A 41,460-nucleotide genomic window follows, 5' to 3' on the forward strand; every position below is an offset into this window, starting at 1 on the left:
TTGAGCTGACCCAGAAGGCGCTGGCCAACGAGGTGGGCGACTGGGGCAATATCTTTATCGCCATTGCCATCCTGTTCTTTGCCTTTACCAGCATAGTGGCCAACTACGCCTATGCCGAAAACAACCTGGTGTTCCTGGAGCACAACCATCCGGCCGGGCTGCTGGTGTTCCGCTTGTTCGTGCTGGGCATGGTCATGTTTGGCTCCATTGGTGAACTGCCCACCATCTGGGCCATGGCCGATACCTCCATGGGCATGATGGCGTTGATCAACCTTGTGGCCATACTGTTGCTGTCCGGCGTGGTGATTAAGCTGGCAAAGGACTACAACGACCAGCGCAAGCTGGGCCGGCTGCCCACCTTTGACGCCAGCAAATACCCCGAGCTGCACAGCCAGCTGGAAGAGGGGATCTGGGATAAAAAGAAGTAACTCGAGGGATTAGGGCCTGCAGGTTGTGATGTGCTTCGCTCATCACAACCTGCTTCCTTCATGCTGGCCGGGCTAGGTTCCAAACACTTACATTTTACGCCTTACGCCTTGGATCAAGGCTGTTCACCCACCAGAAACTGTTTGCTGATGGCCTTGAAGGTGTCGGTACCGGCCTGCTGCATCAGTTCAAACACCACCATTTCCCGGCTGACGATGTGCGCGCCGGCGCTGCGCATGCGTTCCAGGCCAAGGTGGCGGTCTTCCTCGCTGCGGCTGCCCACGGCGTCGGCCACCACAAAAACCGCCTTGCCCGACTGCAGCAACTCCAGCACGGTTTGCAGCACGCAGACGTGGGTTTCCATGCCGCATACGATGATCTGGCTGCGATCCTGCCAGTGCTCGGGCACACAACCGCCGGCCACGGCGGAAAAATGCACCTTGTCCACCACCTCGGGCTGCTTCACCAGGGAGGTAAGGGCTGGCAGGGTGTGACCCAGGCCGCGAGGGTACTGCTCGGTAAACAGGGTGGGAGTGCCCAGCACCTGACAGGCCTCAATCAGCCAGCCGGCGCGTGCGGCCAGACCATTGCTGTCGTGAATGGCGGGCACCAGTTTTTCCTGAATGTCGATCACCAGCAGGGCGGCCTTCTCGGGATGCATCAGCATAATCTTCTCCTTGTTAATCGGCTGCCCCAGTATGCCGGTTTCGGTGCAAATAAACAGTCCGCCTAGACCTTGAACTCGCCCAGCAGCCGGTCCTGGTGCTGCATCTGCTCCAGCATGGCATGGCACTTGTTGAGCTGCTCCAGGGCACCATTGGCCACATCCTGGCTGATGTCCCGAATGTTGGTGGTGTTCTGGTTGATCTCTTCGCTGGTGGCGCTTTGCTCTTCGGCGGCGGTGGCAATCTGCAGGTTCATGTCGTTGATTTGCGCAATGGCCTCGCGAATACGGCTCAGCACTTCGTTGGCTTCGGCGGCATCCGTGGTGGTGCTGGCGGCCAGTGCCTGGCTTTGCTGCATCTTGTGCTCGGCCTGCTGCACTCCCTGCTGCAGCTTTTCTATCATGTCGCCAATTTCCTGGGTGGACTGTTGGGTGCGGGACGCCAGCGAGCGTACTTCGTCGGCCACCACCGCAAAGCCGCGGCCCGACTCGCCGGCCCGGGCCGCTTCAATGGCAGCATTGAGCGCCAGCAGGTTGGTCTGCTCGGCAATGCCGCTGATCACCGACAGAATCGATTCTATATTGCGGCTGAGCTGGGCCAGCTCGTTGACGGAGGCCATGGTATCGTCCATGTCGGCGGCCAGGCGGGCAATGGCCTGGGTCGAACGGGACACCACCAGCACGCCCTGTTCGGTTTCCTGGTTGGCGGCGTTGGCGGCCTCGGCGGCATTCTGAGCGTGGCGGGCCACGTCGTTGGCGGTGGCGGCCATTTCATGCATGGCGGTAGCCAGCTGATCCAGCTCCTGCAATTGCAGTTGCAGCTGTTGTTCGGCCTGCTCCGACTGTACCGAGGTTTCGGCGATGCGTGACTTCAGGGTATGGGCACTGCTCATCACATTGCCGATCAACTGCTGCAGGTGGGCCAGAAAACCGTTGAACTCGCCGGCAACCAGGGCGAATTCGTCTTTTCTGACGATGGGCAGGCGCCGGGTCAGGTCGCCTTCGCCGCTGTTGATGTCGGCCAGGGAGCGGTGCAGGCCACCCAGCGGCTTGAGCTGGCTGGTCATCAACAGCACCAGGATCACCAGGCTGACGGCAACGCCTATGGCGGCGATGAGCAGGGACTGCCATTGCAGCCTGTCGGCCCGCGCCATGACAATGCTTTCGTCCAGGGCTACGCCGATATACCAGTTTGCACCCTGCAGGCCCTCAAGGGGAGTAAAGGTCACCCAGTGGGAGGCGTCATTGAGAGCATGGGTGCTGAGTTCGGCGCTGATCTCGGGCGTGCTGCCGTCAAACAGATCGCTCAGCGGACGGCCGTTGAGGGCGGTGTTGGGGTGGGAGATGATGTTGCCGGCCCGGGTCACCAGAAAGGCGTGGCCGGCGCCGTTGAAATCGATCACGTTAATCGCATCGGCAATGGATTTCAGGCTAAGATCGCCGCCAAAGGCTCCCAGAAAACGGCCGTTATCGGTAATTTTGGCTACCGCGGAAATCAGAATGTCACCGGTGCTGGCGTCGGCATAGGGCTCGGTGAGCGAGGCTCTGGAGGCGTTTCGGGCCACGGTGTACCAGGGGCGCTGGCGGGCGTCCCAGCCGGCAGGGTTCCACTCTGGGGTGTTGGAAATGGCCCGTCCTGCTTCGCTTTCCAGGCCGCCGAAAATCAGCATGAATTCTTCCCTGAGCAGCGGCAGATCAAAGGTGTGCTGCACTTGCTCACGGCTGAAGTTGCCGTTGATTTGTTGTGCCGCCATGTCGATCAGACCCAGCTTGCCGTTCAGCCAGTTTTCTATCTGGTGCGCCAGGGTGGAGCTGGTTTCATGAACGGTGGCGGCGGTTTGCTGGCGCAGGCTGTCCCGCACCTGCGAAAGTTGCAACCAGGACAACAAACCAACGGTGATCAGCAATACGGCGGCAGCGGTGAGCCCCACCTTGTGAGTCAGCTTCATACAACATTTCCCTGTTTTTGTGGCTCGAAGAAAACGACCGAGGTCGTATTGAACGGCGGCCCTGAGCCAAACTCAACGGTTGTTTTTCATTGTTTGCGCAAGCGCACAATTTTTTAACATGGCGGGAGTGACGGCAGCAGAAACTGGTATTTTTTTCGCCTTTTCGTGTTTGTCCTCTTGCCTGCCGACCGATTTCGATTTATTCATATCGCCCTTTTTTTCCAGCCTGGGAGTTTCCACCGGCACGTCGCGTCGGGCAGTCGACCCGTTCGCCAGTTTCTTTTCCGTTGTTCCCGTCACGGGGTCTTTCCCGTTTTTCATTGTTGCTGTTTTCGTCACTGTTTTGGTTTTGCCTGGAGGTAAGGCGTTAATGAGTGGTGGCAATCCCTGTTTGAATTGCGGTGCCTGCTGTGCGTTTTTTCGTGTGTCTTTTTACTGGGGAGAAGTGCACAGCGACTTTGCCGTGCCCGAGCCTCTGACCGAGCCGGTGTCTTTTACCCGTCTGGCCATGCGTGGCACCAACCAGCCATCGCCCCGTTGTGTGGCGCTGGAAGGGGAGGTGGGCGGCTGCGTGTCCTGCTCCATTTATGAAAATCGGCCCGGCCCCTGCCGGGATTTTGAGGCCTATGACGCCGAGGGCGCCTGCAACCGGGCCCGGGCCGCTCATGGCCTGCCCCCGCTGGAGGACAATCCGGTGGCGGCATAAGCAGGCGGCGCCAGACCTTGGAGGAAGCGACCGCGGTGGTGGCCACTCCCTCGTATCGCCAGTCATAAACAACCGGCCCAGGACGGTGCCGGGCCGGTTGTTCAGGGCACAAGGCCTGACGTGGTGTTAACGGTCGTCGGAGCTGGACTCAATGCGGTGAATGCTCAGATCCGCGCCGTTATATTCCTGCTCGGCATCCAGCCGCAATCCCACCAGAACCTTGATCAGGCCGTAGATGACAAGGCCTCCCAGCAGGGCAATGGCGACCCCCAGCAGTGAGCCCAGCAACTGGGACATCAGGCTGACGCCGCCCAGGCCACCCAGCGCCTCGCTGCCGAAAATGCCCGCGGCAATGCCGCCCCAGAGGCCACACAGCCCATGCAGGGGCCAGACCCCCAGCACGTCGTCGATTTTCCAGCGGTTCTGGGCCTGAGTGAAGGCCCAGACAAAGAGTACCCCGGCGACGCCACCCACCAGCAATGAACCAAGGGGATGCATGACATCGGATCCGGCGCAAACCGCCACCAGCCCGGCCAAGGGGCCGTTATGGATAAATCCGGGGTCGTTGCGGCCGGCGATCAGGGCGCTGATGATGCCACCGACCATGGCCATCAGGCTGTTGACCGCCACCAGTCCGGAAATGCCATCCAGCGTTTGGGCCGACATAACATTAAAGCCGAACCAGCCGATGCAAAGAATCCAGGCGCCAAGGCCGAGAAAGGGAATATTGGAGGGCGGAAAGGCCACCAGCCGCCCGCCCTTGTAGCGCCCGTGGCGAATGCCCAGCAAAAGCACCGCCACCAGCGCCAGCCAGCCTCCGACGCCATGCACCACAACAGAGCCGGCAAAATCGTGAAAGGGTGCACCAAACCGGTCTTCCAGCCAGTCCTGAATGCCATGGTTACCGTTCCAGGCAATGCCTTCAAACAGCGGGTAGACCAGTCCCACCACCAGCGCCGAGGCGATCAGGAAGGGCCAGAAACGTCCGCGCTCGGCGATGCCGCCGGAGATGATGGCTGGAATGGCGGCGGCAAAGGTCATCAGGAAAAAGAATTTGACCAGCTCATAACCGTGGTTCTGGGACAGCACGGCGGCACTGTCATAAAAGGTGACGCCGTAGGCCAGCCAGTAGCCGACGAACAGATAGGCCAGGGCCGAAAAGCCAAAATCGCTCATGATTTTGGCCAGGGCATTGACCTGGTTCTTGCGCCTGACGGTGCCCACCTCCAGAAAGGCAAACCCGGCATGCATGGCAAACACCAGTATGGCCCCCAGCAGGATGAACATTGTATTGGCACTTTGCGACAGCTCGCCGATAGCGCTGCTGATTGATTCCACGCGATTTCCTCCGTAACGGTGACCGGTGCCCCAGATAGGGTCGCCTGCACCGAAATGCAGCATGATTTACCTTAGCACCCGCCACCTGATTATGACGTTGCCCGCTTTGGTGCGGCGTGAGACGGGGTTGCACCAAAGCGGATCCTGTTAGTGCGAGTATCGAGGCAAAATTTGTGCCAATGGGGCTGCCACTGCCGGCTCACCGAAGTCGGCGGCGTGCTGGTAATCGCGGGGTTTCGGCGGCCATGCGCGCGGCCTGTGGCAGCACCGGCGCCATGGAGAGGGCGCGAAGGAACGCAGTAAGCGACGGAAAATGCTGGTGTTTTGAGGGGTGTCCGGTAGTCTTTAGGCAGAACACAAGGAGCCTGGTTATGGAAAAACTCTCTGCCCTCGAGCAACGCGTGATTGGCTGCCTGATTGAAAAGCAGGTGTCCACCCCCGATGTCTATCCGCTTACCCTCAATTCACTGGTTAACGCCTGCAACCAGAAAAGCAACCGGGATCCGGTGATGAGCCTCGCCGAGCGCGACGTGCAGTCGGTGCTCAACACGCTGGGGGCCCGTCGTCTGGTGAACAACGTGGCCGGTTTTAACGCCCGTGCCGCCAAGTATCAGCATCGCTTCTGCAACACCGAGTTTGGCGAGCTGCAATTCAGCGCCGGTGAGCTGGCCATTGTCTGCGAGCTGCTGCTGCGTGGCCCGCAAACCCCGGGGGAGCTGCGCAGCCGCTGCGCCCGCCTGCATCCGTTTGGCGATGTCAGTGAGGTGGACGACTGCCTGCACAGCCTGATGGAAAAGGGCCCCTTTGTGGTCAAGCTGGAGCGACAGCCCGGCAAGCGGGAATCGCGCTATGCCCACCTCTTTGGCGATGCCCCGGTGACCGAGCCATCGGCCCCGGTGGCGCCGGCAGGGGACGCTCAGGCCCGTATTGCCGAGCTGGAGGCGGAAGTGGCCCGGCTCAAGGCCCGCATTCGCGAGCTGGAAGGGGAGTGATGCCGTTCGCCACTTTCAGCCGGTGCCATCGAAAGCACGGCACGGGCGCAGTGGCAGCGAACGGAACTCGCATTTAACGTCGGCACTGGGTGCTCATCCTGGCATTTATCGGCCATAGTGGTAGGAGCGATAATGGCGGTGGGAGCCAGTGATGAATTCCCTGACAGATGCAGACGACAAGCAGGAAGTGGCGCGCCGGCTCAGCCTGGACGCCTTCTGGATGCCCTTTACCGGCAACCGGGCCTTCAAGGCCGCGCCCCGGCTGCTGGCCGGGGCGGACGGTGCCTATTTTACCGATGTGGACGGCCGCCGGCTGTTCGACAGCCTCTCCGGGCTGTGGTGCACCGGCCTGGGGCACAAACACCCGAAAATCATTGAAGCCATTCATCGTCAGCTGCATACCCTGGATTATGCCCCCGGGTTTCAGACCGGCCATCCCCTGGCCTTTGCGCTGGCCGAACGATTGGCGGCGCTGGCGCCCGCCGACCTTAACCGCGTGTTTTTTACCAACTCCGGCTCCGAGTGTGCCGACACCGCCCTGAAAATGGCCCGGGCCTACTGGCGTGCCCGCGGCAAGCCGGAAAAGACCCGGCTCATTGGTCGGGCCAGGGGGTATCACGGGGTGAACATGGGCGGCACCAGCCTGGGGGGAATCGGCGCCAATCGCAAGCACTACGGTCAGCTGGTGGACGCGGATCACCTGCCTCACACCTTGCTGGCGGAAAACGCCTTCAGCCGGGGCCAGCCCGAACAGGGCGCGGAGCTGGCCGAACATTTGCTACGGCTGATTGAGCTGCACGACGCCTCCAATATCGCGGCGGTGATCGTGGAGCCCATGTCCGGCTCGGCCGGTGTCATCGTGCCGCCGGTGGGCTATTTGCAGCGGTTGCGGGATATTTGCCATCGACACGATATTCTGCTGATTTTCGACGAGGTGATCACCGGCCTGGGCCGCATGGGCGAACTGTTCGGCGCCGATTTTTTCGGTGTGGTACCCGACATCATGAATCTGGCCAAGCAGCTCACCAACGGGGTGGTGCCCATGGGGGCGGTCATCGCCAGGGAGCATATTTATCAGGCCTTTATGGCGCAGCCGGGGCCGGACTACATGGTGGAGTTCCCCCATGGCTATACCTATTCCGGCCATCCCCTGGCCTGCGCCGCCGCCATGGCGTCGCTTGATATTCTCGTTGAAGAGGAAATGCCGGGCAGGGTGCGGGCGCTGATGCCGGTGTTCGCGGAGCAGATCCATCGGCTCAGAGGACTGCCCCATGTAGTGGACATTCGCAACTGCGGCCTGGCCGGAGCGGTGCAGCTGGCGTCATACCCGGGCGAGCCGGCGCGCCGGCCCATGGAGCTGGCCATTGCACTGTGGCAGGCGGGCTATTACGTGCGCTTTGGCGGAGACACCCTGCAGTTTGGCCCGCCCTTTATCTCCACTCCAAGCGAGGTTGAGCAGTTGTTTGGCGGCGTGGCGCGTGTGCTCGCCAACGCTTGAGCCTAGTGCCGTTCATGGATGTGAACGAGTGTGGTCGGTGCCCCTTTTATTGCCGGGCGCAAGCTGTCACAATATGCGCCTCTTGAGGGAGTAATCGTTCGGCAACCGCCGAAACGGCTGTCAACAATCTCTGAGCCAAAGGCTTATGGCAGTCGTGTCCTGACGGATTGATGAGACTCGAGACGCAACCATCCACCGGGCGGGAGATGGTGCGTCTTGGTTGTCGTGTCCCGCCCCAAGAGCGCTTATGAACATGTCTTGCCTGTCATTTCTTCTGTCTGCCCCTGTTCATGGGGGTAAATCACCATGCTGATGTCTGTTGCTGCCATTTTGCTGGGCCTTGCGGTGCTGGTGTGGAGTGCCGATCGTTTCGTGGATGGCGCCTCTGCCACCGCCCGTCATGCGGGCATGCCCCCCTTGCTGATCGGCATGGTGATCGTGGGCTTTGGAACCTCGGCGCCGGAAATTGTGGTGTCTATTATCTCGGCGCTGGAAGGCAACCCCGGCCTGGCGCTGGGTAATGCCTATGGCTCCAACATCGCCAATATCGGGTTGATCCTGGGGATAACGGCGCTGATAAGCCCCATTGCCGTGCATTCCCAGGTGCTGCGCAAGGAACTGCCCATACTGCTGCTGATCACCCTGCTGTCCCTCAGCCTGTTGTGGAACGGCTGGCTGGCGCGGACCGATGCCATCATGCTGCTGGTGGTGTTTGTGCTGCTGATGGCCTGGAGCATTCGTCAGGGCCTGCGGGACGGTAATGACAGCATGGCCGCCGAGCAGGAAAGGGAGCTGGACGACAACCTGATGAGCCTGAAAAAGGCGCTGTTCTGGCTGCTGGCCGGCCTGGTGCTGCTGATCATCAGCTCGCGCATTCTGGTGTGGGGCGCAGTGAACGTGGCCCAGGCCTTTGGCGTGAGTGACTTGATTATTGGCCTGACCATTGTGGCCATCGGCACCTCGCTGCCGGAGCTGGCATCGTCCATTGCCGCCATTCGCAAAAACGAGCATGACCTGGCCCTGGGCAACGTGATTGGCTCCAACCTTTTCAACACCCTGGCGGTGGTGGGTCTGGCCGGCATTATTCACCCGCTGGAGGTGATGCCGGAGGTGCTCAGTCGCGACTTTATGGTGATGATAGTGCTGACCCTGTCGCTGTTTGTGCTGGGCTTTGGCTTCAAGGGTCGGCAGGGGCGTATCAACCGTTTTGAAGGCGCCTTTTTGCTGACGGTGTATGTGGCTTACACCGGCTGGCTGGCCGGCAATGTGATTGCCGCCGCTTAGATTACTCCAGGCGATGGAAAGGCAGGCGGGGTGAGGCACGCGACTCGCCTGCATTGGCGCCCGTAAGGGCGCTTTCTTCTTTGTGGGCCTTACACGAGGCTGCTTCGCCCCTCTACCTCATTCGCTTCAAACGCGACCGAGTCTATACTCACCCGCATAACCCCAATCTGGCGCGGGAGAACATCATGACCGGGCTTAAGACGCCGTGGGCCACCGCCGGCCTGCTTTTCATTCTGCTGGCACAGCCGGCGTCGGCAACACGGCTTTCCGTTGACGACAGCAATCCCAACACTCGGGGCTGGATGCAGGGCTTTCCACCGCCACCGGAAAAACGCCTGCGTGCCGCCGATGGTTCCTTTTTTGAATTTCCCGCCCTGCGTTACAGCGTGGCGCACATGCGTGAATTTATGCCCACGGTGGAAGTGTCTCGCGGCCTGGGAGCGCCCGTGCCGCTGAACTATCGCCTGGATCCGCTTATCGACAAGCTGCGCTTTCTGCCCTGGGGAAGCGAGCAGCCCATCACCTTTGCCGACGCCCTGACGCGCAATTACACCGATGGCCTGATCATTCTGCACCGGGGGGACGTGGTGTATGAACGCTATTTCGGGGCGTTGAAGGAAGACGGTCAGCACGCCGTGATGTCGGTGACCAAGTCGGTGACCGGCCTGCTGGCCGCGGTGCTGGTGGCCGAAGGCAGGCTGGATGCAACCAGAAAGGTAGCCGACTATGTGCCGGAGCTGGCGAGCTCTGCCTTTGGCGACGCCAGCGTGCGCCAGCTGATGGACATGACCACGGGACTGCAATACAGCGAAAACTATGCCGATCCGAATGCCGAGGTGTGGCAATTCTCCACCGCCGGCAGCCCCTGGCCCAAGCCACAGGGTTACTCCGGGCCGGTGGGCTACCTTGACTACCTGGCCGGGGTGCAGAAGCTGGGGGAGCACGGCCAGGCCTTTGGCTACAAGACCGTAAACAGCGATGCCCTGGGCTGGGTGATTTCCCGCGTGACCGACACCTCGGTGGCCGAGTTGCTGTCGGAAAAAATCTGGCGGCGCATCGGCATGGAGCAGAGCGCCTATTACCAGGTGGACGAGCTGGGCATTCCCTTTGCCGGCGGCGGGCTGAATACCGGCCTGCGTGACATGGCCCGTCTGGGCGAGCTGGTGCGAAACCAGGGCCGCTGGCAGGGCGAGCCGTTGCTGCCGGCGGCGGCCATCGACGACATTCTGCGTGGCGGCAGCCAGGAGGCCTTTGCCCGGGCGGGTTTTGACAAGCTAAGAGGCTGGTCTTATCGCAATATGTGGTGGGTAACCCACAACCCCAACGGCGCCTTTGCCGCCCGTGGCGTGCATGGCCAGACCATCTACATTGACCCGGCCGCCGAGATGGTGCTGGTGCGCTTTGCTTCCCACCCGGTGGCGGCCAACGGCGCCAATGATCCGCTTTCGCTGCCGGCCTGGCAGGCGGTGGCCGATCACCTGATTTCGCTTGAGAAACCCTGACAGGAGCTCGCGATGAAACCCGCTGAACTTTTCGATCTTTCCGGCAAGGTGGCCATTATCACCGGCGGCGCCAACGGCATCGGCAGGGGGTGCTGCACCATGCTGGCGGCCCATGGCGCCAGTGTGGTGGTGGCGGATCTGAAACTGGATGATGCCGAGGCCACCGCCGAGGAAATTCGCCATGACGGCGGCAAGGCCGTGGCCATGGCCTGCAACGTTACCCAGGACGACGATCTGACCGGGCTGGTTAACCAGACCCTGGCGGAATTTGGCCAAATCAACATTCTGGTGAACAACGTAGGCGGAGGCGGTGCCGGCCGCGAAAGCCCGGCCACGCTGACCGTTGAAGCGTTTGCCCGCACCTTTGATCTGAACGTGTTCAGCACCTGGCGACTGGCCCAGTTGTGCGCCCCGCACATGGCCAAGGCCGGCTACGGCTCCATCATCAATATGTCGTCGATGAGCTCCATCAACAGAAGCCCGGCCATCAGTGCCTATGCGTCATCCAAGGCCGCCATCAATCACATGACCGCCAACCTGGCGTTCGACTACGGCCCCGCCGGTATACGTGTGAACGCCGTGGCCCCGGGGGCCATTCGCACCGACGCCCTGGCCTCGGTGCTCACTCCTGAAATCGAGGCCGGCATGCTGGCCCACACTCCGCTCAAGCGCCTGGGCGAGGCGGATGACATTGCCGGCGCCGTGCTCTATTTCGCCGCTCCCGTGTCTTGCTGGGTGAGCGGCCAGACCCTGTTCGTCAACGGCGGGGGTGTGCAAACGTTGGACTGAGTCTCATTGTTGATCCTTGCTACCAAGGTGTAATGGCACTGGCCGGTCGCCTCTGATATGGTCGCCGGCCTTATATTGTGACAAACACATATATTGCCCATTTAACCATCAGTGTTGTTATTTTTTGGCTTTTAAAGGGATTAACCGACGATCATGTGGAACATCATCAAAATCGCCAGTGCATTTATTGGCATTATCGTGGGGGCGGGGTTTGCCTCTGGTCAGGAAGTGCTGCAGTACTTCACCAGCTTTGGTTATTTGGGCACGGCGGCGGCAGTGGTGGCTACGGCGCTGTTTGCCTATCTGGGCATGATGCTCACCTGGCTGGGCAGCCGCACGCAAACCCGCTCCCATAAAACCGTGGTGTATCAGATAAGCGGCCGCTACCTGGGCGTGATCGTGGATGGCGTGATCATCTTTACCCTGTTTGGCGTGGGTGTGGTGATGATCGCCGGCGCCGGCTCCACCCTGCACCAGCAGTTTGGCCTGCCTTCCATGGTGGGCAGCGTGCTGATGACCTTGATGATGGGCGCAACCCTGATGCTGAACGTGCGTCGGGTGGTGGCACTGATTGGCAGCATTACCCCATTTCTGGTGCTGGCGCTGATCCTTATCTGTATTTTCAGCCTGCTGACCATGGATCGCAGTTTTGCCGAGCTGGCGCCCATTGCCGAGAGCGTGGAGTCCACCCTGCCGCACTGGCTGGTGTCGGCGGTGAACTATGTGTCGTTCAATATTGCCGTGGGCGCGGCCATGTCGCTGGTGATGGGTGGGGCCGAGCCCAATGCCCGCATTGCCCGCTGGGGTGGCCTGCTGGGCGGCCTTGGGGTGGGGGTAATGATCATGATCAGCCACCTGGCCATGTTCTCGCAAATCGATCAGGTGGCCGGCTATGCCCTGCCGTTGCTCAAGATCATTGACGGCATTTCCCCCTGGCTGGCCAAGGCCATGGCCTTTGTGCTGTTTGGCATGATCTTCAGCACCGGTGCCAGCATGTTCTATGCCTTTGTTGCCCGCTTTGTGGAAATGCGCACCCCGGCAGCCAACCGCTTCAGCATCATCACCCTGGTAGTGGGCTTTGTGGCCAGCTTCGCCGGCTTTACCCAGCTGGTGGCCTTTTTCTATCCGCTGATCGGTTATCTGGGCCTGTTCCTGGTGGGAGCGCTGATCTATGCCCCCCTGCGACTGAAGCGCGCCCGTGTGGCGAGCAACCTGCAGCCTTTGACCGGCAACGAGTAACCTAAACCTGGCCGCCTGCCAAATGGAGCGCAGGCGGCTTGTGCCCACCCGTTTTACGTTTCCTCCCGTATGCTCCCGCTTTTAAACCTTTTCTTTCTTCAGTACCTTATGGCCAACAGTATGGAAAATCGGTTAACGCCATAAGGAGAAAAGCATGACCATCACTCACCAGGATCTGCGCCATTTGCGCCGTTGTGTGGAGCTGGCCGAAGAAGCCCTGAACGAGGGCGACATGGCCTTTGGCTCCGTGCTGGTATCGGCCGACGGCGCCGTGCTGGCGGAAGACCGCAACCGTATTCACACCTGCGAGCCCACCTGGCACCCGGAAATTGCCCTGGCCCGCTGGGCCGCCGAAAACCTGGATGAAACCGAGCGCGCCCGCGCCACCCTCTATACCTCGGGCGAGCACTGCCCCATGTGCTCCGCCGCCCACGCCTGGGCGGGTCTTGGGCGAATTGTGTTTGCCAGCTCCTCTGGCCAATTTTCCGTCTGGTGCGAGCAATGGGGCCTGCCCGGCTCACCGGTAACAGCCCTCACCATCAACGAAGTGGCCCCCGATATTCCCGTGGCCGGCCCGGTGCCGGAGCTGGCCGAAGAAATCCGCGAGCTGCACCGGCGGTATTTTGGCATTGAGAGCCAGGACTAAACCAACGGCCGTTTGGGCTACCTCACGTTGCCCCCGTAAACTAAAGCCAACAGAGTTTATGGCAGTAGTGGACTGAGTTGCCACATAAGCCTTGAAGCCGGGGCTGGTCCCACCATCCTGAGGAGAGGGGAAAACGGGGCAGAACCGCCCCGTTTTCCGTTCTGTTATCTCTTAGGCGAGTGCCTGGTGCATAAAGTCCTGCACTTGCCGTGTCAGCCGCTGCTTGTGGGCGTCGTCGATAAAACTGGCCTCAATGGCATTGAGGGTAAATTGTGCCAGTTCTTGCGGCGTCAGTGCATGGCTATTGGCTACCGCCTGAAAGTTATCGGTCATGTAGCCGCCAAAGTAGGCCGGATCATCCGAGTTGATGGTCACACAGACATTTCGGCGCAGCAGCTCAACGATGTTGTGCCGATCCATATGGTCAAACACCTTCAGCTTGGTATTGGAAAGCGGGCAAACGGTGAGGGGCACGCGACGTTGGGCCAGTTTCTCCACCAAGGCCGAATCGTCCACACAGCGCACGCCATGATCGATGCGTGAAATGCTCAGCAGCTCAAGGCTGTTGTGAATGTTCTCAACCGGCCCTTCTTCTCCGGCATGGGCCACGGTCAGAAAGCCGTGACCAATCGCCTCCTGAAACACGCGCTCAAATTTCTCCGGCGGATGGCCCAACTCCGACGAGTCGAGGCCGACGGCCACAATTTTGTCCTTGTGCGGCAGTACCATGCGCAGGGTGTCAAAGGCGCTGTCTTCGTCCAGGTGGCGCAGAAAGCACATGATGAGGTGACTGCTGATGCCCAGCTGCTCCCGGCCGTCACGCAGTGCCCGGTCAATGCCGTTGAGCACGGTGTCAAAGGCAATGCCCCGCTCGGTATGGGTTTGCGGGTCAAAGAAGATTTCGGTATGGATGACGTTATCTGCCTGGCAACGCAGCAAATAGGCCCAGGTCAGATCGTAAAAGTCCTGCTCGTGGATCAGAACCCTGGCACCTTGATAGTAGGTGTCGAGGAAGGATTGCAGGTTGCTGAACTGATAGGCGGCGCGCACGGCTTCCGGCGTGTTAAACGGCAGGGCTATCTGGTTGCGTTGCGCCAGCTCGAACATCATTTCCGGCTCCAGGGTGCCTTCGATATGCAGGTGCAGTTCAACTTTCGGGAGTTGCTGAATAAAGGTGGTTTGGTTCACGCTTGTGTCTCCATTCAAGGGATATCAACAAGCGCTTTTCTCTTGCCTGATTATTGACGATGTACAAAGAGAAAAGCGCCATGCACTTTCTCTTCGTAATCTGGAATTTACGGCTCCAGGTAGAGACCCTCACCCCTTATCAGTGAGGTTATACGAAGCATCGGCGTTGCCGATAGGAAGCCATTGTAGCCATACCGGAACCGCCATGCCAATAGGTGGTCAGCGGTAAAGTAGCTGAAGCGTTTGAAGCCGAAAAAATGGCACCAGGGCTAACCCTGGTGCCATTCTGAGTCGTGAGGAAAGTGGGGGAGTTTTTTCTCATCCCTTACTCCTCACGTCCAACGTCTTACTTGCGCGTCGCGGCCTTCATCTCTTTTACGAAGGCGGTGAGGGCATCGAGCATGGCCTGGGGCTGGTCCAGGTGTTGTTCGATGATCTTGACCACGGCGGAGCCGGAGATGGCACCGGCGGCACCGGCGGCAATGGCATCGCGCACCTGATCGGGGCTGGAGATACCAAAGCCGAGCAGGGACGGCGGCGCATTGAATTTGGCCAGGGTGGCCAGCAGGGTGTCTACCGGTTTGCCGGCCTTGGTTTCGGTGCCGGTTACGCCGGCACGGCTCAGCAGGTAGGTATAGCCGGCGCCGGTTTCCGCCACCGCCTTGAGGGTGGCTTCGTCACCGTTGGGCGGCGCGATGTAAATGCTTTCAATGCCGGCCTGGTCGGCGGCGGCCTTGAACGGCGCGGCCATCTCCAGCGGCACATCGGCCACCAGCACCGAATCTACCCCGGCCTCGGCGGCGCGGGAGTAGAAGCTGTCTACACCCGGCGCATACACCAGGTTGGCATACACCAGCAGGCCGATGGGCAACTCGGGGTACTTTTCCCGCACTTTTTTCAGAATGTCAAAGCAGGTCTGGGTGCGGGTGCCGGCATTGCGGGCACGCAGGGTGGCGGCCTGAATGGTGGGGCCGTCGGCAATGGGATCGGAGAAGGGAATGCCCAGCTCCAGGGCATCGGCGCCGCCGGCCACCAGGGCATCAATCACCTTGAGCGAGTGCTCCGGCGTGGGATCGCCCAGGGTTACGAAGGGCACAAAGGCGCCTTCGTTGCTGGCATTCAGTTGCTCGAACAGGCGGTGGTAGCGGCTCATTTGATTTCTCCTTTTTGCTCCAGAATATCGGCCACGGTAAAGATGTCCTTGTCGCCACGACCGGACAGGTTAACCACCAATACTTGTTCTTTTTCCGGCTCGGCCTCGGCCATTTTCAGGGCGTAGGCTAAGGCGTGTGAAGATTCCAGCGCCGGAATAATGCCCTCGTTGCGTGCCAGGGCCTGAAAGGCATCCAGGGCTTCGTCATCGGTTACCGACACATACTGGGCCCGGCCGGTGGTGGCCAGATAGGCGTGCTGGGGGCCAACCGAAGGAAAGTCGAGGCCGGCGGAAACGGAGTAGGACTCTTCCACCTGGCCGTCTTCGTCGTGCATCATCAGCGACAGCATGCCAAAGAACACGCCCTTGGTGCCTTCCCCCAGGGTGGCGCCGTGCTCGCCGGTGTGAATGCCCTTGCCCGCCGGCTCCACGCCGATGAGTCTGACGCTCTCTTCCTCAATAAAGTCGGCAAACAGGCCAATGGCGTTGGAGCCACCGCCCACGCAGGCGATCACCGCATCGGGCAGGCGCGCTTCGTGCTCCACAATCTGTATCTTGGCTTCTTCGCCAATCATGCGCTGAAATTCCCGCACTATGGTGGGGAAAGGGTGGGGGCCGGCGGCGGTGCCCAGCAGGTAGTGTGCCTGCTCATAGTTGGCGGCCCAGTCGCGCAGCGCCTCGGTGCAGGCGTCCTTGAGGGTGGCAGAGCCGGAGTGCACCGGAATCACTTCGGCGCCCATCAGCTTCATGCGGAAGACGTTGGGCTTTTGCCGCTCGCAGTCCACCGCGCCCATGTATACCCGGCACTTGAGGCCGAGCAGGGCACAGGCCAGGGCGGTGGCCACGCCGTGCTGACCGGCGCCGGTTTCGGCGATGATCTCGGTCTTGCCCATGCGCTTGGCCAGCAGTGCCTGGCCCAGTACCTGGTTGGTTTTGTGGGCGCCGCCGTGCAGCAGGTCTTCCCGCTTCAGGTAGATGCGGGTCTTGGTGTTGGCGGCCAGGTTGCGCACGCGCGTGAGCGGAGTGGGGCGGCCGGCGTATTCCGCCAGCAGCTCGCGAAATTCGCGGTCAAATTCCGGATCCTGCTGGGCATCGACAAAGGCCTGCTCCAGTTGCAGCAGTGCCGGCATCAGGATTTGCGGTACATACATGCCGCCGAAGTCGCCGAAAAAGGGGTTAAGTAAGCTCATTTTTGTGTCCTGCGTCCGTAATGTCTGAGGGTGGCAAAGGCCGCCTTGAGTTTGGCTGCGTCTTTTTGGCCGGGGGCGCTTTCCACGCCGGAGTTAAAGTCCAGGCCGCGACAGCCCTGACTTGCCGCGGTGGCGGCGTTGTCGGGGGTGAGCCCGCCCGCCAGCATGGCATTGGCCTTGTCGATGTCGTTTAACAGTGCCCAGTCAAAGGCCAGCCCGGTGCCGCCGTTTTGATTGCCGGATTTGGTATCAAACAGCAGCCGGTCGGCATTTTTCGGCAGGGCCGGCAGTTCGTTGCTTACCGCCACCGCTTTCCAGATGGCCACGCCGGGCAGCCGGGTTTTAAGCTGGTTGATGGTGTCGTCGTCCTCAGAGCCGTGCAGCTGAACCGCAGCGAGGCTCAGCTCGGTGGCGGTGGCGACCACGTCTTCCACGGCGTGATTCTGGAACACGCCCACGTAGTTGAGCGGGGCTGCGGCCATCACGCCGCGGGCCTGGTCCAGGTTCACGCAACGGGGGCTTTTTTCCACAAAAATCAGGCCGCCATAGACGGCGCCGGCCTCATGGGCGGCGGCGGCGTCTTCCGGACGTGTCAGGCCACAGATTTTGTTGTCGCCGAGGATCAGACGGCGCACCGCGAGGTCCAGATCGTCTTCGGCCATCAGCGAGCTGCCCACCAGAAAGCCGTCGGCATGGGCCGAGAGTTCCTTGGTCTGGCCGTGGTGGTGAATACCGGACTCGGAAATGACCACGCGGTCGTCGGGGATCAGCGCCGCCAGCCGTTTGGTGCGGTCGAGATCGATGCTCAAATCCCGCAGATCCCGGTTGTTGATGCCAATGACTTTGGCACCCAGTGTCAGGGCACGGGCCACTTCGTCCTCGTCGATCACTTCGGTGAGCACGCCCATGTTCAGGGACTCGGCCACGGCGGCAAGCTCGGCATACTCTTCGTCATTCAGTACCGACAGCATCAGCAGAATGGCGTCGGCGTTGTGATGACGGGCCAGCTTGATCTGATAGGGGTCGATAATAAAGTCCTTGCAGATCACCGGCTGGGTGACCTGATTGCGCACTTGCGTGACAAACTCAAAGCGACCCTGAAAGTATTTCTCGTCGGTCAGCACCGAAATGGCCGAGGCGTAGCGGCCATAGACGCCGGCAATGGCATCCAGATCAAACACCTCCCGAATCAGCCCCTTGGAAGGCGAGGCTTTTTTACACTCCAGAATAAAGGCCGGTTTGCCGGCGGCCAGGGCCTCGGCAAAGGGGCGATCACTGGGGGTGAGGCCGGCTTCAAAGCTCGCCAGGGGCTGGCTTTGCTTGCGTTCCTCTACCCAGATTTTTTTGTCGGCAACGATTTTGCCGAGCACCGTATTCAGCATTGACTCAACTCCGCCAGTTGTTTAACCACGCCCATGGCATGGCCGGATCTTAACACGGACAGCGCCCGCTCCACGCCCTGCTTGAGGTTTTCCACCTGGCCGCTCATCAGCAGCAGCGGCGCCACGTTCATGGCAATCACGCTCTGCTGGGCCAGGGTGCCTTCTCCGGCCAGCAGGGCCTCGGTAATGCGGCGGTTTTCCGCCGGCTCGCCGCCCACAATGGCGCTGATGTCATGGCGCTCCAGTCCCAGCTCTTCGGGGGTGATGTCATATTCGGTAATGGTGTCGCCATTGATCTCGGCAATGTGGGTGGTGCCGTGAATAGCAATTTCGTCCAGGCCGCTGCCGTGCACCACCATGCCGCGGGTCAGGCCCATGGCCACCAGGGTTTCGGCGATGGGGCGCACCAGCGCCGGGCTGTATACGCCCAGCACCATAAAGCTGGGGCGGGCCGGGTTGATCAGCGGACCCAGCACGTTAAAGATGGTGCGGGTTTTCAGGGCCTGGCGCACCGGCATGGCGTGGCGAATGCCGCCGTGGTAGTGGGGGGCAAACAAAAAGCACACATTGGTCTCGTCCAGGCAGTGACGAGCCTGTTCCGGGTTCAGATCCAGGCGAATGCCGAGCTGCTCCAGCAGATCGGAGGAGCCCGACTTGGAGGACACGCCCCGGTTGCCGTGCTTGGCCACCTTGATGCCGCAGGCGGCGGCCACCAGCGCCGAGGTGGTGGAGACGTTAATGGTGTTCATGCCGTCACCGCCGGTGCCGACGATGTCGCAAAAGGCGTAATCGGGGCGCGGAAAGGGCTTGGCGGCGGCCAGCAGGGCGCTGGCGGCGCCGGCGATCTCATCCGGGGTTTCGCCCTTGATCTTCAGTGCGGTCAGCAGGGAAGACAGCACGATCGGGTCCATATCGCCGCTCATCACCTGCTCAAACAGGGCGTGGGCCTGCTCACGGCTGATGTGTTCGCCCCGGTAAAGTTGCTCCATGGCCTGGCTCATGCGGCGTTCTCCTTGTTGGTAATAAATTCCAGACTCTGGGCCAGCAGGCGCGCCCCGTCCGTGGTCATGATGGATTCGGGATGGAACTGAAAGCCCAGCACCCGGTTGGCCTTGTCCTGTACCGCCATGGTCATGCCGTTGAAGTCGGCAATCACCTCAAGGCCGGCGGGAATGTTGCTGCCCACCAGGGAGTGGTAACGGGCCACCGGCAACGGGTTGGTCAGCCCGCTGAACACGCCGTTACCGCTGTGGCTGATCAGTGAGCTCTTGCCGTGCTTGATTTCGCCGGCGCTTTCCACCGTACCGCCGTAGTGCTCCACCAGGGCCTGATGGCCGAGGCAGATGCCCAGCACGGGAAAGCGGCCCAGGCACTGTTCGATAAGGGCGGGCATATTGCCGGCGTCGGCGGGCTTGCCCGGACCGGGGGAAAGCACCAGCACCGGGTTCTCCGCCTGCTCCATGGCGGTGAGCAGCTGGGCCACCGGCACGGTATTGCGGTAAATGTTCACCGTGGCACCCAGGGCGCGGAACTGATCCACCAGGTTGTAGGTAAAGGAGTCGTAGTTGTCGAGCAGGAAAATGGTCTGGCTCATTGGCTCACCTCCGCCAGTGTGGTGCCGTGAGAAAGGGCGATGGCATTGAGCACCGCCGCCGCCTTGTTGCGGGTTTCGTCGGCTTCCGACTGCGGGTCGGAGTCATACACCACGCCGGCGCCGGCCTGCACATGGGCAAGGCCCTGGCTGACAAAGGCGGAGCGGATCACGATGCAGGTGTCCATATCGCCCAGGCCGTTCACATAGCCCACGGCACCGCCGTAGCTGCCCCGGCGCTGGCCTTCCACCTCGCGAATAAGCTCGCTGGCGCGAATTTTGGGGGCGCCGGTGAGGGTGCCCATGTTCATGCAGGCCTGATAGCCGTGCAGGGCGTCGAGATCGGCACGCAGTGTGCCCACGACGCGAGACACCAGGTGCATGACGTGGCTGTAGCGATCCACGCTCAGCAGATCCTTTACATAGCGGCTGCCGGGCTCGCTGATGCGGGCAATGTCGTTGCGGGCTAGGTCCACCAGCATCAGGTGCTCGGCGGTTTCCTTTTCGTCCTGGCGCAGATCCAGCTCGATGCGGCCGTCCAGATCCAGGTTAATGCTGCCGTCCGGGTTAAAGCCCCGGCGGCGAGTGCCGGCGATGGGATACATCTCCACCTGGCGGCTGTCATGGTCAAACTTCACCGAGCTCTCGGGGCTGGCGCCGAACAGAATGAAGTCTTCGTCGTTCACATAGAACATGTAGGGGCTGGGGTTGGTCTGCTTGAGCTTGCCGTAGGCCGCCAGGGGGCTGGGGCAGGGCAGGGTGAAGCAGCGCGACGGCACCACCTGAAAGATGTCACCGGCCACGATATTGCCCTTGAGCCGCTCCACGTCGGCACGAAACTCGGCGTCGCTCTTGCTGGCTGTGACCTTGCCGTTGAGCCCAGAGTCAGCTTCGGGGCTGGCATAACGCTCGCCACAGGCGGCGGCCAGCGCATTGAGGCGGGTCTGCAGCCGAGCCTGCTCGGCAGGGTCAAAGGCGCAGGCGGCCAGGTGGCACTGCTCTTTTACGTGATCCAGGGTGATCAGGGTTTCCGCCAGGTAAAAACAGAAGTCGGGGCAGTGGTTGATGCCCTCGGCCACCTCGGGCAGGCGTTCAAAGGAGGCAATCAGATCATAGGAGAAGGTGCCGCCCATAAACAGGTGCTGCTGGCCCTTGTCGGCGGTAAAGCGGGTCAGAATGAGCCGAATGGTTTCCAGCACGGAAGCGGCCTTTAGCCGGCTGTCTTCGTCCTGATCGGCGTCGGCCTCGGCCAGGGTTACGGTAAGCTGGGTGTCGGTGCGTTCGCCGCCCAGTTCACTGTGAATCAGGGCAAGGGCGGGCTGGCCGTTGGCATTAAGGGCGGTAAGGGTGACGTCCCGGCCTCGGCATACCAGGCGAACACAGGCGTCGAGCATCAGCAGGCTTTGAGTGCCCGCCTTGGTGTCTATTTCGGCGGATTCCAGCAGCAGGCTGTTGTCGCCGGGCTGGCTGAGGGCGGCGTATAACGCCAGGGGATCATCGGTATAGGGGGCATTCTGCAATAAAACGTGAAGCTGACCTTGCGCCATTGGGTATTCCTTATAAGTTAATGCTGATCATCAGGGATCTGTCTGATGACCTGGCTGGCAATGTCGTCGTCGGTGACGGACGCGAATGCCGGTTGCTGAACAGGCCGGTTTTCGGGTTGCCATCGCCAAAAAATGAAAGAGGTCGGTTTCATCGCATCACCTTTTACTGGATAATAAAAAAGCCCGCAGAGTTGCGGGCTTTTATGTTCGCTGAGACTGTTGAACGAATACAGCAAATCACACCCGCTTCAGGGAGTGTGCCACCACCAAATGGTCAGAGTGGAAGTTTGCTGCAACATGGCGCTCGTCTCGCTAATCGAAAAACTGGATACAGTTAAACGATATTTGCGGTGGCAAGTCAAGCACGACCACAGGATTTTTTTATGCGCATCGACCTGCACAGCCATTCCACCGCCTCTGACGGCAGCCTGAGCCCCAGTGAGTTGCTGGCCCGGGCCGCCGAAAAGGAGGTGGATGTGCTGGCGCTGACCGACCACGACACCCTGGCAGGACTGGCCGAGGCGCGCACCGCCGCCGAGGCCCATGGCATTCGGCTGGTCACCGGAGTGGAAATCTCGGCGCTGTGGGAGCACAAGGAAATTCATGTGGTGGGCCTGAACCTGGATCCCGGCCATGAAGGGCTGTCCCGGCTGCTGGCCGAGCAGGGGGCCCGCCGCGACGCCCGCGCCCGGCTGATGGGCGAACGGCTGGAAAAGGCCCGCTATCCCGGTGCCTATGAGGGCGCCAGGGCCATCGCCGGCAACGCCGCCATTACCCGAACTCATCTGGCGCGCTGGCTGCTGGAGCAGGGCGCCGCCGACTCCATGGGCAAGGTATTCAAAAAGTTTCTGAGCCGGGGCAATACCGGCTATGCGCCGCCGGACTGGTGCTCTCTTGATGATGCCATCGGCGCCATACAGGCCGCGGGCGGCGTGGCGGTGCTGGCACACCCCACCCGTTACGAACTGTCGAACAAGTGGGTGCGCAAAATGCTTAGTGCCTTTGCCGAGGCCGGTGGCGACGCCATGGAGGTGTCCATGGCCCAGCAAAGTCCACAGGAACGTGCCACGCTGGGTAAGTGGAGCCGGGAATACGGCCTGGCCGCCTCGGTGGGCTCCGATTTTCACTTTCCCAGCCAGTGGCGGGAGCTGGGGCGCCAGTTGTGGCTGCCTAAAGAAGCCACCCCTGTGTGGGAGCGCTTTCTGTAAATCATTCCGGGAGGAATCATGAGTCAGTTTTTTGAAATTCATCCAGACACCCCTCAGCCACGGCTGATCAACCAGGCCGTGGCCATCGTGCGCCAGGGCGGCGTGCTGGTGTATCCCACCGATTCGGGTTACGCCATCGGCTGCCTGGTGGGTGACAAGAGCGCCATGGAGCGCATCTGCCGCATACGCCAGATCGACAAGGAGCACAACTTCACCCTGGTGTGCCGGGACCTGTCCGAGCTTTCAGCCTATGCGCGGGTCGACAACACCGCCTTTCGGCTGATGAAAAACAACACGCCGGGGGCCTACACCTTTATCCTGCGGGCCACCAAGGAAGTGCCCAAGCGGCTGCAGAACCCCAAGCGCAAGACCATTGGCCTGCGGGTGCCGAATCATGCCATCAGCCTGGCCTTGCTTGAGGCCCTGGGTGAACCGCTGATGTCCTGCAGCCTGATTTTGCCCGGTGAGAGCGAGGCGGAATTCGACCCCTTTGAAATCCGCAACCGGCTGGAAAAGGTGGTGGATCTGATTATTGACGGCGGTGTGATCGACTCTCGGCCCACCACGGTGGTGGACCTGTACGACGACACCCCGGTGATCGTGCGCGAAGGCGCAGGCAGCCTGACCCCTTTTGAATAAGTGAACGACATGACTGAAAAACTGCAAAAAGTGCTGGCCCGGGCCGGCAAGGGCTCGCGCCGGGAAATTGAGGGCCTGATCAGCCAGGGCCGGGTCAGCGTCAACGGCAAGGTGGCGGTGTTGGGTGACCGGGTCACCGGCAGCGAGCAGATTCGCGTAGACGGCCACCTGGTGGAAACCCAGGCCGAAAGCGATATCGTGTGCCGCGTGCTGGCTTACCACAAGCCGGAAGGCGAGGTGAGCACGCGCAAGGATCCGGAAGGCCGCCCCACGGTATTTGACCGCCTGCCAAGGTTGCAGGGCGCCCGCTGGGTGGCGGTGGGCCGATTGGACGTGAACACCTCCGGTTTGCTGCTGTTTACCACCGATGGCGAGCTGGCCAATCGGCTGATGCACCCCCGTCATGAAATTGACCGGGAATATGCGGTGCGGGTGTTTGGCGAAGTGGATGAGGCCATGCTGCAGCGGCTGCGCAAGGGCGTGATGCTCGAGGACGGCGAGGCCCGTTTCGAGACCCTGAAATACACCGGCGGCGAGGGCATGAACCTCTGGTTCCACGTCACCCTGAAGGAAGGCCGTAATCGGGAAGTGCGCCGGCTGTGGGAATCCCAGGGCGTGCAAGTGAGCCGGCTGATGCGGGTGCGCTACGGCAAGATTGAAATGCCCAAGAACCTGCCTCGAGGCGGTTGGGCCGAGCTGCCGCTGGATCAGGTCAACTACCTGCGCAAGGAAGTCGGCCTGGCCCCGGAGCAGGAAAGCAAGGTGGACGTGAATGCCGCCGACCGCTTCAAGCAGGTGGCCCGTATTCGCAAGGCGGTGCGCAAACACAACACGCGGGTCAAGGGCACCGGTACCGGCGCGGCCCCGAAAAAGCCGGCTCCTACCGGTTCCCGTGGCCAGGGCCCCAAACCGGGCCAGCGGCAAAAGCGCAAAACCCGGTTGTAAACCCGTGAGGGGTGAGGGGGAAACCCCGTGAGGTGAACGAACGGCGTCGGGATTAACCCCGGCGCCGTTTTTACTTTGCGCATGTGTTATGACCGGACCGTAGGCTGCAATGAGCCTCGGCGAATTCCAACGTGCCGCAGCCGCCTTCGTGTTGGGATTCGCTACGCTCATCGCCAACCTACGACTCTCATTCCTTCACAAATCGGTGGCAAACTCCTTGCGGGAGAAGGCCACGCGCTCTTCCGGGGTCAAGGTGATTTTGCGGCCGAGCTTTTCAATCTTGCGCAGGCGCGGCACCAGGCCGGCGGCGTTGGCGGTCTGTATCGCCAGTCCGGGGCGGGCGTTCAGCTCCAGCAGCATGGGGCCCTTTTGCTTGTCGAGCACCATGTCGGTGCCGATATAGCCCAGGCCCGACATCTCAAAGCAGGACGAAGACAGGTTGAGCAGCTGCTCCCAGTAGGGCACCTTGAGCTCGAACAGATCCCGGCCGGTGTCCGGGTGATGACGCACCGGCTGGTTGAACTGCACCGCCCTAATGGCGCGGCCGGTATTGATGTCGAGGCCCACGCCCACGGCGCCCTGATGCAGGTTGGCCTTGCCGTCTGACGCCTGGGTGGACAGCCGCATCATGGCCATGATGGGAAAGCCCTTGAACACGATCACGCGAGTATCGGGCACGCCTTCATAGGAAAAACCGTCAAACACATCGTCGAAATTGATCAGCGCTTCAATCAGCGCCACGTCCGGCTTGCCGCCCAGGGAGTAAAGCCCGGCCAGAATGTTGGACACGTGGCGTTCCAGATCCTCTATGGTCTCGGCCTTGCCGCTGGGCTTGGTAAAGTTCTGGCGGTCGTGATCCACGATCACCGTAATGCCCTTGCCGCCGGAGCCCTTGGCGGGCTTGATGCAAAAGCCCGGCCAGTCCTTGACCATGTCCCACAGGTGGGCCACCTGGTGCTGGTATTCGATAACGCCGACCATCTCGGGCACGGTCACCCCGGCATCCAGGGCGATCTGCTTGGTCTTGAGCTTGTTGTCCACCAGCGGATACAGCCGCCGCGGGTTATAGCGGCTGATATAGGAAATATTGCGCCGGTTCATGCCCATGATGCCGAGCCGGCCCAGCTCAAAGGGCGAGGCGTATTTGGCAAGCAGGTTTTTAATCATGTTTCAGCTCGTCTACCAGGGGCTTGAAGCGCTTGAGTTCGGTCAGGCGATAACCGGTGTAGTTACCCAGCACCAGCACCGCCGCCATCACGATCAGCTGCAGGCCGAGGAAGTTGAAGGTGAGGTGGCGAATAAACTCGTTGTTCATGGCCAGGAAGGCCATGACCGCCACCACCAGGGAGCCGCCGCCCTGCTTGAGCACTTCCTTGGGACCTTCTTCTTCCCACAGCACCGACATGCGCTCTATGGTCCAGGCCAGAATGATCATCGGGAAGAAGGTGATCTTCATGCCCTCGGTCAGGCCCAGCTGATAGGCGACGATACTGAAAAAGCCAATCATGCCGATGACCATGATGATCACCGCCGATATTCGCGCCACCAGCAGTAGGTTAAGGTGCGAGAGGTAGGAGCGCAGTACCAGTCCGGTGCCCACGATCAGCAGAAAGCCGACCAGGCCGGTCAGCAGGCTGGTCTGAATAAAGGCCATAGCGATCAGCACCGGCATAAAGGTGCCCGAGGTTTTTACCCCGACAATAATGCGCAGGAACACCACCGCCAGCACGCCGATGGGGATCAGCAATATGCCCTTGAACAGGGCCTGCTCTTCCAGCGGCAGGTTATAGAGCGACACGTTGATCCAGTCGGGCTGATCAAACTTCTTGGCCAGGGCCACGTTCACCGGCTGCTCCTGCTCCAGCATGGAGAAGCTGACCCGGGAATTGCTGGCACCCACCAGATCCAGCACCGGGGCCGAGTGGTATTCCCACAGCAGCAGGCTTTCCTGCCGGCCCTGCTCACCGGTGGCCGGGTTGAAGATGTCGTAGCGTTCGCCGTCAAACACCTGCACCACGTCCACCAGCCGCTGGCGACGACGGCCGTCTTCCAGCTGCAGTCCCTTCAGCAACCGGGCCGACACGCCGGCGCGGTGCAGCATGTCGACCAGCAGCGGGCCCGAAGTCTTGTACTGGGCCAGCAGCTCGGCGTTCTGGCCGCCGCTGCCCAGCTCCTTGAGCAACTCCCGCGTGAAGGTAATGCCGTCGGACGAGCGCGCTTCCGCCAGGGTCAGCACCTGATCCATGGCGGTGGCGTAAGGCTCGGCCACTTCCACCGTGGTGACCTGGGGCGGCATATTGCCAAGGGGGCCCTTGGCAAAGGGGTCGAGCATCATGTCGACCTTGTAATACAGCTCCTGGTGACCGGAGGCGGAGCGAATGGACCATTCGGCCCGGCTGCCACCGTCTTCGGCTTGTACAAAGGACAGGCCATAACCCGGTGACGCGGCAGACTCGTTCATCAGGGTAAAGCCGGGCTGACTGCCGGGAATGGCCAAGGACGCCTTGACCGGCCGGCCGTCGGCCTCAAATTCCACCTTGGCTTCCACCGACCAGATCTGGCGTTTTTCGCCGGGCAGCCAGGGCACTTCATACACGAAATGGCGGTGCAGCATCAGTGCCAGCCCTACCAGAAACAGGGCCGCCACGATCAGATAAAAGGGTTTGCGTGAGTACATGTGGTTTACTCGCTGGAGGGGTTGGGACGCTTGGGCTTGCCCTGCACGTTACGGCGGGCAATATCGACCACGGCGATGTCTTTAAGAAACTCCCGGCCCAACAGCACCGGATAGGTCATCTGGGAACGGTCGGTCAGGGTAAATTCGGTTTTTTCCGACAGCCGGCCCAGCCGCAGGGTCAGCTCCACCACGGGTCGGCGTTCGGTTTCCTCGGCCGACGCCTGACGAATGCGCACGTAGCGCACCAGGGGCGCTTCCACCGGCAGCTTCTCCTCCACGCCTTCGTGGGTCATGTTAAAGCTCACCCAGGGTTTGCCGTCGCGCTCAAACTCGGTGATGTCCTGGGCGCTGAGGGACGAGGTGGTGGCGCCGGTATCAATGCGGGCGGGAAAGGCATCGTTGACCGCATCCAGCCAGACGTCTTCGGTTTCGCCCACGATAAGCTTGCCGTCCCGGGTTTCGTTGTCGGGAATCTCGGGGGGCGGCGGCGGCATGCTGGGGGCCGCACCCGGTGTGGGAGGCGGCACCGCCACCAGTTGTTTCTTCAAGTTGCGAATGTCCTGCTGCAGGGCCTTCATAAAGGCGTGATAGCTGGTATTGAGGCGCGAGCCCTGTTGTTCCATGGCCATGACCAACCGGGCCTCCTGGTCGGCCAGCGCCGCCGACAGCTCGGGCTCGGATACCGGCGGGGGCGGTGGCTCGTCGGTGGTGGTCTGGCTGGCGCAGGCGCTCAGCAACAGGGGCATCAGCAGTGACAGGGCCGCTTTATTCATCCTTTTCTCTCTTTGTTCCGTGTTGGGAATCCACCGGCTTGTTGGCGATGATGATGGCGCGCTTGGGAGCCGGATAGCCTTCAATGGTTTTGCCGGGGTCGTTCGGGTCGAGAAAGTCCGCCAGCGATTCGTTGCGCATCCAGTCGGTGCGCCGTTGTTCGTTCAGGGTGGTCGGGCTTTCGTCCACCACGCGAATGTTTTCAAAGCCGCATTTGGCGAGCCACCCCACCAGGGCCGCAGCGCTTGGAATAAACCAGACGTTGCGCATTTTGCCGTAGCGCTCACCGGGAACCAGCACGCTGTGCTCGTCGCCGTCGATCACCAGGGTCTCCAGCACCAGCTCGCCACCGTCGCGCAGCTGCTCCTTGAGCTGCAGCAGGTGATCGATGGGGGAGCGTCTGTGATAGAGCACGCCCATGGAGAACACGGTGTCAAAGGCCCGCAGCTCGGGCAGCTCTTCTATGCCTAAGGGTAATACCTGAATCCCTTTATAACCATTGGCGAAGTGCCGGATGGCCTCGAACTGACACAGAAACAGCTGGGACGGATCTATGCCCACCGCCATTTCGGCACCCTCGCCGGCCATGCGCCACAGGTGGTAGCCGCTGCCGCAGCCCACATCCAGCACATAGCGGTTGTTGAGCGGGCTGATATGGGGCTTGAGCCTGTCCCACTTCCAGTCGGAGCGCCATTCGGTGTCGATATGAATGCCGTGCACCTCAAAGGGGCCCTTGCGCCAGGGATGAAACTGGCCCAGCAGGCTTTCAATTTTTTTCTGCTCTCCGGCCGACACCTCGCCCGACTGGCCAATGGCGACCCGGTCCTTGAGCTCGATACGCTGGGTATGAATGGCCGGCAGCTTGCGCAGGGCCCGGCTCCAGCGCGCCAGATCACCGTGCAGGTGCTGTTTTTGCCAGTCGTGCAGCTGGGCCGGCAGGCAGTGCAGCCAATGGCTGAGCCGGGTCTTGGCGATTTGCTGGTAGAAGTCGCTGAAGTCGATCATTTGACCGCCACCATGGAGCCGAAGTTAAAGCACTGGAACCACATGTCGACATGGGCAAAACCAAGTCGTTTGAGTCGTGCCTTGTGCTGCTCGGGGGAGTCGGGGCGCAGCACGTTTTCAAGGGCCGTACGCTTTTGGCTGATTTCCAGCTCGCTGTAGCCGTTGGCCCGCTTGAAGTCGTGGTGCAGATCGATCAGCAGCTCGTTGACGGTGTCGTCGGCACTGACGAATTTTTCGCTCAGGATCAGCACGCCGCCGGGCTTCAGGCCGGCGTATATGTTGCCAAGCAGGACCTCACGCAGTGCAGGATCGATAAACTGCAGGGTGAAGTTGAGCACCACCACGGAGGCGTTTTCAATGGTGAGGTCGCAGATGTCCGCTTCCAGCAGCTCCACCTCGACGTCGGAACGAAAGGCGGCCAGGTGATTGCGTGCCCGCTCCACCATGGCCGCCGAGTTGTCGACCGCCACAATGCGGCAGCCGGGCTGGTTCAGGTTGCGGCGCATTTCCTGGGTGGCGGCGCCGAGGGAGCAGCCCAAATCATAGAGTTGAGTATGAGGCTGGGCAAAGCGGGCCGTCATCATGCCGATGGCGGAAATGATGTTGGAGTAACCGGGCACGGATCGCTTGATCATGTCCGGAAAGACGTCGGCCACTTTGTGGTCGAAACAGAAGTCGCCCAGCCGGTCGATGGGGGCGGCGAAGATATGATCTTTTTCTTGCATGACGTTGTAAATATAGAACTCTTGCTCACGGCAGCGGTGCTGCGCTGAATGGACGGTATTGTAAAAGAAGCGCAATGGGTTGTCTTGAGCGGCACCATTCGGTGCGACAAATTCTTTTTGTGCTGGCGGTGAGGAAAGTGAGGAGTAAAGGGAAAGGGGTGAGGAGAACCGCGTTGGTTTTGGTTTTTCCGCCTCACCCCTCACTCCTTACGAACGACCTCAAAAAAGACTGCCTTGGGGCTCGGGCTCCTGGCCGGGAAAGGCGGGCAGGGGGCAGTCCAGCGCCTCGGCGATGGTGGCCGCCAGGACCGGGGCCTCGACATTGTCGGCGGTATGCACAAACAGATACACCGACTTGCCTTCATTCAGCCAGCCTCTCAGGCGCGGCAGCCAGGGCTGCCAGAAGGGGGTGTTGGCGGACAGGTTCGGGTTGCCGATAAATCGCACCATGGGTGACTGACCCGTGCTGATGATGTGCACCGGCACCCTTGGCTTCTTCTGCTGGGCATCTGCCAGCGCCGGCGTGGTGGGGGCCACGGCAAACACCGGCCTTGAGTCCATGATAATGCGGTTGGCGCCCTGCTCCAGCAGCAGCCGGTTAAGTCGGCGTTCGGCTTCCCCCTTGGCAAAAAACGCCGGGTGGCGCACTTCCACCCCCATTTCAACGGTGTTCGGCAGGGCGTCAAGCAGTTGTGCCAGGCCGTCGAGCTGTTCCGGTCCCGTGGCGGCGGGCAGCTGCAGCATCAGCATGCCCAGCTTGTGATGCAGGGGCGTGAGCTGGTCGAGAAAGGCCTGCGCCGTGGCAATGTTGTCGGCCAGGCGGCCCTGGTGGCTGACGGTGGACGGAAACTTGAAGGTAAAGCGAAAGTCGTCGCCGGTCATGGCCTCCCAGCGCGTCAGGCTCTGGGTATCGGGCACGCCGTAAAAGCTGGTGTTGCCTTCCACGGTATTGAACACACGGGCGTAGTCTGACAGATGCTCGGTGGTTTTCAGTCCCCGGCTCAACAGGTTGCCCGGCCAGCCGGCATGGGACCACTGGCTCAGGCCCAGATATAACGGCATATTTCTCCTGAAAAGATTAATGTGAGGGGTGAGGAGTAAAGCGTGAGGGGGATTTTGGCCTCCTGGCGCCTAACCCCTCACTCCTCACCATGCTTATCAAAAACATCGAGTTTTACCCGTGTTCGGGTTTCCGATTATACTAGCGCGCTGTTTACAGACCAATTCAAGCCTGCGGCCGGGCGCCGCAGCCAAAGCACATCATAGGAAGACTCCATGCGCACTCATTATTGCGGGCAGGTAGACGCCTCCCTGGTTGGCCAGAGCGTAACCCTCAGTGGCTGGGTACATCGTCGTCGTGATCTGGGCGGTCTCATCTTTATCGACATGCGCGATCGGGAAGGCATTGTTCAGGTGTTCTTCGATCCCGACAAGGCCGACGCCTACGACAAGGCGTCTGGCCTGCGTGCCGAGTTCTGCGTGCAGATAACCGGCGTGGTGCGTGCGCGTCCCGAGTCTCAGGTAAACAAGGACATGGCCACCGGCGCGGTGGAAATCTTTGCCCACGAGCTCACCATCATCAACAAGGCGGCACCGCTGCCCCTGGACTTCAACCAGAACAACTCCGAAGAGCAGCGGCTGAAGTACCGCTACCTCGACCTGCGCCGTCCCGAGCAGGCCCGTTTCCTCAAGACCCGGGCCCAGGTCACCAGTCGAGTGCGCCGCTTTATGGACGAGCATGGTTTTCTCGATATCGAAACCCCCATGCTCACCAAGGCCACCCCGGAAGGCGCCCGTGACTATCTGGTGCCGAGCCGGGTGCACAAGGGCTATTTCTATGCGCTGCCCCAGTCGCCCCAGCTGTTCAAGCAGCTGCTGATGATGAGCGGTTTCGATCGCTACTACCAGATTGTAAAGTGCTTCCGCGACGAAGACCTGCGCGCCGACCGCCAGCCCGAATTCACCCAGATCGATGTGGAAACCTCTTTTATGAGTGCCGAGCAGGTGCGTGAGGTGATGGAGCAGCTGGTACGTGAACTGTGGCAGGACGTGGCCGGCGTGGATCTGGGTGCCTTCCCGGTGATGAGCTTTGCCGAAGCCATGCGTCGTTACGGCTCCGACAAGCCGGATCTGCGTATCGCCATGGAGCTGACCGACGTGGCCGACCTGGTGAAGGATGTGGACTTTCAGGTGTTCGCCGGTCCTGCCAACGACGCCAAGGGGCGTGTGGCCGCCCTGCGCGTGCCCGGTGGCGCGGCGCTTTCCCGCAAGCAGATTGACGAATATGGCAAGTATGTGGGCATCTACGGCGCTAAGGGCCTGGCCTGGCTCAAGGTGAACGATGCAACCAAGGGCATGGACGGCATTCAGTCGCCGGTGGCCAAGTTCCTGAACGAAGCCATCGTCACCGAGCTGCTGGCGCGCACCGGTGCCACCGACGGCGACGCCATCTTCTTTGGTGCCGACTCCGCCAAGGTGGTGTGTGACGCCATGGGCGCCCTGCGCCTGAAACTGGGCAAGGATCTGAACCTGATCGAGAACAGCTGGAAACCGCTGTGGGTGGTGGACTTCCCCATGTTCGAGGAAGAAGACGACCGTCTTTACGCCATGCACCATCCCTTTACCGCCGCCAAGGACATGTCGGCACAAGAGCTGGAAGCCAACCCGCTGGCGGCCGCCGCCAATGCCTATGACATGGTGATCAACGGCTACGAAGTGGGCGGTGGCTCGGTGCGTATTCACGACAACGCCATGCAGCAGACCGTGTTCCGCCTGCTGGGCATCAATGCCGAGGAGCAGCAGGAGAAGTTCGGCTTCCTGCTCGACGCCCTCAAATACGGCACCCCGCCTCATGCCGGCCTGGCCTTTGGCCTGGACCGCCTGGTGATGCTGCTGACCGGCACCGACAACATTCGGGACGTGATTGCCTTTCCGAAAACCACCACGGCCTCCTGTCTGCTCACCGATGCCCCCAGCCTGGCCAACCCGGATGCACTGACCGAGCTTGCCATTCGCACCGAGCAGCCCAAGGCGGAGTAAGGCATGGCCCACAAGCACCCGGAGTCAGTACTCATCCTGATCCATACTCGGGATCGCGTGCTGTTGCTGCAGCGCAAGGACAATCCCGACTTTTGGCAGTCGGTGACCGGCAGTCTGGAAGCCGGCGAAAATCGCATGCAGGCCGCCACCCGCGAGCTGGAGGAAGAAACCGGCCTGGTGGTGGGCAACGGCCTGCAACTGGTGGAAACCGGGCACCGGGTGCGTTTTGAAATTTACCCCCACTGGCGGCATCGCTACCGCCCGGGGGTGACCCACAACTGGGAATACGAATTCCGTTTATGCCTGCCCGAGCCGCAACAAGTGCGGCTCACCGAGCACCTGGATCAGTGCTGGCTGCCCTTTGGGGAAGCCCGCACCCGGGCCGGCTCCTGGACCAACCGGGATGCCATCGGCAGGTTGATAAACACCGAATAAAGGAGACTCAAGTAATGGCAGGTCACAGTAAATGGGCCAACATCAAGCACCGTAAGGCGGCGCAAGACGCCAAGCGCGGCAAGATCTTCACCAAACTAATTCGTGAACTGACCACGGCGGCCCGCGAGGGCGGCTCCGATGCAGCCTCCAACCCCAGATTGCGCGCCGCCATCGACAAGGCACTGTCCAACAACATGACCCGCGACACCATCGACAGAGCCGTGAAGCGCGGTGCCGGCGAGCTGGACGGCCAGCAGCTGGAGACCATCATCTACGAAGGCTACGGTCCGGGTGGTACCGCCGTGATGGTGGAGTGCATGACCGATAACCGCAACCGCACCGTATCGGAAGTGCGTCACGCGTTTTCCAAGAGCGGTGGCAACCTGGGCACCGACGGCTCGGTGGCCTACCTGTTCGAGAAAAAGGGCGTGATCACCTATGCCGAGGCCGACGAAGAAACCGTGATGGATGCGGCGCTGGAAGCCGGTGCCGAGGATGTGGTGGTGAACGACGACGATTCCATCGACGTGTACACTCAGTGGGACGAGTTCGGCGCGGTGAAAGACGCCCTGGACGCCAGTGGCCTGGCAGCCGACAACGCCGAAGTGACCATGATCCCTTCAACCAAGTCTGAACTGGATGAAGACACCGCCCCCAAGCTGCTGCGGCTGATCGACATGCTCGAAGATCTGGACGACGTGCAGGAGGTGTATCACAACGGTGATATCTCCGACGAACTGGCGGAGCAGCTCTAACGGCGTTAGCTGGAAGCGATAAGCCTGAGTCCGAAAACCGCCCGAGGTCACAATATTTTTCCCAGCTTCCAGCTCTGAGCGTTCTTTTTATGTCCATTATTCTCGGTATCGATCCCGGCTCGCGCATCACCGGCTACGGTGTGGTGCGCCAGACCGGCAATAAAATGGAATACCTGGGCTCCGGCTGCATTCGCATGACCGACGACGCCCTGGCGCCCCGGCTCAAGAAAATTTATGACGGGGTCAGCGAAATCATTTTGCAGTTTCGCCCCAACCTCTTTGCCATTGAGCAGGTATTTATGGCCCGCAACCCGGACTCGGCGCTGAAACTGGGCCAGGCCCGGGGCGCGGCCATTGTGGCCGCCGCCAACGCCGGACTGGAGGTGGCGGAATATTCCGCCCGTCAGATCAAGCAGGCGGTGGTGGGGCAGGGCGGTGCCGACAAGAGTCAGGTGCAACACATGGTGGTCAAGCTGCTCAGCCTGCCGGGCACGCCCCAGGCCGATGCCGCCGATGCCCTGGCGGTGGCCCTGTGCCACGGCCACACTCGCCAAAGCCTGGTTAGCATGGCCGGCCAGGTGCGCGGCACCGTACGCGGGCGTCTGCGCTGACGGCTCAAGCACATGGATATTTATCCAGTTATTTATTATTCTTGGCCCAGTTTTGTCCTGATTAGCGGAGCGCCTCAGTGATAGGTCGGTTAAAAGGTATTATTGTCGAAAAGCAGCCCCCCGAAATCTTGCTGGATGTGAACGGGGTAGGGTATGAAGTCACCCTGCCCATGAGCTGTTTTTACGAGCTGCCCAATGTGGGCCAGGCCGCCACCGTGCTGACCCATTTTGTCGTGCGGGAAGACGCCCAGCTGTTGTTTGGCTTTAACACCAAAACCGAGCGAGCGCTGTTTCGGGAGCTGATCAAGACCAATGGCGTGGGTCCCAAGCTGGCGCTGGCCATTCTCTCGGGCATGACCGCCGATCAGTTTATTCATAATGTGGAGCAGGGCGAGATCACCGCCCTGGTCAAGTTGCCCGGTGTTGGCAAGAAAACCGCCGAGCGGCTGGTGGTGGAAATGCGCGACCGGCTCAAGGGCTTTGGCGGTTATGATCTGTTTAACCCGGCGCCCGAGTCTGCAGGCGTGACCGGCGGTGACGGCGCCAGGGACGAAGCCCTGGCCGCGTTGCAGGCGCTGGGTTACAAGGCGGCCCAGGCCGAGCAGCTAATGAAGAAAATTGCCAAACCCGGCATGGATGCGGAGCAGCTGATCCGCGAAGCCCTGAAAAGCATGGGGTAAGCCATGATAGAAGCGGATCGTTTTATCAACCCGGCCCCGCGCCAGGAAGAGGAAGCCATCGATCGGGCCATACGCCCCAGGGCGCTGGCGGACTATCGTGGCCAGGATCACGTGCGCGGCCAGATGGAAATCTTTATCGAGGCGGCGCGCCGGCGGGAAGAGGCCCTGGATCACCTGCTGATCTTTGGCCCGCCCGGGCTTGGCAAGACCACTCTGGCCAACATCGTGGCCAATGAGATGGGCGTAAGCATCAAGACCACCTCGGGCCCGGTGCTGGAAAAGGCCGGGGATCTGGCGGCCATGCTCACCAATCTCGAGCCCGGTGATGTGCTGTTTATCGATGAAATTCACCGCCTGAGCCCGGTGGTGGAAGAAATCCTCTACCCGGCGATGGAAGACTACCAGCTCGACATCATGATCGGGGAAGGCCCCGCCGCTCGCTCCATCAAGCTGGAGCTGCCGCCCTTTACCCTGGTGGGCGCCACCACCCGGGCCGGCTCGCTGACCTCGCCCCTGCGGGACCGCTTTGGCATCGTACAGCGGCTGGAGTTCTACCAGGTATCGGATCTGGCCCATATCATCAGCCGCAGCGCCGGCAAGCTGGGTCTGGATATCGACGACGACGGCGCCCTGGAAATGGCCCGCCGGGCCCGGGGCACGCCGCGCATTGCCAACCGGCTGCTGCGCCGGGTGCGGGACTTTGCCGAGGTCAAGGGCAGCGGCGCCATCGACGCCGCCATTGCCGCCCAGGCCCTGGATATGCTGGATGTGGACAAGCAGGGCTTTGACTACATGGATCGCAAGCTGCTGACGGCGGTACTCGACAAGTTCATGGGCGGCCCGGTGGGCCTCGACAACCTGGCCGCGGCCATCGGCGAGGAAAAGGAAACCATCGAAGACGTGATTGAACCCTACCTTATTCAGCAGGGCTTTTTGCAACGCACCCCTCGCGGCCGCCTGGCTACCCCTCGCGCCTACCTGCATTTCGGCTTCGACCTTCCCGAAGCCTGACGGCAGCCGGAAGCTAGAAGAGAGCGAAAAAAGGTGAGGGGAGAGGAGTAAGGCGTCAAATCCGAGATTCCTCACTCCTTACCCCTTACCCCTTACCCCTCACAGCCCAGTCAGGGTCACCCAATGTCGTGCGCTGACGCAGTCTGCTTCTTTCATGGCGACGACTTGGGTATAGTAATTCCCAGATTTTTCAAACAGGTTTTGCTTGTTGCCATGTCACAGACACCGTTTCACTGGCCGGTGCGTATCTATTACGAAGATACCGATGCCGGCGGCATTGTATATAACGCCAACTATCTGAAATTCATGGAAAGGGCCCGCACCGAGTGGTTGCGCCACCTGGGTGTGGAGCAGGACAGCCTGCTCGAGCAGGATATTGCCTTTGTGGTGCGCCGGGTCGAAATGGATCTGCGTCGTCCGGCCCGGTTCAATGATGCATTAAAAGTCACCGTCACGGTGAAAATGCTCAAACGTGCCTCTATTGTGTTTGAGCAGGAAATTCTGGATGATGCGGGCCTTTCTCTGGTGAGGGGCGAGGTGGTCATCGCCTGTGTGAATATCGCTCAAATGAAACCTTTCGCCATACCTGAGCCGTTGATGGGAGTATTGTCGGGTGCACGCTGATATTTCGTTTATTGGTCTTTTTCTGCAGGCTAGCCTGCTGGTCAAACTGGTGATGCTGGCCCTGGTGGGCATGTCGGTGCTGTCCTGGGCGCTGATCATCAATCGCCGCAAGGTGCTGACTTCGGCCCGCGACGATGCCGAGCAGTTTGAAGACAAGTTCTGGTCTGGTGCCGATCTGGGACGCCTCTACCATGAGTCCAATGCCCGGCGCGACAGCCTGGCGGGCATGGAGCAGATCTTTCATGCCGGTTTTCGCGAGTTCGTGCGCCTGCAAAAGCAGGGCCGGCCTCAGGACACCATTCTCGAAGGCACCTACCGTACCATGCGGGTGGCGCTGTCCCGGGAAGTCGACCGGCTGGAAACCAACCTGTCGGTACTGGCGACCATCGGCTCCATCAGCCCCTATATCGGCCTGTTCGGTACCGTATGGGGCATCATGAACGCCTTTATCGCCCTGGCGGAAATCAAGCAGGCCACCCTGGCCATGGTGGCCCCGGGTATTGCCGAGGCGCTGATTGCCACCGCCATGGGTCTGTTTGCGGCCATTCCGGCGGTGATTGCCTTTAACCGTTTCAGCTATCAGGTGGAGCGGCTGGAAAACCACCTGGCCAACTTCATGGACGAGTTTTCCACCATTCTCAACCGGCAAGTGACCACGGGTAACCAGTAATGCAGAGCTATCAGCGCAAGCGACGCAAACGCGTGGCCGAGATCAACGTGGTGCCTTATATCGACGTCATGCTGGTGCTGCTGATCATCTTTATGGCCACGGCGCCGGTGATTACTCAGGGGGTCAAGGTGGATCTGCCTCAGGCCGAGGCCGAGCTGCTGCCGGATGACAGCGAGGCGCCGCTGGTGGCGTCAGTGGACGCCGAGGGCCGTTATTTTCTCGACGTGGGTGAGACGCGGGACGAGGCGGTGGATCTGCTGGCCCTGGCAGACATGGTGCAGCAAAAGCTGGCCACCAATCCCAAGGCACCCGTGGTGGTGCAGGGCGATGCCAATGTGCGCTATGACGCCGTGATCCAGCTGATGGCCACCCTCAAGGCGGCCGGCGTGCCCAGTGTGGGCCTGATGACCCAACCGGAGCAATAAGGCGTGTTTGATAACCAGAGTGGTGGCATTCGCAAGGCGGTGCTGATTTCCCTGGGGCTGCATGTGCTGATTGGCGTGCTGTTCCTGGTGGGGGTTAATTTCAGCACCCCCAAGCGGCCCACCCAGGCGGCGTCCATTATTGAAGCCACCATGATTGATGATGGCATGGTGGCGGCCCAGGCCGAGCGCCTGGCGGAAATGCAGGCAAATCGCGACGCCGAGCAGGCCGCAGCGCAGGCGCAAGCCGAGGCCGCGCAAAAGGCGGCGGAAGAGGCCGAACAGAAGGCCGCCGAGCAAGCGGCGGCGGCGGAGGCGGCGCGCCAGGCCGAGCAGGAAAAGGCCGTGGCCGCCCAGCAGGCGAAAGCCGAGGCGGAGCGCCGGCAGGTGCTGGAGCAGCAACGCCAGGCGGAAGAAGCTCGCAAGGCCGCGGAAGCGAAGAAACAGGCGGAAGCCGAAGCCGCCCGCAAGGCCGCGGAAGCGCAGAAACAGGCGGAAGCCGAAGCCGCCCGCAAGGCCGCGGAAGCGAAGAAACAGGCGGAAGCCGAAGCCGCCCGCAAGGCCGCGGAAGCGCAGAAACAGGCGGAAGCCGAAGCCGCCCGCAAGGCCGCGGAAGCGAAGAAACAGGCGGAAGCCGAAGCCGCCCGCAAGGCCGCGGAAGCGCAGAAACAGGCGGAAGCCGAAGCCGCCCGCAAGGCCGCGGAAGCGAAGAAACAGGCGGAAGCCGAAGCCGCCCGTAAGGCCGCGGAAGCCAAGAAACAGGCGGAAGCCGAAGCCGCCCGCAAGGCTGCGGAAGCCAAGAAGCAGGCGGAAGCCGAGCAGAAACGCAAGGCCGAGGAAGCCCGCAAGGCTGCGGAAGCGAAGAAACAGGCTGAAGCCGAAGCCGCGCGCAAGGCGGAAGCGAGCAAAAAGGCCGAAGCCGAGCAGGCGCTGAAGGATCTGGAAGCGCTGATGGGTGGCGGCTCGGCAGGAGGTTCTTCGTCGGCCGCGTCGGCGGCAGAAGTGGATCGTTATACCGGCATGATTATTGCCGCGATACAGCGCAACTGGCTGGTAGGACCGACCATGGTGGGCAAGCAGTGCCGTATTAATGTGCGGGTGGCGACCGATGGCCTTATCCTGACCATAGGCCAGGGCCAGGGCGATGCGGAGGTATGCCGCTCGGCAGAGCTGGCCATTCGCAAGACCGGTACCCTGCCTATGCCCAAGGATCCGGCCGTGAACAAACAGCTGCAAAACCTGAATTTGACCCTGATACCGAGGCTTTGATGATGACAAAACGATGGTTGTGGTTATGGCTGCCGCTGCTGATGCTGGCAGGACGGGCCCAGGCGGCACTGGATATCGTGATCACCGGCGGCATAGACAGTGCCCGGCCGGTGGCGGTGGTGCCTTTTGAATGGACCGGCGGTGGTGCCGCGCCTCAAGAGTTGTCCGAGGTGATCGGCAATGATTTGCGCAACAGCGGCATGTTCCGGCCGCTGGATCGCAGCTCGCTGCCCCAGCGGGTCTCTCGGGCCGAACAGCTGGATCCGAATCTGTGGCGCACCCGCCAGGCGGAAGCCGTGGTGGTGGGCAGCATAGCGCCGGCGGGCAACAATCAGTACCGTATCAGCTTTGAGCTGGCCGACGTGCTGGGCGGCAACGGCGCCAAGTTGCTGGAAAGCCGCAGTGCCACCGTGCCTGCCGCCCAGCTCAGGCAGTATGCCCACCGTATTTCCGACATCGTGTTCGAGAAGCTGACCGGCATCAAGGGCGCCTTCCTGACCCGCATCGCCTATGTCACGGTGCAGCACGGTGCCCAGTATCCGTATCAGCTGATGATCGCCGACTACGACGGTTTCAACGAGCAGGTACTGCTGCGCTCCCGGGAGCCGCTGATGTCGCCGGCCTGGTCACCGGATGGCCGCAAACTGGCCTATGTGTCCTTTGAAAACAAGAAGGCCGAGGTGGTGGTGCAGGACATTTACAGCCAGCAGCGTCAGGTGGTGAGTTCCCAGCCCGGCATCAACGGCGCACCCGCCTGGTCCCCCGATGGCACCCGGCTGGCACTGGTGTTGTCGCAGGATGGTCAGCCCGAAATCTATGTACTCAATCTGGCCAGCCGCCAGTTGACCCGGGTGACCAATAACCGCACAATCGACACCGAGCCGACCTGGTCGGCGGACGGAAGAAGTATTTATTTTGTCTCCGAACGGGGAGGCCGACCGCAGGTTTACCGCACCGATCCCGGTGCCGACAATGCGCGTCGTGTGACCTTTGACGGAGACATGAATCTGGGCCCCAGGGTCACGGCAGACGGCCAGAATATGGTGCTGGTCAGCCGCTCCCAGGGGCAATACCGGATTGCCCGGCAAGAGCTGGATGGTGGAAATCTGCAGGTGTTGACCGAAACACAGCTGGATGAATCGCCGAGCCCTGCTCCCAACGGCACCATGATCATCTACAGCACCACTTATCAGGGGCGGCAAGTGTTGTCTCTGGTGTCTATGGATGGTCGTTTCAAGGCCAGGCTGCCGGCCCGCAGCGGCGATGTCCGCTCACCGGCGTGGTCACCGTTTCTAAACTAAAAATTGCTTTTCCCAAGGAAAAATCATGCAAATGAAAAAACTGCTTCAGAGTCTGGCCGTCGCACTTCCCATGTTGACCCTGGCTGCATGTAGCTCCACCAGCGATTCCGACGCCATGACCGGAACCGATGGCAGCTACCAGAACGGTGGCGTACAAACTGGTGCCCAGAACGGTGGCGCCCTGTCTGCCGATGAGCAGATGCGTCAGCAATATGAAGCCCTGCGTCGCGAGAACGTAATTTACTTCGAATTCGACCAGGATGAAGTGACCGGCCACTACGCCCAGGTGCTGGAAGCCCATGCCAGCTTCCTGCGTTCCAACCCCAATGTCAGCATTCTGGTGGAAGGCCATGCCGACGAGCGCGGCACGCCCGAGTACAACATCGCCCTGGGCGAGCGTCGTGCCAAGGCCGTGACCAGCTACCTGCAGAGCCTGGGTGTAAGCGGTTCCCAGCTGGCCATCGTCAGCTACGGCGAAGAAAAGCCGCTGGATACCTCCCGCAGCGAAGACGGTTTTGCCAAAAACCGCCGCGCGGTACTGGTTTACTAAGGACTGATTCGGTTACGTTATGATGAAATTCGCGGCCATTTCGATGGCCGCTGTTTTATCCACCGCCAGCTGGGCTCAGGCCCCGGTGGCCAGTGTGGGTGGCAGCGGCTCCGTCAATGAGCGCCTGGCCGAGCTGGAGCGGGGTTTCAGTGCCCGGTCCCAGGCGCAGATAGATCAACAGCGTCAGCTCAATGCCCTGCAACAGGAGCTGAGCGAAATGCGCGGTCTGCTGGAAGAGCAGAGCTACCGGCTGGAGCAGGTAATAGAGCGTCAGCGCAGCATGCTGGCAGCCCAGCAGGAAGCGGCGTCGGCGCCTCGGGTTGTCCCGTCGCCGGCCCCGTCGTCTGAGGCTGAAACCGCGCCTGAAAGTGGCGGCAGTGCCCCCGAGGCGGCGGGAGATGAGCAGGCCGCCTACGACAAGGCAGTGAATCTGGTGCTGCAGGACAAGGACTACAACGCCGCCATTCCGGCCTTTGCCCGCTTTATTACCCAGTATCCTCAGTCGACCTATGTGCCCAACGCCCATTACTGGCTGGGACAGCTGTTGTTTGCCCAAAAACGTTTTGACCAGTCCAAGGCTCAGTTCGCTCGGGTGGTGGAAGCGTATCCCAAGTCCAACAAGCGTCCGGACTCCCTGCTCAAGCTGGGGCTGATAGCCCGGGAGCAGCAGGACGACGGTCAGGCCCGGCAGTATTTTGAGCGCGTGCTAAGCGAATACGGCAGCAGTGGTGCCGCGCGGCTGGCTCAGGAAAACCTGGATGCGATGAAATAACCGGCGGGTTGACGGATTTTTGTGAGAGTCGCCTGTTCCTTGAGCAAACGAAATAAAATGGCAATTTAGCTGTTGCGTCACACAATTAAATCCGTAATATAGGCCGCCGTTGGCAGGGGGCAGCAGCCACCCACCAGGCCGGGTCGTTAGCTCAGTTGGTAGAGCAGTTGACTTTTAATCAATTGGTCGCAGGTTCGAATCCTGCACGACCCACCAGTTCCCGGACGCTTAGCTCAGCCGGGAGAGCACCTCCCTTACAAGGAGGGG

General features: G+C 61.1%; 42 protein-coding genes, 1 tRNA gene and 1 riboswitch (1 of these 44 cut by a window edge). Of the genes, 26 read left to right on the forward strand and 17 right to left on the reverse strand.

The window, feature by feature from the left end; all coding sequences use genetic code 11:
* A protein-coding gene (locus B6S08_RS10675; protein WP_094200841.1) for an alanine/glycine:cation symporter family protein crosses the window boundary here: on the forward strand, positions 1-428 show its 3' end. It extends 997 nt beyond the left edge of the window; the window shows 428 of its 1,425 coding nt (coding positions 998-1,425); its start codon lies beyond the left edge, outside the window; it ends in the stop codon at positions 426-428.
* Between the two features lie 113 nt (positions 429-541).
* Here B6S08_RS10675 and B6S08_RS10680 read toward each other — a convergent pair whose 3' ends face one another.
* The 3 genes from B6S08_RS10680 to B6S08_RS10690 all read right to left on the reverse strand — a co-directional run bounded on the left by B6S08_RS10680 (position 542) and on the right by B6S08_RS10690 (position 3,360).
* Entirely contained in the window at positions 542-1,093 is a 552-nt protein-coding gene (locus tag B6S08_RS10680) for a hydrolase (RefSeq protein WP_094200790.1), read from the reverse strand.
* 62 nt (positions 1,094-1,155) lie between these two features.
* Entirely contained in the window at positions 1,156-3,039 is a 1,884-nt protein-coding gene (locus B6S08_RS10685) for a methyl-accepting chemotaxis protein (RefSeq protein ID WP_094200791.1), read from the reverse strand.
* Positions 3,040-3,111: 72 nt separating this feature from the next.
* A complete protein-coding gene (locus B6S08_RS10690) occupies positions 3,112-3,360 on the reverse strand; it encodes a hypothetical protein (RefSeq protein WP_094200792.1) in 249 nt (82 codons plus the stop codon).
* A 49-nt stretch (positions 3,361-3,409) separates the two neighbouring features.
* Between B6S08_RS10690 and B6S08_RS10695 the strand changes: the two genes are divergently transcribed.
* Positions 3,410-3,745, forward strand: coding sequence for a YkgJ family cysteine cluster protein (locus B6S08_RS10695; protein ID WP_094200793.1), 336 nt, complete (start codon positions 3,410-3,412; stop codon positions 3,743-3,745).
* A gap of 126 nt (positions 3,746-3,871) precedes the next feature.
* Here the strand turns inward: B6S08_RS10695 and B6S08_RS10700 are convergent, their stop codons facing one another.
* Positions 3,872-5,083, reverse strand: a complete 1,212-nt coding sequence (locus B6S08_RS10700; RefSeq protein ID WP_094200842.1) for an ammonium transporter — start codon at positions 5,081-5,083, stop codon at positions 3,872-3,874.
* Between the two features lie 371 nt (positions 5,084-5,454).
* Between B6S08_RS10700 and B6S08_RS10705 the strand changes: the two genes are divergently transcribed.
* The 7 genes from B6S08_RS10705 (at position 5,455) to B6S08_RS10735 (ending at position 13,033) form a co-directional block, all read left to right on the forward strand.
* On the forward strand, positions 5,455-6,075 hold the full coding sequence (locus B6S08_RS10705; protein WP_094200794.1) for a YceH family protein: 621 nt from the start codon (positions 5,455-5,457) through the stop codon (positions 6,073-6,075).
* A 151-nt stretch (positions 6,076-6,226) separates the two neighbouring features.
* Positions 6,227-7,573: an omega-aminotransferase AptA gene (aptA, locus tag B6S08_RS10710; protein ID WP_094200795.1), complete on the forward strand. Its 1,347-nt coding sequence runs from the start codon at positions 6,227-6,229 to the stop codon at positions 7,571-7,573.
* 306 nt (positions 7,574-7,879) lie between these two features.
* Positions 7,880-8,857, forward strand: a complete 978-nt coding sequence (locus B6S08_RS10715; RefSeq protein ID WP_094200796.1) for a calcium/sodium antiporter — start codon at positions 7,880-7,882, stop codon at positions 8,855-8,857.
* Positions 8,858-9,042: 185 nt separating this feature from the next.
* Positions 9,043-10,359 (forward strand): serine hydrolase domain-containing protein, encoded by a 1,317-nt coding sequence (locus B6S08_RS10720; RefSeq protein ID WP_094200797.1) that lies wholly within the window; start codon positions 9,043-9,045, stop codon positions 10,357-10,359.
* A gap of 12 nt (positions 10,360-10,371) precedes the next feature.
* Entirely contained in the window at positions 10,372-11,148 is a 777-nt protein-coding gene (locus B6S08_RS10725) for a glucose 1-dehydrogenase (protein ID WP_094200798.1), read from the forward strand.
* 153 nt (positions 11,149-11,301) lie between these two features.
* Positions 11,302-12,387, forward strand: coding sequence for a YkvI family membrane protein (locus B6S08_RS10730; RefSeq protein ID WP_094200799.1), 1,086 nt, complete (start codon positions 11,302-11,304; stop codon positions 12,385-12,387).
* Between the two features lie 154 nt (positions 12,388-12,541).
* Positions 12,542-13,033 (forward strand): nucleoside deaminase, encoded by a 492-nt coding sequence (locus B6S08_RS10735; RefSeq protein WP_094200800.1) that lies wholly within the window; start codon positions 12,542-12,544, stop codon positions 13,031-13,033.
* 171 nt (positions 13,034-13,204) lie between these two features.
* On the opposite strand, the gene B6S08_RS10740 is transcribed toward B6S08_RS10735, so the two are convergent.
* From B6S08_RS10740 to B6S08_RS10770, 7 genes are all read right to left on the reverse strand, one after another.
* Entirely contained in the window at positions 13,205-14,221 is a 1,017-nt protein-coding gene (locus tag B6S08_RS10740) for an adenosine deaminase (protein WP_094200801.1), read from the reverse strand.
* Positions 14,222-14,297: 76 nt separating this feature from the next.
* Positions 14,298-14,397: riboswitch (purine riboswitch) on the reverse strand.
* Positions 14,398-14,567: 170 nt separating this feature from the next.
* Positions 14,568-15,374, reverse strand: coding sequence for a tryptophan synthase subunit alpha (gene trpA / locus B6S08_RS10745; protein ID WP_094200802.1), 807 nt, complete (start codon positions 15,372-15,374; stop codon positions 14,568-14,570).
* The gene (gene trpB / locus B6S08_RS10750) at positions 15,371-16,564 is read right to left on the reverse strand and encodes a tryptophan synthase subunit beta (protein WP_094200803.1); all 1,194 of its coding nucleotides are present in this window, start codon (positions 16,562-16,564) and stop codon (positions 15,371-15,373) included. The genes trpA and trpB overlap by 4 nt, the downstream gene beginning before the upstream one ends.
* On the reverse strand, positions 16,561-17,946 hold the full coding sequence (trpCF, locus tag B6S08_RS10755; RefSeq protein ID WP_094200804.1) for a bifunctional indole-3-glycerol-phosphate synthase TrpC/phosphoribosylanthranilate isomerase TrpF: 1,386 nt from the start codon (positions 17,944-17,946) through the stop codon (positions 16,561-16,563). Before trpCF ends, trpB begins: the two co-directional genes overlap by 4 nt.
* Positions 17,940-18,947: an anthranilate phosphoribosyltransferase gene (trpD, locus tag B6S08_RS10760; protein WP_094200805.1), complete on the reverse strand. Its 1,008-nt coding sequence runs from the start codon at positions 18,945-18,947 to the stop codon at positions 17,940-17,942. The genes trpCF and trpD overlap by 7 nt, the downstream gene beginning before the upstream one ends.
* Positions 18,944-19,540: an aminodeoxychorismate/anthranilate synthase component II gene (locus tag B6S08_RS10765; protein ID WP_094200806.1), complete on the reverse strand. Its 597-nt coding sequence runs from the start codon at positions 19,538-19,540 to the stop codon at positions 18,944-18,946. Before B6S08_RS10765 ends, trpD begins: the two co-directional genes overlap by 4 nt.
* Positions 19,537-21,084 carry an anthranilate synthase component 1 gene (locus B6S08_RS10770; protein ID WP_094200807.1) on the reverse strand — a complete coding sequence of 516 codons (1,548 nt, stop codon included), beginning with the start codon at positions 21,082-21,084 and terminating at the stop codon, positions 19,537-19,539. The genes B6S08_RS10765 and B6S08_RS10770 overlap by 4 nt, the downstream gene beginning before the upstream one ends.
* Before the next feature lie 383 nt (positions 21,085-21,467).
* Between B6S08_RS10770 and rnm the strand changes: the two genes are divergently transcribed.
* From rnm to rluB, 3 genes are read left to right on the forward strand one after another with little or no spacing between them, the layout of a single operon-like run.
* Positions 21,468-22,292 carry an RNase RNM gene (gene rnm / locus B6S08_RS10775; RefSeq protein WP_094200808.1) on the forward strand — a complete coding sequence of 275 codons (825 nt, stop codon included), beginning with the start codon at positions 21,468-21,470 and terminating at the stop codon, positions 22,290-22,292.
* Positions 22,293-22,310: 18 nt separating this feature from the next.
* Complete coding sequence (locus B6S08_RS10780; RefSeq protein ID WP_094200809.1) at positions 22,311-22,931, forward strand: L-threonylcarbamoyladenylate synthase; 621 nt, start codon at positions 22,311-22,313, stop codon at positions 22,929-22,931.
* Positions 22,932-22,940: 9 nt separating this feature from the next.
* Positions 22,941-23,876 carry a 23S rRNA pseudouridine(2605) synthase RluB gene (gene rluB, locus B6S08_RS10785; RefSeq protein WP_094200843.1) on the forward strand — a complete coding sequence of 312 codons (936 nt, stop codon included), beginning with the start codon at positions 22,941-22,943 and terminating at the stop codon, positions 23,874-23,876.
* A 195-nt stretch (positions 23,877-24,071) separates the two neighbouring features.
* On the opposite strand, the gene B6S08_RS10790 is transcribed toward rluB, so the two are convergent.
* The 6 genes from B6S08_RS10790 to B6S08_RS10815 all read right to left on the reverse strand — a co-directional run bounded on the left by B6S08_RS10790 (position 24,072) and on the right by B6S08_RS10815 (position 30,116).
* Positions 24,072-25,043, reverse strand: a complete 972-nt coding sequence (locus B6S08_RS10790; protein ID WP_094200810.1) for an alpha-L-glutamate ligase-like protein — start codon at positions 25,041-25,043, stop codon at positions 24,072-24,074.
* A complete protein-coding gene (locus tag B6S08_RS10795; RefSeq protein ID WP_094200811.1) occupies positions 25,036-26,553 on the reverse strand; it encodes an inactive transglutaminase family protein in 1,518 nt (505 codons plus the stop codon). The genes B6S08_RS10790 and B6S08_RS10795 overlap by 8 nt, the downstream gene beginning before the upstream one ends.
* Positions 26,554-26,558: 5 nt before the next feature.
* Positions 26,559-27,326: an ATP-dependent zinc protease family protein gene (locus tag B6S08_RS10800; RefSeq protein WP_094200812.1), complete on the reverse strand. Its 768-nt coding sequence runs from the start codon at positions 27,324-27,326 to the stop codon at positions 26,559-26,561.
* Positions 27,319-28,329: a tRNA 5-methoxyuridine(34)/uridine 5-oxyacetic acid(34) synthase CmoB gene (gene cmoB, locus B6S08_RS10805; RefSeq protein WP_094200813.1), complete on the reverse strand. Its 1,011-nt coding sequence runs from the start codon at positions 28,327-28,329 to the stop codon at positions 27,319-27,321. Before cmoB ends, B6S08_RS10800 begins: the two co-directional genes overlap by 8 nt.
* Complete coding sequence (cmoA, locus tag B6S08_RS10810; protein ID WP_094200844.1) at positions 28,326-29,054, reverse strand: carboxy-S-adenosyl-L-methionine synthase CmoA; 729 nt, start codon at positions 29,052-29,054, stop codon at positions 28,326-28,328. The genes cmoB and cmoA overlap by 4 nt, the downstream gene beginning before the upstream one ends.
* 219 nt (positions 29,055-29,273) lie before the next feature.
* On the reverse strand, positions 29,274-30,116 hold the full coding sequence (locus B6S08_RS10815; protein ID WP_094200814.1) for a DUF72 domain-containing protein: 843 nt from the start codon (positions 30,114-30,116) through the stop codon (positions 29,274-29,276).
* 213 nt (positions 30,117-30,329) lie between these two features.
* Here B6S08_RS10815 and aspS point away from each other — a divergent pair, with 213 nt between their 5' ends.
* From aspS to B6S08_RS10885, 14 genes are all read left to right on the forward strand, one after another.
* The gene (aspS, locus tag B6S08_RS10820; protein WP_094200815.1) at positions 30,330-32,093 is read left to right on the forward strand and encodes an aspartate--tRNA ligase; all 1,764 of its coding nucleotides are present in this window, start codon (positions 30,330-30,332) and stop codon (positions 32,091-32,093) included.
* A 3-nt stretch (positions 32,094-32,096) separates the two neighbouring features.
* Positions 32,097-32,528, forward strand: coding sequence for a dihydroneopterin triphosphate diphosphatase (nudB, locus tag B6S08_RS10825; RefSeq protein WP_094200816.1), 432 nt, complete (start codon positions 32,097-32,099; stop codon positions 32,526-32,528).
* A 14-nt stretch (positions 32,529-32,542) separates the two neighbouring features.
* Positions 32,543-33,283, forward strand: a complete 741-nt coding sequence (locus B6S08_RS10830; protein WP_094200817.1) for a YebC/PmpR family DNA-binding transcriptional regulator — start codon at positions 32,543-32,545, stop codon at positions 33,281-33,283.
* Positions 33,284-33,372: 89 nt separating this feature from the next.
* Positions 33,373-33,894, forward strand: coding sequence for a crossover junction endodeoxyribonuclease RuvC (ruvC, locus tag B6S08_RS10835; protein WP_094200818.1), 522 nt, complete (start codon positions 33,373-33,375; stop codon positions 33,892-33,894).
* A gap of 77 nt (positions 33,895-33,971) precedes the next feature.
* A complete protein-coding gene (ruvA, locus tag B6S08_RS10840; protein WP_094200819.1) occupies positions 33,972-34,574 on the forward strand; it encodes a Holliday junction branch migration protein RuvA in 603 nt (200 codons plus the stop codon).
* Between the two features lie 3 nt (positions 34,575-34,577).
* Complete coding sequence (gene ruvB / locus B6S08_RS10845) at positions 34,578-35,585, forward strand: Holliday junction branch migration DNA helicase RuvB (protein WP_094200820.1); 1,008 nt, start codon at positions 34,578-34,580, stop codon at positions 35,583-35,585.
* A gap of 213 nt (positions 35,586-35,798) precedes the next feature.
* A complete protein-coding gene (gene ybgC, locus B6S08_RS10850; protein WP_094200821.1) occupies positions 35,799-36,209 on the forward strand; it encodes a tol-pal system-associated acyl-CoA thioesterase in 411 nt (136 codons plus the stop codon).
* The gene (gene tolQ / locus B6S08_RS10855; RefSeq protein ID WP_094200822.1) at positions 36,199-36,879 is read left to right on the forward strand and encodes a protein TolQ; all 681 of its coding nucleotides are present in this window, start codon (positions 36,199-36,201) and stop codon (positions 36,877-36,879) included. The genes ybgC and tolQ overlap by 11 nt, the downstream gene beginning before the upstream one ends.
* Positions 36,879-37,304, forward strand: coding sequence for a protein TolR (gene tolR / locus B6S08_RS10860; protein WP_094200823.1), 426 nt, complete (start codon positions 36,879-36,881; stop codon positions 37,302-37,304). Before tolQ ends, tolR begins: the two co-directional genes overlap by 1 nt.
* Before the next feature lie 3 nt (positions 37,305-37,307).
* A complete protein-coding gene (gene tolA / locus B6S08_RS10865; protein WP_094200824.1) occupies positions 37,308-38,570 on the forward strand; it encodes a cell envelope integrity protein TolA in 1,263 nt (420 codons plus the stop codon).
* 2 nt (positions 38,571-38,572) lie between these two features.
* Complete coding sequence (tolB, locus tag B6S08_RS10870) at positions 38,573-39,871, forward strand: Tol-Pal system beta propeller repeat protein TolB (protein WP_169716398.1); 1,299 nt, start codon at positions 38,573-38,575, stop codon at positions 39,869-39,871.
* Positions 39,872-39,896: 25 nt separating this feature from the next.
* Complete coding sequence (pal, locus tag B6S08_RS10875; protein ID WP_094200826.1) at positions 39,897-40,421, forward strand: peptidoglycan-associated lipoprotein Pal; 525 nt, start codon at positions 39,897-39,899, stop codon at positions 40,419-40,421.
* Between the two features lie 19 nt (positions 40,422-40,440).
* Complete coding sequence (ybgF, locus tag B6S08_RS10880) at positions 40,441-41,193, forward strand: tol-pal system protein YbgF (RefSeq protein ID WP_094200827.1); 753 nt, start codon at positions 40,441-40,443, stop codon at positions 41,191-41,193.
* Positions 41,194-41,333: 140 nt separating this feature from the next.
* A tRNA-Lys gene (locus B6S08_RS10885) sits at positions 41,334-41,409 on the forward strand.
* The last annotated feature ends 51 nt before the right edge of the window (positions 41,410-41,460 follow it).

This window comes from Oceanimonas doudoroffii, assembly GCF_002242685.1.
Taxonomy (GTDB): Bacteria; Pseudomonadota; Gammaproteobacteria; order Enterobacterales; family Aeromonadaceae; genus Oceanimonas; species Oceanimonas doudoroffii.

Bases quoted from the DNA above. Each gene is read 5' to 3' on its own strand.
- aptA (WP_094200795.1), top strand. From the start codon at position 6,227: ATGAATTCCCTGACAGATGCAGACGACAAGCAGGAAGTGGCGCGCCGG.
- nudB (WP_094200816.1), top strand. From the start codon at position 32,097: ATGGCCCACAAGCACCCGGAGTCAGTACTCATCCTGATCCATACTCGG.
- B6S08_RS10800 (WP_094200812.1), bottom strand. From the start codon at position 27,326: ATGAATAAAGCGGCCCTGTCACTGCTGATGCCCCTGTTGCTGAGCGCC.
- cmoA (WP_094200844.1), bottom strand. From the start codon at position 29,054: ATGCAAGAAAAAGATCATATCTTCGCCGCCCCCATCGACCGGCTGGGC.
- rnm (WP_094200808.1), top strand. From the start codon at position 21,468: ATGCGCATCGACCTGCACAGCCATTCCACCGCCTCTGACGGCAGCCTG.
- B6S08_RS10690 (WP_094200792.1), bottom strand. From the start codon at position 3,360: ATGAAAAACGGGAAAGACCCCGTGACGGGAACAACGGAAAAGAAACTG.
- B6S08_RS10705 (WP_094200794.1), top strand. From the start codon at position 5,455: ATGGAAAAACTCTCTGCCCTCGAGCAACGCGTGATTGGCTGCCTGATT.
- B6S08_RS10830 (WP_094200817.1), top strand. From the start codon at position 32,543: ATGGCAGGTCACAGTAAATGGGCCAACATCAAGCACCGTAAGGCGGCG.
- rluB (WP_094200843.1), top strand. From the start codon at position 22,941: ATGACTGAAAAACTGCAAAAAGTGCTGGCCCGGGCCGGCAAGGGCTCG.
- B6S08_RS10715 (WP_094200796.1), top strand. From the start codon at position 7,880: ATGCTGATGTCTGTTGCTGCCATTTTGCTGGGCCTTGCGGTGCTGGTG.
- ybgC (WP_094200821.1), top strand. From the start codon at position 35,799: ATGTCACAGACACCGTTTCACTGGCCGGTGCGTATCTATTACGAAGAT.
- trpA (WP_094200802.1), bottom strand. From the start codon at position 15,374: ATGAGCCGCTACCACCGCCTGTTCGAGCAACTGAATGCCAGCAACGAA.
- B6S08_RS10685 (WP_094200791.1), bottom strand. From the start codon at position 3,039: ATGAAGCTGACTCACAAGGTGGGGCTCACCGCTGCCGCCGTATTGCTG.
- B6S08_RS10770 (WP_094200807.1), bottom strand. From the start codon at position 21,084: ATGGCGCAAGGTCAGCTTCACGTTTTATTGCAGAATGCCCCCTATACC.
- B6S08_RS10680 (WP_094200790.1), bottom strand. From the start codon at position 1,093: ATGCTGATGCATCCCGAGAAGGCCGCCCTGCTGGTGATCGACATTCAG.
- cmoB (WP_094200813.1), bottom strand. From the start codon at position 28,329: ATGATCGACTTCAGCGACTTCTACCAGCAAATCGCCAAGACCCGGCTC.
- B6S08_RS10720 (WP_094200797.1), top strand. From the start codon at position 9,043: ATGACCGGGCTTAAGACGCCGTGGGCCACCGCCGGCCTGCTTTTCATT.
- aspS (WP_094200815.1), top strand. From the start codon at position 30,330: ATGCGCACTCATTATTGCGGGCAGGTAGACGCCTCCCTGGTTGGCCAG.
- trpB (WP_094200803.1), bottom strand. From the start codon at position 16,564: ATGAGCTTACTTAACCCCTTTTTCGGCGACTTCGGCGGCATGTATGTA.
- B6S08_RS10765 (WP_094200806.1), bottom strand. From the start codon at position 19,540: ATGAGCCAGACCATTTTCCTGCTCGACAACTACGACTCCTTTACCTAC.
- B6S08_RS10695 (WP_094200793.1), top strand. From the start codon at position 3,410: ATGAGTGGTGGCAATCCCTGTTTGAATTGCGGTGCCTGCTGTGCGTTT.
- ybgF (WP_094200827.1), top strand. From the start codon at position 40,441: ATGATGAAATTCGCGGCCATTTCGATGGCCGCTGTTTTATCCACCGCC.
- pal (WP_094200826.1), top strand. From the start codon at position 39,897: ATGCAAATGAAAAAACTGCTTCAGAGTCTGGCCGTCGCACTTCCCATG.
- B6S08_RS10730 (WP_094200799.1), top strand. From the start codon at position 11,302: ATGTGGAACATCATCAAAATCGCCAGTGCATTTATTGGCATTATCGTG.
- trpD (WP_094200805.1), bottom strand. From the start codon at position 18,947: ATGAGCCAGGCCATGGAGCAACTTTACCGGGGCGAACACATCAGCCGT.
- B6S08_RS10790 (WP_094200810.1), bottom strand. From the start codon at position 25,043: ATGATTAAAAACCTGCTTGCCAAATACGCCTCGCCCTTTGAGCTGGGC.
- ruvC (WP_094200818.1), top strand. From the start codon at position 33,373: ATGTCCATTATTCTCGGTATCGATCCCGGCTCGCGCATCACCGGCTAC.
- B6S08_RS10725 (WP_094200798.1), top strand. From the start codon at position 10,372: ATGAAACCCGCTGAACTTTTCGATCTTTCCGGCAAGGTGGCCATTATC.
- tolR (WP_094200823.1), top strand. From the start codon at position 36,879: ATGCAGAGCTATCAGCGCAAGCGACGCAAACGCGTGGCCGAGATCAAC.
- B6S08_RS10815 (WP_094200814.1), bottom strand. From the start codon at position 30,116: ATGCCGTTATATCTGGGCCTGAGCCAGTGGTCCCATGCCGGCTGGCCG.
- ruvB (WP_094200820.1), top strand. From the start codon at position 34,578: ATGATAGAAGCGGATCGTTTTATCAACCCGGCCCCGCGCCAGGAAGAG.
- B6S08_RS10795 (WP_094200811.1), bottom strand. From the start codon at position 26,553: ATGTACTCACGCAAACCCTTTTATCTGATCGTGGCGGCCCTGTTTCTG.
- B6S08_RS10735 (WP_094200800.1), top strand. From the start codon at position 12,542: ATGACCATCACTCACCAGGATCTGCGCCATTTGCGCCGTTGTGTGGAG.
- tolB (WP_169716398.1), top strand. From the start codon at position 38,573: ATGACAAAACGATGGTTGTGGTTATGGCTGCCGCTGCTGATGCTGGCA.
- B6S08_RS10780 (WP_094200809.1), top strand. From the start codon at position 22,311: ATGAGTCAGTTTTTTGAAATTCATCCAGACACCCCTCAGCCACGGCTG.
- trpCF (WP_094200804.1), bottom strand. From the start codon at position 17,946: ATGCTGAATACGGTGCTCGGCAAAATCGTTGCCGACAAAAAAATCTGG.